51 protein-coding genes and 1 tRNA gene (1 of these 52 running past the window's edge) are annotated in these 57671 nt (G+C 38.9%); 19 read left to right on the top strand and 33 right to left on the bottom strand.

Annotated elements, in window-relative coordinates:
* Nucleotides 1–2323, top strand: partial view of a hypothetical protein gene (locus tag ACOKFD_RS09470; protein WP_422860985.1) — the end only. It extends 2462 nt beyond the left edge of the window; the window shows 2323 of its 4785 coding nt (coding positions 2463–4785); its start codon lies off the left edge, out of view; its stop codon occupies nucleotides 2321–2323.
* Here ACOKFD_RS09470 and ACOKFD_RS09475 read toward each other — a convergent pair.
* The 4 genes from ACOKFD_RS09475 to ACOKFD_RS09490 all read right to left on the bottom strand — a co-directional run bounded on the left by ACOKFD_RS09475 (nucleotide 2312) and on the right by ACOKFD_RS09490 (nucleotide 6131).
* Nucleotides 2312–3022 carry a heavy-metal-associated domain-containing protein gene (locus tag ACOKFD_RS09475; RefSeq protein ID WP_422860986.1) on the bottom strand — a complete coding sequence of 237 codons (711 nt, stop codon included), beginning with the start codon at nucleotides 3020–3022 and terminating at the stop codon, nucleotides 2312–2314. The genes ACOKFD_RS09470 and ACOKFD_RS09475 overlap by 12 nt on opposite strands.
* A complete protein-coding gene (locus ACOKFD_RS09480) occupies nucleotides 3023–3379 on the bottom strand; it encodes a heavy-metal-associated domain-containing protein (RefSeq protein ID WP_422857712.1) in 357 nt (118 codons plus the stop codon). It lies immediately after the preceding gene.
* Between the two features lie 24 nt (nucleotides 3380–3403).
* Nucleotides 3404–5638 (bottom strand): TonB-dependent receptor domain-containing protein, encoded by a 2235-nt coding sequence (locus ACOKFD_RS09485; RefSeq protein ID WP_422857713.1) that lies wholly within the window; start codon nucleotides 5636–5638, stop codon nucleotides 3404–3406.
* Nucleotides 5639–5720: 82 nt separating this feature from the next.
* Nucleotides 5721–6131, bottom strand: a complete 411-nt coding sequence (locus ACOKFD_RS09490; RefSeq protein ID WP_422857714.1) for an HYC_CC_PP family protein — start codon at nucleotides 6129–6131, stop codon at nucleotides 5721–5723.
* A gap of 133 nt (nucleotides 6132–6264) precedes the next feature.
* On the opposite strand from ACOKFD_RS09490, the gene ACOKFD_RS09495 reads away from it, so the two are divergent.
* The 6 genes from ACOKFD_RS09495 to rodA all read left to right on the top strand — a co-directional run bounded on the left by ACOKFD_RS09495 (nucleotide 6265) and on the right by rodA (nucleotide 13989).
* Nucleotides 6265–6714 (top strand): GAF domain-containing protein, encoded by a 450-nt coding sequence (locus ACOKFD_RS09495; RefSeq protein ID WP_298997337.1) that lies wholly within the window; start codon nucleotides 6265–6267, stop codon nucleotides 6712–6714.
* A 92-nt stretch (nucleotides 6715–6806) separates the two neighbouring features.
* Entirely contained in the window at nucleotides 6807–8339 is a 1533-nt protein-coding gene (purH, locus tag ACOKFD_RS09500) for a bifunctional phosphoribosylaminoimidazolecarboxamide formyltransferase/IMP cyclohydrolase (RefSeq protein ID WP_422857715.1), read from the top strand.
* Between the two features lie 54 nt (nucleotides 8340–8393).
* Nucleotides 8394–9422 carry a rod shape-determining protein gene (locus ACOKFD_RS09505; protein ID WP_036380166.1) on the top strand — a complete coding sequence of 343 codons (1029 nt, stop codon included), beginning with the start codon at nucleotides 8394–8396 and terminating at the stop codon, nucleotides 9420–9422.
* 61 nt (nucleotides 9423–9483) lie between these two features.
* Nucleotides 9484–10299 carry a rod shape-determining protein MreC gene (gene mreC, locus ACOKFD_RS09510; RefSeq protein ID WP_422857716.1) on the top strand — a complete coding sequence of 272 codons (816 nt, stop codon included), beginning with the start codon at nucleotides 9484–9486 and terminating at the stop codon, nucleotides 10297–10299.
* Nucleotides 10300–10850: 551 nt separating this feature from the next.
* Nucleotides 10851–12716, top strand: a complete 1866-nt coding sequence (locus tag ACOKFD_RS09515) for a penicillin-binding transpeptidase domain-containing protein (RefSeq protein ID WP_298997325.1) — start codon at nucleotides 10851–10853, stop codon at nucleotides 12714–12716.
* On the top strand, nucleotides 12706–13989 hold the full coding sequence (gene rodA / locus ACOKFD_RS09520) for a rod shape-determining protein RodA (RefSeq protein WP_422857717.1): 1284 nt from the start codon (nucleotides 12706–12708) through the stop codon (nucleotides 13987–13989). Before ACOKFD_RS09515 ends, rodA begins: the two co-directional genes overlap by 11 nt.
* Here the strand turns inward: rodA and ACOKFD_RS09525 are convergent.
* The 3 genes from ACOKFD_RS09525 to ACOKFD_RS09535 all read right to left on the bottom strand — a co-directional run bounded on the left by ACOKFD_RS09525 (nucleotide 13986) and on the right by ACOKFD_RS09535 (nucleotide 18014).
* Nucleotides 13986–14786, bottom strand: a complete 801-nt coding sequence (locus ACOKFD_RS09525; RefSeq protein ID WP_422857718.1) for a DNA/RNA non-specific endonuclease — start codon at nucleotides 14784–14786, stop codon at nucleotides 13986–13988. The genes rodA and ACOKFD_RS09525 overlap by 4 nt on opposite strands.
* A 269-nt stretch (nucleotides 14787–15055) precedes the next feature.
* Entirely contained in the window at nucleotides 15056–15697 is a 642-nt protein-coding gene (locus tag ACOKFD_RS09530) for a hypothetical protein (protein WP_422857719.1), read from the bottom strand.
* Nucleotides 15698–15905: 208 nt separating this feature from the next.
* On the bottom strand, nucleotides 15906–18014 hold the full coding sequence (locus ACOKFD_RS09535; protein ID WP_298997313.1) for a carboxy terminal-processing peptidase: 2109 nt from the start codon (nucleotides 18012–18014) through the stop codon (nucleotides 15906–15908).
* A gap of 201 nt (nucleotides 18015–18215) precedes the next feature.
* Here ACOKFD_RS09535 and surE point away from each other — a divergent pair, with 201 nt between their 5' ends.
* From surE to ACOKFD_RS09560, 5 genes are read left to right on the top strand one after another with little or no spacing between them, the layout of a single operon-like run.
* Nucleotides 18216–18995, top strand: a complete 780-nt coding sequence (gene surE, locus ACOKFD_RS09540) for a 5'/3'-nucleotidase SurE (RefSeq protein WP_298997310.1) — start codon at nucleotides 18216–18218, stop codon at nucleotides 18993–18995.
* Nucleotides 18985–19272: a hypothetical protein gene (locus tag ACOKFD_RS09545; RefSeq protein ID WP_298997308.1), complete on the top strand. Its 288-nt coding sequence runs from the start codon at nucleotides 18985–18987 to the stop codon at nucleotides 19270–19272. Before surE ends, ACOKFD_RS09545 begins: the two co-directional genes overlap by 11 nt.
* 18 nt (nucleotides 19273–19290) lie before the next feature.
* Complete coding sequence (lpxB, locus tag ACOKFD_RS09550) at nucleotides 19291–20403, top strand: lipid-A-disaccharide synthase (protein ID WP_422857720.1); 1113 nt, start codon at nucleotides 19291–19293, stop codon at nucleotides 20401–20403.
* Nucleotides 20404–20436: 33 nt separating this feature from the next.
* Nucleotides 20437–20982, top strand: coding sequence for a C40 family peptidase (locus tag ACOKFD_RS09555; protein ID WP_298997304.1), 546 nt, complete (start codon nucleotides 20437–20439; stop codon nucleotides 20980–20982).
* Nucleotides 20982–22979, top strand: coding sequence for a ComEC/Rec2 family competence protein (locus ACOKFD_RS09560; RefSeq protein ID WP_422857721.1), 1998 nt, complete (start codon nucleotides 20982–20984; stop codon nucleotides 22977–22979). The genes ACOKFD_RS09555 and ACOKFD_RS09560 overlap by 1 nt, the downstream gene beginning before the upstream one ends.
* Before the next feature lie 7 nt (nucleotides 22980–22986).
* On the opposite strand, the gene ACOKFD_RS09565 is transcribed toward ACOKFD_RS09560, so the two are convergent.
* Nucleotides 22987–24516, bottom strand: a complete 1530-nt coding sequence (locus tag ACOKFD_RS09565; protein WP_422857722.1) for a peptide MFS transporter — start codon at nucleotides 24514–24516, stop codon at nucleotides 22987–22989.
* A gap of 15 nt (nucleotides 24517–24531) precedes the next feature.
* A complete protein-coding gene (locus ACOKFD_RS09570) occupies nucleotides 24532–26691 on the bottom strand; it encodes a S9 family peptidase (RefSeq protein WP_422857723.1) in 2160 nt (719 codons plus the stop codon).
* A 144-nt stretch (nucleotides 26692–26835) separates the two neighbouring features.
* Between ACOKFD_RS09570 and ACOKFD_RS09575 the strand changes: the two genes are divergently transcribed.
* From ACOKFD_RS09575 to ACOKFD_RS09590, 4 genes are all read left to right on the top strand, one after another.
* Nucleotides 26836–28149: a hydroxymethylglutaryl-CoA reductase, degradative gene (locus tag ACOKFD_RS09575; RefSeq protein WP_422857724.1), complete on the top strand. Its 1314-nt coding sequence runs from the start codon at nucleotides 26836–26838 to the stop codon at nucleotides 28147–28149.
* The gene (locus ACOKFD_RS09580) at nucleotides 28150–29061 is read left to right on the top strand and encodes a GYDIA family GHMP kinase (RefSeq protein ID WP_422857725.1); all 912 of its coding nucleotides are present in this window, start codon (nucleotides 28150–28152) and stop codon (nucleotides 29059–29061) included. It abuts the gene before it with no gap.
* Between the two features lie 174 nt (nucleotides 29062–29235).
* Nucleotides 29236–30525, top strand: a complete 1290-nt coding sequence (locus ACOKFD_RS09585) for a DUF2157 domain-containing protein (protein WP_422857726.1) — start codon at nucleotides 29236–29238, stop codon at nucleotides 30523–30525.
* The gene (locus ACOKFD_RS09590; RefSeq protein ID WP_422857727.1) at nucleotides 30515–31096 is read left to right on the top strand and encodes a GDYXXLXY domain-containing protein; all 582 of its coding nucleotides are present in this window, start codon (nucleotides 30515–30517) and stop codon (nucleotides 31094–31096) included. Before ACOKFD_RS09585 ends, ACOKFD_RS09590 begins: the two co-directional genes overlap by 11 nt.
* Nucleotides 31097–31154: 58 nt before the next feature.
* Here ACOKFD_RS09590 and ACOKFD_RS09595 read toward each other — a convergent pair whose 3' ends face one another.
* The 6 genes from ACOKFD_RS09595 to ACOKFD_RS09620 all read right to left on the bottom strand — a co-directional run bounded on the left by ACOKFD_RS09595 (nucleotide 31155) and on the right by ACOKFD_RS09620 (nucleotide 38881).
* Nucleotides 31155–33275, bottom strand: coding sequence for a peptidylprolyl isomerase (locus tag ACOKFD_RS09595; protein WP_422857728.1), 2121 nt, complete (start codon nucleotides 33273–33275; stop codon nucleotides 31155–31157).
* Between the two features lie 82 nt (nucleotides 33276–33357).
* Complete coding sequence (locus ACOKFD_RS09600; RefSeq protein WP_422857729.1) at nucleotides 33358–34647, bottom strand: hemolysin family protein; 1290 nt, start codon at nucleotides 34645–34647, stop codon at nucleotides 33358–33360.
* Between the two features lie 218 nt (nucleotides 34648–34865).
* Entirely contained in the window at nucleotides 34866–35471 is a 606-nt protein-coding gene (gene lptC, locus ACOKFD_RS09605; protein WP_422857730.1) for an LPS export ABC transporter periplasmic protein LptC, read from the bottom strand.
* Between the two features lies 1 nt (nucleotide 35472).
* Nucleotides 35473–36846 (bottom strand): tetratricopeptide repeat protein, encoded by a 1374-nt coding sequence (locus ACOKFD_RS09610; RefSeq protein ID WP_422857731.1) that lies wholly within the window; start codon nucleotides 36844–36846, stop codon nucleotides 35473–35475.
* A 40-nt stretch (nucleotides 36847–36886) separates the two neighbouring features.
* Nucleotides 36887–38152, bottom strand: coding sequence for a hypothetical protein (locus ACOKFD_RS09615; protein ID WP_422857732.1), 1266 nt, complete (start codon nucleotides 38150–38152; stop codon nucleotides 36887–36889).
* Nucleotides 38153–38881, bottom strand: a complete 729-nt coding sequence (locus tag ACOKFD_RS09620; RefSeq protein ID WP_422857733.1) for a type III pantothenate kinase — start codon at nucleotides 38879–38881, stop codon at nucleotides 38153–38155. It abuts the gene before it with no gap.
* Between the two features lie 98 nt (nucleotides 38882–38979).
* Here ACOKFD_RS09620 and ACOKFD_RS09625 point away from each other — a divergent pair.
* Nucleotides 38980–39052: transfer RNA gene (locus ACOKFD_RS09625), tRNA-Phe, on the top strand.
* 50 nt (nucleotides 39053–39102) lie between these two features.
* On the opposite strand, the gene ACOKFD_RS09630 is transcribed toward ACOKFD_RS09625, so the two are convergent.
* The 14 genes from ACOKFD_RS09630 to ACOKFD_RS09695 all read right to left on the bottom strand — a co-directional run bounded on the left by ACOKFD_RS09630 (nucleotide 39103) and on the right by ACOKFD_RS09695 (nucleotide 50894).
* Nucleotides 39103–39813 (bottom strand): GNAT family N-acetyltransferase, encoded by a 711-nt coding sequence (locus ACOKFD_RS09630; protein WP_422857734.1) that lies wholly within the window; start codon nucleotides 39811–39813, stop codon nucleotides 39103–39105.
* Nucleotides 39810–40769, bottom strand: coding sequence for an NAD(P)H-dependent oxidoreductase (locus ACOKFD_RS09635; protein ID WP_422857735.1), 960 nt, complete (start codon nucleotides 40767–40769; stop codon nucleotides 39810–39812). Before ACOKFD_RS09635 ends, ACOKFD_RS09630 begins: the two co-directional genes overlap by 4 nt.
* A gap of 23 nt (nucleotides 40770–40792) precedes the next feature.
* A complete protein-coding gene (locus tag ACOKFD_RS09640) occupies nucleotides 40793–41371 on the bottom strand; it encodes an NAD(P)H-dependent oxidoreductase (RefSeq protein ID WP_422857736.1) in 579 nt (192 codons plus the stop codon).
* Between the two features lie 11 nt (nucleotides 41372–41382).
* Nucleotides 41383–41730 (bottom strand): DUF983 domain-containing protein, encoded by a 348-nt coding sequence (locus ACOKFD_RS09645; RefSeq protein ID WP_422857737.1) that lies wholly within the window; start codon nucleotides 41728–41730, stop codon nucleotides 41383–41385.
* A gap of 11 nt (nucleotides 41731–41741) precedes the next feature.
* Entirely contained in the window at nucleotides 41742–42614 is an 873-nt protein-coding gene (locus ACOKFD_RS09650) for an SDR family oxidoreductase (protein WP_422857738.1), read from the bottom strand.
* Nucleotides 42615–42635: 21 nt separating this feature from the next.
* Nucleotides 42636–43895 (bottom strand): serine hydrolase domain-containing protein, encoded by a 1260-nt coding sequence (locus tag ACOKFD_RS09655; RefSeq protein ID WP_422857739.1) that lies wholly within the window; start codon nucleotides 43893–43895, stop codon nucleotides 42636–42638.
* Between the two features lie 223 nt (nucleotides 43896–44118).
* Nucleotides 44119–45681: an amidohydrolase family protein gene (locus tag ACOKFD_RS09660; RefSeq protein WP_422857740.1), complete on the bottom strand. Its 1563-nt coding sequence runs from the start codon at nucleotides 45679–45681 to the stop codon at nucleotides 44119–44121.
* 53 nt (nucleotides 45682–45734) lie between these two features.
* Nucleotides 45735–46103 carry a nuclear transport factor 2 family protein gene (locus ACOKFD_RS09665; protein ID WP_422857741.1) on the bottom strand — a complete coding sequence of 123 codons (369 nt, stop codon included), beginning with the start codon at nucleotides 46101–46103 and terminating at the stop codon, nucleotides 45735–45737.
* An 18-nt stretch (nucleotides 46104–46121) separates the two neighbouring features.
* Nucleotides 46122–46865, bottom strand: coding sequence for an SDR family NAD(P)-dependent oxidoreductase (locus ACOKFD_RS09670; RefSeq protein WP_422857742.1), 744 nt, complete (start codon nucleotides 46863–46865; stop codon nucleotides 46122–46124).
* 1 nt (nucleotide 46866) lies between these two features.
* Nucleotides 46867–47064, bottom strand: coding sequence for a tautomerase family protein (locus ACOKFD_RS09675; protein WP_422857743.1), 198 nt, complete (start codon nucleotides 47062–47064; stop codon nucleotides 46867–46869).
* A 233-nt stretch (nucleotides 47065–47297) separates the two neighbouring features.
* Entirely contained in the window at nucleotides 47298–47750 is a 453-nt protein-coding gene (locus ACOKFD_RS09680) for a carboxymuconolactone decarboxylase family protein (RefSeq protein WP_422857744.1), read from the bottom strand.
* Between the two features lie 64 nt (nucleotides 47751–47814).
* Nucleotides 47815–48396: a Crp/Fnr family transcriptional regulator gene (locus ACOKFD_RS09685; protein WP_422857745.1), complete on the bottom strand. Its 582-nt coding sequence runs from the start codon at nucleotides 48394–48396 to the stop codon at nucleotides 47815–47817.
* Nucleotides 48397–48500: 104 nt separating this feature from the next.
* The gene (locus tag ACOKFD_RS09690) at nucleotides 48501–49064 is read right to left on the bottom strand and encodes a Crp/Fnr family transcriptional regulator (RefSeq protein WP_422857746.1); all 564 of its coding nucleotides are present in this window, start codon (nucleotides 49062–49064) and stop codon (nucleotides 48501–48503) included.
* 42 nt (nucleotides 49065–49106) lie between these two features.
* Nucleotides 49107–50894: a helix-turn-helix domain-containing protein gene (locus ACOKFD_RS09695; protein WP_422857747.1), complete on the bottom strand. Its 1788-nt coding sequence runs from the start codon at nucleotides 50892–50894 to the stop codon at nucleotides 49107–49109.
* Nucleotides 50895–51035: 141 nt separating this feature from the next.
* Here ACOKFD_RS09695 and ACOKFD_RS09700 point away from each other — a divergent pair, with 141 nt between their 5' ends.
* A complete protein-coding gene (locus ACOKFD_RS09700; RefSeq protein ID WP_422857748.1) occupies nucleotides 51036–51881 on the top strand; it encodes a DUF5694 domain-containing protein in 846 nt (281 codons plus the stop codon).
* A gap of 58 nt (nucleotides 51882–51939) precedes the next feature.
* Here the strand turns inward: ACOKFD_RS09700 and ACOKFD_RS09705 are convergent, their stop codons facing one another.
* Entirely contained in the window at nucleotides 51940–53073 is a 1134-nt protein-coding gene (locus ACOKFD_RS09705; protein WP_422857749.1) for an endonuclease/exonuclease/phosphatase family protein, read from the bottom strand.
* A 543-nt stretch (nucleotides 53074–53616) separates the two neighbouring features.
* Here ACOKFD_RS09705 and ACOKFD_RS09710 point away from each other — a divergent pair.
* Nucleotides 53617–53844 (top strand): hypothetical protein, encoded by a 228-nt coding sequence (locus ACOKFD_RS09710; protein ID WP_298997205.1) that lies wholly within the window; start codon nucleotides 53617–53619, stop codon nucleotides 53842–53844.
* A 69-nt stretch (nucleotides 53845–53913) separates the two neighbouring features.
* Here ACOKFD_RS09710 and ACOKFD_RS09715 read toward each other — a convergent pair whose 3' ends face one another.
* The 3 genes from ACOKFD_RS09715 to ACOKFD_RS09725 form a co-directional block, all read right to left on the bottom strand.
* Nucleotides 53914–54294 carry a hypothetical protein gene (locus ACOKFD_RS09715; RefSeq protein ID WP_422857750.1) on the bottom strand — a complete coding sequence of 127 codons (381 nt, stop codon included), beginning with the start codon at nucleotides 54292–54294 and terminating at the stop codon, nucleotides 53914–53916.
* A gap of 359 nt (nucleotides 54295–54653) precedes the next feature.
* Nucleotides 54654–55646 (bottom strand): type I glyceraldehyde-3-phosphate dehydrogenase, encoded by a 993-nt coding sequence (gap, locus tag ACOKFD_RS09720; RefSeq protein ID WP_422857751.1) that lies wholly within the window; start codon nucleotides 55644–55646, stop codon nucleotides 54654–54656.
* A gap of 129 nt (nucleotides 55647–55775) precedes the next feature.
* The gene (locus tag ACOKFD_RS09725; RefSeq protein WP_422857752.1) at nucleotides 55776–57590 is read right to left on the bottom strand and encodes a pyruvate kinase; all 1815 of its coding nucleotides are present in this window, start codon (nucleotides 57588–57590) and stop codon (nucleotides 55776–55778) included.
* Nucleotides 57591–57671: the final 81 nt, after the last annotated feature.

Consider the following 57671-nt stretch of genomic DNA (forward strand, 5'->3'; position numbering starts at 1 on the left):
TGGTTCCACCCAAGACATCAATAATTACAAACTGCAGGATGGTTATGAGAGCCACTTTTCAGATTTAAGGGAATCCCTTCATTTACACTTGAACAAAGATGTCTTTTTTGTTGGGGAAGAGATTTGGTGGACTGCATATTTCTACGATAAAAAAGCTGGCGAGCCTTCACGAAAAACAACCAATCTTCATTGTGCTATTTATAATGCTGATGGAAATCGAGTAAGCAGTGGAATGTTCTTGGTAGAAAATGGCATTACCAATGGAAGCTTTAAACTTGACAATTCCTTTAAAAGTGGTACGTACTACATAAAAGCGGGTACAAGTTGGATGCAGAATTTTAGGGAGGAACAAGATTTTTTAAAAGAGATTACAGTCATTAACGAAACGATTACTGAAAGTGAACCATCACCTGCTAGACCTTATAACCTACAAATTCTTCCTGAAGGTGGACACATCATAAAAGGTGCCGAAAACACCATTGGAATCAAACTTGTGGACAACGATGGAATGGGAATGGAAATCACTGAAGGAAAGGTTATGGCTCCAAACAGTGAAAAGGTGGCTGATGTTGTTACCAACAGTTACGGCGTCGGTAAATTTATACTACGAGGAAACGTTGAATATCCGCTGACACTTGAGGCAATATTACCAAATGGCGAGACCATTAACAAAAAACTTCCGGAACCAAAACGGAAAGGTATAGTCATAAATGTCAACAATATTTTAGAGGATAAAATTGTCATTTCATTGAAAACCAACCCTTCTACCTTAAAAGAAATATCGGGTAAGAATTTCCATATGGCGGTTCATCGTGACGGCCTTATGGCCTTAAAAACTTTTAAAATAGATGAACTAAAAAAAGTTATCAAAATTGGCAAGAGCAAACTGCTGAGTGGTACAAATATTATTACGCTTTTTGATGATGATTTAAACCCAATCTCAGAACGATTGGTATTTAATTACCAAAATTTAAAATTGGGCAAGCTGAAGGTTGAAGTACCCCAAAGAAAAAACAAAGATTCCGTTTCAGTATTGATAAATGCATTTTCAAAAAACAACACTCCAGTATCCTTAAGTGTCTCAGCACTTCCATCGGAAACTACATCAAAAAATACCCACTCAAGTATTGTTTCCAATTTTTTGCTCACTCCTTATCTGAGGTCGGAGGTTGAACATGCCGCGAGATATTTTGAAGATATTGATAGAACGAAAGCGTATGAACTTGATTTAATCTTATTGACACAAGGATGGAGTAGTTATGATTGGAGGGGCATTTTTGACGGCCCTCCAAAAATTGAACATCCTTTTGAAAATGGGATTTCGGTCTCTGGCAAGCTAAATTCCAAAATACGGAAGGGAGACCAATTGGTCATCCAACAAGGGAATATGTTCAATATGCAGTTTGTAGAACTTAAGGACTCCACAAATTTCCAAATAGACAACTTTCTTCAATTCAACGGGGACACTTTAATGCTTTCACTAAGGAACAGGAACAAAAAATTAAGGAAGCCAGAAATGGAAACTACGTTCTTATCTACTAAAGTGTTAGGTGATTCTATCGCCCAAGAGTCCCTTGGAAAGAAAATCCCTTTTGGCATCTCTAAAGAGATTAACAACCAAAATGGCAATACCACTGACAAACCACTCTTTAAACAGGACAATACTATTTTTCTAGAAGGAGTAACAGTATCTGAAGAACGAATTGAAAAGAAATTGACACGTGCTTCGCCTCTTATCAATGGCTTATTCGACGGGTTCAAAATATCAGATGATGATGTTAAAAGGAATCCTTTATTATCGGATTTTATTAGAAGACAGGGGTTTCGTGTTCAAGAAGACTTTGCGAACAACGTTTTATTAATAGGAAGTCCTATTCCTTTAGCAGGACCGGTAGCTGTATATGACAATGATATACTTGTCAGAGATTTTACGCAATTGGCAAACATTCCTCTATATCAGATTGACGAAATTTATTTGACAAAAGATGGGCTTTTTGAAGGACCTGACTTCGGCGGAGGCACCATACGAATTTATAGAAAAACAGGTGGCTACTCCCCTACAACATTAAGCTTTGCTGAAAAGCTGGTTGAAAACAGTTTCACAAGACCCAAAAAATTCTACCGCCCTCAATATGATTATTCAAATGAAAACTTTTTGAGCAGCGGTATTGTACATTGGGAACCCAATCTAGTCACCAACAAGAAAGGGGAAGCTACTTTGACCCTACCCGATGATGGCGTTACCAATGTCACCTTATTCTTTGAAGGAATGGCAGACGACGGCACCTTGATTTCACATAGTGAAAAAATCTCATTGGAATAGCATATAACCAGCCATAATCAACATAATCGTATTTTCAATGAAGGTAGCTTCCGTCATTGGGAGGTTCAAAGCAGTCCCCAAACATGCACAACGTATGCTTTTCTTATCCAACAAGGCCTTGGTCACTCCAATGGTGGTTATTCCCAGAATGATTAACGTGACCCAAAGTGCAATCGGAATCCAAAATCGTATTAAGAACATAAGTCCCAAAGCTAGTTCCATAAATGGATACATCCAACCATAAGCAGGAAGCACTTTGGCTAGTGGGTCGTACATTCGAAAACTTTCTGGGAAGCCTTTTAGGTCCAAAAATTTGAAGAAACTAAAAACAATGTAGAACAATCCCATAAAATCCAACATAGCTTCGGAAGTGCTCCAGTCTTTATAATTGAGCAAAAATGCCGTAGCAAAGAGATAGGCAAAAATCAAGAAAAGGGGACGAAGCTGTCCCCATTTTGATTTTTCTTCAGCACTAACGGGTGTTGAAGCAACATTACTTTTTTCAGAAATCACATATTTCGCAGGCAAAGCGGACTGAAGTTGTGCCAAGGAGATAGTTTTGGACATTTCCGTTGTGGCTTGTCCTTTTTCTAAATCGACCCTCACATCCAGAATGCCATCAACTTTGGACAACTTCTCCTGAACAGAAGCCACACAACCTTGACAGGTCATTCCCGTTACAGAATAGGTCTGTTTCATTTAGTGCTTCTCGTTGTGGTTTGAATCAAGTTCACGGTACCTACAGCAAGGATGGACACTTTCGTAGGCCTCTTGGGTAGCTTTCAACTCTTTGGTGTCATGACCTACTTGCACAATGGCTGATTTAATCTCCATGGCATTTGTTTTACGTTCATCCACAACCATTGACAATTGATGTGTAGGAATATCCCAAACTGCATATTTCACGCCAGGCACACTTAGTGCCGCTTTTTCAATTCGAACCTTGCACATTTCACATATGCCATCTACCTCAAAGGTCATTTTCTTGTTTTTTTCCTGTCCAAAAGAGACTGCGGAAATCAACAAGCTTAACATAATCATTATTCCTTTTTTCATTTTTTTGGTATTTATTTTTTGTTTTTATGATTTAAATCGAAACCCCAAATACACCATTCTTCCAAGTATCGGGGCGAACACAATGGAAGTATCAAAATTTGGTCCAAATGGGTCTTGTGCACCCAAAACTGGATTATCCTGTCTAACAGCCGTTAAGTTTTCCCCTCCCAAATACAATTCAAATTTAGGGGAAAATACTCTGGTCACCTGTGCATTCATCAGACTATAGCCTTCTGCAAAATCCCCCAATTGAAATTCCACGGGATTGGAAGCCGTGCTAGGCAGTCTTTGCCTTCCCAAAGCATGAAGGGTATAATCAAATCGCCATTGACTCCCATTCTCCTTTGGGGTGGTATTGTAGCCTACATTTGCAAAATACCGATGTTGTGCCTGCAAAGGTCTTTGTAACAATCCTGTTTGATAGGTCGTTTCTACATCATAATACTTATAGGCCATTCTCAACTCAACATTTGGCAATACTTCATGGTTTACCTCAACCTGAAGACTGTTCGCAAAGCTTTCCCCATCTAAATTGGAAAATCTAACCTCATTAGGGTTTTCCCAATCCACAACGACTTGATTTTGGAAATCGGTTCGATAAAAATCCACTGAAAACGAACCAGGTCGGTTTAACCACGTAAACTTCTGAAGAAAACCGAAACCAAAATTGACTGCTTTTTCTGCATCAAATCCATAGATATTGCCTCCATTGCCATTAAGTTGAATAATCCGACTGGAAGCAAACAGTTTTTGATTTTCAGCAAATATGTTAGCAGCTCTTCTACCCAATCCAAAAGAAGCTCTAAGACTTCCCCTTTCCCATGGTGTATAGCGAACATGTAATCTTGGAGTAAAGAAAGTTCCCAAACGGTTATGCGTATCTAAACGCAATCCGGCGGTAAGACTTAGTTTTTCCAAATTGGTATAACTATATTCAAGGAAGGCTCCCAAAGATTGGTCTGTTCTACTAAACTGTTGTGTATTCACCAATTCTTCATACCCATCATAAGCAAAAGATAGTCCAGTTGTGAACTTATGTTGGGTATTCCCAATGATGGAATTGAACAGGAAATTAGAATAAATGCTTTCGTGATCTATATCATACACATTGAATCCATAAAATGAATCTTGGGCATGATTGCTATATGAAGCTTGAAAACCAAAACTTTGAAACGGAAGTTGCGGAAATACATAACCCAGCTTCACAGAACTATCAAACCTTCGAGTATCAATTTCACTGCCCCAAGCATTGGTGGTGAAGCGGTCCGTATCCGGGTTAAAATCAGCTTGGCCCACCTGTTTTTCGTCATTCAAAAAACGTAAGTTGATAAAGCTCACCCAACCCGTTTCCGGATTTTGATATTGCCATCGGTTCATGACATTGATTTGATTGGCCAATGGAATGTCCAAAAACCCATCATCGTTGTTATCAACTTCTACATCCCTTCGGTTTCCATGGATGTAAAACCCAGTACTCCATTTGTCCGAAAGCTTTGTATTTAGATGTGTATTGAGCTCCAATCTGCCATTTAAGTTCGCATACCCATTTACAAATACGGGAACATCTGATAGGGGTTTTTGCAACTCCGTATTGATTTGCCCAGAAATACTCTCATACCCATTGGTTACACTGCCAGCTCCTTTTGTAATTTGGATACTTTCCACCCAAGTCCCGGGAGTAAAGGTTAAACCATACGCTTGTGAAGCTCCTCGAACCATGGGTATATTCTCCTGAGTAATCAACAGATATGGACTGGTAAGGCCTAGCATTTGAATCTGCTTGGTTCCAGTCAACGCATCATTGAAATTGACATCAATCGCTGGATTTGTTTCAAAGCTTTCGGAAAGGTTGCAACAGGCCGCTTTTAAAAGTTCTTCGCTATTTACAGTAACTACGTTCTGCGCTGAAAAAAAGGCTTTTTCCACAGCCTCTTTCTTCTGTTCCACCACCACCTCATCCAACTGATTTGAGGGTTGCAAAGTATGATTCACCTTACGTAGTGAGTTAATGGTTAATGTATCCGTCGAAAAGCCGATATAACTAATAACCAACTTATTATATTTTGGGTCATATGGAATGGTAAAGGTTCCATCTTCCTGGGTTATTGTCCCCAAAGGAGAGTTCAACCAGTACACATTGGCTCCAGAGAGACCTATACGTTCATTCTCTGAATTAGCTTCCAAGACTACCCCTTCTATTTTATCCTGGGCAATCAATAGTACTGGAAACCAAAAAAGTATAATGCTAATTTTTTTCATGTATATATTGAATCATTGTTAATTGAATAGTCAAACTCCCCGACTTGCCAGAAGTCAAGGGTATTCATTTAGATTCAATACATCATATTAAAAAGACCTGGTCCAGAACGTGAATGTCCCTGACCAAGATTGGGGGAGGATATTCCTCATAAGGAACAGGTAGTTCTTTTAGAGGAACAAATAAGTCTAAATACGAGGTGGAAAAGGCAACTAGAAAAACTTGCTGTTCCAGGTCAAAGTCGGACCAACTTAAACTAAGGTCATCCTGACCTGTCAGAATAAAGGATTCATCATCGCAACAATGGGGCTTTTCGCTGTCCTTTCCCAATAGGGCAAGGCCTGCTTCCATACCGCAATCATCTGCTTCCGTGAAAAAAGAAATATCCATAACGCGCCCCATACACAAGTGTTTATCCACGCTCCACGAAATTGTAGAAAGCAGTACCAAAAGGGACATGAAAACTGAAAATATTTTTTGAATTCCTTTTTTCACAAAGCAAAAATACAAAATATGTCAACTTCGTTTTCCAGTATAGTTAAAGCTTAACCAAACTTTAGGGTATTAGCACTGAAATTTTTTCGATTTTTGCACGACTATTTCACATACTGAACACATACAAAATACCATGTTTGAAACCTTAAAGCCACAAGTACAGGAAATACTTCAACAAGAAACACATGTGGACCATCGTCTTCAATTGCTATGTGATTTTTTGAAAAAAGAAATTCCGTATTATGATTGGGTAGGTTTCTATTTTAAAAATGGAGACAAACAAGAATTGAAATTGGGCCCTTACGCAGGTGAACCCACGGACCATACGATTATTCCTTTTGGAAAAGGGATTTGTGGACAAGTGGCAGTGAGTAATGAGAATTTTGTTGTCCCCGATGTTGCGGCTCAGGACAACTACATCGCGTGCAGTATTACCGTAAAGTCTGAAATCGTTATCCCACTTTTTAAGAATGGAGAAAATATTGGTCAAATAGACATAGATTCCAACACTCCCGACCCTTTTTCTGAAGCAGATGAGCGCTTTTTGGAATTTGTTAATGACAATGTGGCCCAAATTCTTTAAAACTCACTGTTTTTTGTTGATAAACCCTCTCTGATTTTCTTTACAAAAAATTTACTTTTGTGTGCTTAAGAAATTGATTTTTAAGACACCACATGAGCACTTCCAAAAAAGCTTTCAGCGCCCTAGTTTCAGTATTTCATAAGGATGGATTGGAACCTATCGTTAAAAAACTACACGAACTTAACGTTACTCTTTATTCCACTGGAGGAACCGAAAAATTTATCAAAGAACTTGGGATTCCCGTAGTTCCAGTGGAAGATGTAACCAGTTATCCTTCCATTTTAGGAGGACGGGTAAAAACATTGCACCCCAAGGTTTTTGGCGGAATATTGAACCGACAGGACCATGAGGGAGACGTGGCTCAAATGGAAAAATTTGACATTCCACAATTGGATATCGTTATTGTTGATCTCTATCCTTTTGAAAAAACCGTGGCTAGTGGTGCTTCCGAACAAGACATTATTGAGAAAATTGATATAGGAGGTATTTCGCTAATTCGAGCTGCGGCTAAAAATTACAAAGATGTGCTCTGTGTATCTTCAATGGAAGATTATGAAGACTTTTTGGGCGTCATTTCCAAGGGAGATGGATCTACCTCTTTAGAAGACAGAAAACGTTTTGCTTCCAAGGCCTTTAATGTTTCTTCCCACTATGATTCGGCCATATTCAATTATTTTAACAAGGATCATGAAGAAGCCGTTTTAAAAATCAGCGAAACCCATGGAAAGGTTTTGCGATATGGAGAAAATCCCCACCAAAAAGGTTTTTTCTTCGGAGACTTTGAGGCTATGTTCGACAAATTGCATGGCAAAGAGCTATCCTACAATAATCTATTGGATGTGGATGCAGCGGTCAATCTCATGGGAGAATTCAAAGGAGATGACCCTACTTTTGCCATTTTAAAACACAACAACGCTTGTGGTCTGGCCACTAGAAACAACATAAAACAAGCTTATGTTGATGCTTTGGCAGGAGATCCCGTTTCTGCCTTTGGAGGTATTTTGATTGCCAACACTGAGATTGACGTAGAAACCGCCGAAGAAATCCATAAGCTCTTCTGTGAAGTGGTGATTGCTCCTAGTTATTCCGAGAATGCGTTGGAGGTGCTTAAAGGCAAGAAAAACCGAATTATTTTGATTCAAAAAGAAGTTGCACTCCCCGAAACTTTGGTAAGAACATGCCTCAATGGGGTTTTGGTGCAAGACAAAGATTTTAAGACCGATAGCAAGGGTGATTTGGAAGCTGTCACCAACAGAAAGGCAAGCTCCCAAGAAATTGAGGATTTGTTGTTCGCCTCTAAATTGTGCAAGCACACAAAAAGTAACACCATCGTATTGGCTAAAAATAAGCAGCTTTGTGCTAGTGGAACTGGGCAAACCTCAAGGGTAGATGCTTTGAATCAAGCCATAAACAAGGCAAAGTCCTTCAACTTCGATTTAAATGGAGCCGTTATGGCCAGTGATGCTTTCTTCCCATTTCCCGATTGTGTAGAGATTGCATACGAAGCTGGGATACGAAGCGTTATACAACCTGGAGGTTCTATAAAAGACCAACTAAGTATTGATTTTTGCAACGAAAATGACATAGCCATGGTTATGACTGGCACTCGACATTTTAAGCATTAATTTTAGTACATTAGCCGATAATTTTACCGTTAATCCAAAAAACCAAAGCTTTTTATGGGATTTTTTGATTTCATGACCGAGGAGATTGCTATTGACCTTGGTACTGCAAATACCCTTATCATCCACCTAGATAAAGTTGTAGTAGACAGCCCTTCGATTGTTGCTAGAGACCGAGTTTCTGGTAAGATTATCGCCGTTGGTAGAGAGGCCAACATGATGCAGGGAAAAACCCATGAAAATATAAAGACCATACGACCTTTGAAAGATGGGGTAATTGCAGATTTTGATGCATCTGAAAAGATGATCAATATGTTCATTAAGAATATTCCTGCACTAAAGAAAAAATGGTTTCCCCCCGCTTTACGTATGGTTATCTGTATTCCATCAGGCATTACCGAAGTGGAAATGCGTGCAGTACGCGAATCTGCTGAACGGGTAAATGGCAAGGAAGTCTATCTTATTCACGAGCCAATGGCAGCAGCCATCGGTATAGGCTTGGATATCATGCAACCTAAGGGAAACATGATTGTGGACATAGGTGGTGGTACAACAGAAATCGCCGTTATTGCCTTGGGAGGTATTGTGTGTGACAAATCAGTGAAAATTGCGGGTGATGTGTTCACCAACGACATTATTTATTATATGCGTACCCAACACAATCTGTATGTTGGAGAGAGTACTGCCGAAGCAATAAAAATTGAGATAGGTTCTGCTACGGAGGATTTAAAATCTCCGCCGGATGATAAATCCATTCAAGGAAGGGACCTGCTCACGGGAAAACCCAAACAAGTACAGGTTTCGTATCGAGAAATTGCTAAAGCATTGGATAAAAGTATATTACGCGTGGAAGATGCTGTAATGGAAACCTTATCACAAACCCCACCGGAATTGGCAGCGGATATTTACAATACGGGAATTTACCTGGCAGGAGGTGGTTCTATGCTAAGAGGCTTGGATAGAAGACTTTCCCAAAAAACAGATTTACCGGTTTATATTGCCGAAGATCCTTTACGGGCCGTTGTTCGAGGAACAGGAATAGCATTGAAAAATTTGGAGCGGTACAAAAGCATTCTTATAAAATAGACGCGTATTGAACATAACTGTGGAACTACTATTTCCACAACCATTCTAACCCAACGATTGCATGCAGCGCATCATCAATTTTATACTCAACTATAGAAACTCTTTCCTCTATGGTTTTTTGGCTTTGATAGCGTTGGTCCTAACGATTCGTTCTCATTCTTACCACCAGTCCCGATTTTTTAATTCTTCCAAATGGGTTACAGGAAAGGTATACGGGAACGCAGCTGACATATCTGGCTATTTTTCGCTACGCGAAGAAAACAATCGGCTTGTCCAAGAGAACGAACGTCTACGCTGGTTACTTTTCAATTCACCTGAAAAAATCCAACAGACTTTGGATACCACTCAACTGGAATATAGTGTCACCAATGCGAAAGTCATAAAAAATAGTTTTTCGTCACCTAGAAATTACTTGACCATTAGCAAAGGAAGCAATTCCGGGATAGAACAAGACATGGGGGTGATAACTACTCGTGGCATTTTGGGCATTGTCGAAAATACTTCATCCAATTTTTCAACCGTCCAAAGCGTTTTGAACACGAAGTCAAACATCAATGCCAAAATAAAGAACACAGATTATTTTGGGTCTTTGGTTTGGGATGCCCGCGATTACAGGGTAGTACAATTGGTGGATATCCCTAGATTGGTGCCGCTAGTGGTTGGAGATACCATTGTTACTGGTGCAATGTCCAGTATTTTCCCTGAAAATATACCCGTTGGAGTTATTAAAAAATACGACTTGAACGCTTCTAAGAGTTTCTACAATATTGATGTAGAACTTTTTAACGACATGGCCAATGTGAAGAACATCTATCTTATAAAAAACAAGAATAAAAAGGAGATCAAAGAACTGGAAGAATTGACCGTAGATGAATAATGTTGTCTTTTTAAATATTCTAAGGTTTGTATTGCTTGTTTTGACACAGGTACTAATTTTTAATACCCTTAATTTTTTAGATTCCATCAATCCGATGGTCTATGTCATTTTTCTGTACTGGTTCCCAATAAAAGGGAATAGGGCGGTCTTTCTCCTTACTGCCTTTTTGCTAGGATTGATTATTGATATTTTTTCGGACACCTTGGCCTTGCACACATTTGCCACGTTGACCTCTGCTTTTATTAGACCCTTGATCATGCGGTTCTGTTTTGGAGTGAATTATGAGTTTCAAAACTTTAGTTTCAAGAATACTACAAAAGTGCAGAGACTCACCTTTTTGGGACTGTTAATATTGGCGCATCATTTAATATTCTTTTTCCTAGAAATTTTAAGTTTATCACATATCCTCTTAATTTTGAAGAAATTTGTAACCACTAGCTTGGTCACTTTTTTCTTATGTGCCATGTTTAGTTCACTTTTTAGCCCCAAAAGCGAATAAACCCTTCATATTTCCGTTAGGAAAATATAGGGTTACTTATTAGGTCTGACATATGAAAAAACTGTTACTCTCTTCCGTAGTTATTATCGTCGGTTTTGTTTTTATAAGCCGCTTGTCATATCTGCAGCTTTTTAGTTTTTCACCAAATCAAACCCTTGAGGACCCAGCCATCAAGGCAATTTACGATTACCCGGAAAGAGGTTATGTGTATGATCGAAATGGTGAGCTTTTGGTTGGAAATCAGCCAGCGTATGATGTGATGGTCATTCCAAGAGAAGTTCAACCGTTGGATACTTTGGAATTTTGCAATTTGTTGGGGATTGATAAGAAAGCCTTCATTTCCAAAATGAAAAGGGCCAGAACGTACTCTCCACGGCTTCCTTCAGTTCTTGTACCTCAACTTTCCAAAGAAGATTATGCAGGTCTACAAGAAAAAATGCGTCACTTTGAAGGATTCTATATCCAAAAACGATCACTAAGATACTACGCCACCAATAGTGCTGCGAATGTTTTGGGATACATTAGTGAAGTTAACGAACGAGACCTTCAGAACAATCCATATTATGTAGCAGGAGAACTCAAAGGACGTACCGGAATTGAGAAACAATATGAGGAGACACTAAGAGGGCGTAAAGGGGTAAAATACATTCAAAAAGATCGTTTTAATAGAGATATAGGCCCCTACAAAGCCGGTAAACTAGATACGCTTCCCCAACAAGGAAAAGAAATTAGAATTACTCTGGATAAAGCATTGCAGGAATATGGTGAACGGTTGATGCACGGCAAAAGAGGTGGAATAGTAGCCCTGGAACCGAAAAGTGGTGAGATTTTGGCCATGATTTCCGGACCCACCTACGACCCTGCACTTTTAGTGGGAAGAGAACGTTCCAGAAATTACACCAAACTTCACTACGATACTATTTCCAAACCTACCTGGGACCGTTCCATTTTAGCCGAACCATCCCCTGGGTCTCCCTTTAAAACCTTGAATGCCTTAGTGGCACTTCAGGAAGGCGTCATCGACACCTCTACCAAGTTTAGATGTTACAATGGGTTTTATGTGGGAAACACCAAAAGAGGGTGTCACTGTGGAGGTGGTATGCGTGACCTGAATTCTGGTATTTATCAATCATGCAATGCATATTTTGCTGGTACTTTTAGAAAGATTTATGGCAAGTATAAAACCACAGATGAAGGGATGGATGCTTGGGAAAAACATATGAAAAGCTTTGGTTTGGGGGGTTATCTGGGGACTGATTTGCCTACGGGGCGACCCGGGCGCATTCCTGATAAAGCGTATTATGACAAAGCGTATGGAGACAATAGATGGGCATCATCATTCATTATTTCCAATTCAATTGGTCAAGGCGAGGTTGCCGCCACACCATTGCAATTGGCCAATATGACCGCTGCCATCGCCAATCGTGGTTATTTTTTTACACCTCATGTTATAAAGAGTGTGGGAAATGGATCCATTGACCCCAGATTCACCGAACCCAGATATACCACCATAGACCGTAAACATTTTGAACCCGTAATTGAAGGCATGGCCAACGTTTATAAATATGGTACTGCACGTTGGGTTCAAGTTCCCGGAATAGAAATTGCTGGAAAAACTGGAACAGTAGAAAATTTTGTGCGAATCAATGGAGAACGAATGCAATTGACGGATCACTCGGTTTTTGTAGCTTTTGCTCCCGTTGAGAATCCAAAAATTGCATTGGCAGTTTATATTGAAAATGGATATTATGGGGCAAGATACGCAGGGCACATTGCTTCCCTTTTGATTGAAAAATATGTAAAGGGAGAAATTACCCGCAAAGATTTGGAAAAAAGAATGCTGGAGAAAACCCTTGAACACGAATACGCAAAACCGTATAGTGGGGAACCTTTCAAGATAAACGAGTATGTCTGGTAGAGGACTGGTCAAGAGAATAGACTGGATCAGCGTTTTTTTATATGCCTTCTTGGTTTTTATAGGATGGATAAATATTTATTCCACCACGCTCTCCAATCCAGACGGTTCTATTTTTGACTTTTCCACATTGTATGGAAAGCAGTTGTTTTTTATCATTATCTCTTTAGGGGTAATTGTATTGGTTCTATTTGTGGAAACCAGTTTTTTTGAACGATTTGCTTCTATCTTTTATATCTCGTCCTTAGTACTTTTAGTAGGGCTCTTTCTCTTTGGCAAAACCATAGCTGGTGCTACCTCGTGGTACGATTTGGGTTTTTTAAATCTCCAACCTTCCGAATTGGCTAAAGTTACAACAGCATTGGCATTGGCTAAATACTTAAGTGACATTCAAACCGATATCCGAAACAAAAAACACCAGCTATATGCCTTGTTGATCATCCTTTTACCCGCACTTCTTATTTTGCCTCAACCTGATCCTGGTAGCGCACTGATTTATTTCTCACTTTTCTTTGTCCTTTTTAGGGAGGGATTTCCGCTTTATTATTTGGGAATTTTAGTAATCATAGTAGTCCTTTTCGCCACCACTTTAATGTTTGGTACGGTTTGGATTGGTATTGGCTTGGGAATCTTAACCGTTCTCACTTTTCTTTTTAAAAGGAAATCGACGAAAATTCCAATAATACCTTTAAGTATTGCTTTGGTATTGTCGATTCTCTTTTCGCTCTCTGTGAACTTTGTCTACGAAAATGTATTCGAACAACGCCATAGAGATAGATTTGCTTTATGGTTGAGCTTGGAAAAAGATAAAGACAAGCTGGAAGAAATCCGGAAAACCATAGGGTATAATACGTATCAATCTGAAAAGGCAATCGAATCAGGTGGGTTTTTTGGTAAGGGTTTTTTGGAAGGTACCCGTACCAAGGGAGATTTTGTTCCGGAACAGCACACTGACTACATTTTTAGCTCAGTGGGTGAGGAATGGGGCTTTATGGGAACTACTACTGTAATCATCGTATTTTCGCTCTTCTTTCTTAGATTGATTTATGTGGCCGAAAGACAAAAAAATGACTTTTGTCGCATGTACGGTTATGGGGTTATTTCCATTTTGCTCATACACTATATCATCAATATAGGTATGGTAATAGGTCTTTTGCCTACTATTGGGGTTCCCCTACCCTTTTTTAGCTACGGTGGGTCTGGGCTAATGTTCTTTACATTATTATTATTTATTTTCTTGAAACTGGATTCCAACAGATTGCGGGACGGTCTTTAAAATTGCCAGTTGGAAAGATTAACTCTGGATTCCAATTGCTTTTGCCATTCCTGAGGTTGCTTGTAAAAGAAATCAATATTCGTTTGCCGTTCTATTTCGTCTATGGCTATCACAAAATCTTGTAAGGGCAAATTGCTTTCTTGGTTGGGCATGAGAAATGAAATCACTTCTATTTCATCTGCAGTTTCGCGATAAACGATTTTAAAAAAAGCCTCCGGCACATCCACATCTTCCTCTCCTATTTCCTCAAGATTATCTTTTAGAACACCTCCTGTAATTACCACCAAGTTACCATACTTCTTACACCAAAATCGCACCTGTTGTTCCAATCTGTTCCAAACTCCAGCGTTAAAGTCGCGATTTTGGGGACTTATATTACTGGTATAGAACGTTTCGTTGTAGGCTTGTTCCGAAAATCTACGGTCCCCAGCGGGAACCAAATGCCCTCTGTCGTAACCTGAACCTCGGTAATTTCGCCAATCAGCAGATTTGGATTTTACTTCGGGGTCTTCTATAAAATAGGGTCTCCTTCTATCATCATTGGTAAGATGTTCTCTTTTGAGCGGATAGGCCACCCATTCCGCTTGTTCATGAGATTCGCTATAGGACAATGTATAGTATTCATGTTTAACCACATCGCCGTAAGTAGAGCTAGGCAAAAAATCACCGTGGATTACTTCCTTACGTCCTGTTTTACTTTTAGATGAGTACGTGTCTGGGGTATAGAAGTTTTCAAAAAGCCAAAAACCAATAATACAAATAGCCAGTAGAATGGTATACGTTGTTCTTTTACCCATGAAGCGCAAAATAGCCAAATCAGGCGGTATGTAAATAAAAAACTGATCTGAATCCTTTGTTCTCAATTATAAATACGCGCAAAAGAGACGTATGTTTTTAGGATTGCACTTATCGGTCTCGTATAACCGTCAGTTACGGGTTTATATGCGTTTAGTTTCGGTTTGGCACTGACTTTAGCAATTCCGAGTGGATTCAGCCAGCCCTGAGCGCAGTCGAAGGTTAGTCGAATCCGCCGTAATTACGGTTATACATTGTTGTTCATAGTGTTTTAAGATTCCCATAAATTTATTAAAGCTATTGTTTTCCATTTTTCATCTATTCTCTCAAGAACAATAAAGAATCCATTTCCACATAGGCCACCACAATTGATTCCGCAATATGTTGTTGTGAAATTTCCATTATAATTTACTTTTGAAAACTCAATTATATTATCAGTACCATATTTTCTTTTAATTCTTTTCCAGGCATTTTTTCTCCAGCGTTTTTTTCGGAAATAAGAATTAAACTTTTCTGTTGATATGCTTTGAATATTCAAATAGTTAGTCGATAATAATTCCGCTTTTATCTTCGGTTGAATAGTAAAGTCATCTGTCAATTCTTTTATAACTTTTCTTAATTCCGATTCATTCTTTAAGCGATTTATAAAAGATTTAGAAACTCCATTTGAGGATAGAAAATTAATATCCGAACCATGAATAGAGTCAGTTTTATAATCGAAAAGTTCATAATCAGATACATCATGTTTGTTGACGAATTGTTCAATTAGAACAATTGAATCTGTTTCGTCACTAATTCCAAATTTTAGTTGCTCTGCTAATATTGAAGCATAGATTTCATAATCATCCTTTTCAGTTTGTGAAAAGGATAATTGAGATACTAATAATATTGATGTTAGCAGTTTTTTGAACATTATGCACAACGATAAAGATATGGCTCCGTTTTAATGGACTATATCGTCCGATACGTGAAGTTCGGGAATTTCAGTTAAAAATACCATTTCAAATTGGTGGATATGAAATATAGCTTGACGTATTCATTGGCTTACAAAAAACGAAATGATTTAAAAACAAAAAACCGACCTAAAAAGGTCGGTTCTTTTATATTATTAAATATGAGGTTTATCCCTTAACGCTGGCAAGTCTGCGTTCTGCACCTTTAATGTTGTTCAACTTAAGGTCCTTTAGAACGTTAATGGCCTCTTCCACATAAATGTCTTTGGCCAAGTTCTTGTGCCAACGGTTACGCTTTTCACGTAGTACTGAGTCTTGGGTAAACAATTCCGTCTCATATCTCAATGATTCAAAAGTCAACTCTGAATCATAATCTCTCAAACTTTTAAATTGTTCGGATTTTTTCTTGGCTTGTTCCTCGCGTTGTTTATAGGCATCGTAATTCAAAGAAACTGTTGTTTCATCTTGCTGCTCCTTTAACCACTTCGCGTTTTCTTCAATCAATTCGATATATGGGTTTTCAGACATTCGCTTTTTACTGTTGGCGATTGTGGATTCAAAATCAATGTAACCATCCCATGCTTCATAGTCAGCAGCTGAAATTCTATCCCATTCCAATGGGTTCTCTTGATCCCTTTCCCCTAAATCGATATAACTATATCGGTCCGGAACCACGATGTCGCTCTTAACACCTTCCAATTGCGTAGACCCTCCATTGATTCTATAGAATTTTTGGGTGGTCAATTTAATCGCTCCCAAATTTCCATGTTCATTACTGCGAACAATATTGTCCAAAGGAATTACATTTTGAACCGTTCCCTTACCAAAAGTCTGCTTGCTTCCAATTACCACCGCTCTCTTATAATCTTGCATTGCGGCAGCCAATATCTCTGAAGCGGAGGCTGACAATTCGTTAACCAATATTACCAATGGTCCATCCCACTGAATTCTTTCGTCTTTATCTTCGTGAACTTCTTTTCGTTGTCCCGATGAGCGTACTTGTACAATAGGTCCATCTTTAATAAAAAGACCGGCCATATCCACAACAGTTTTCAAAGAACCTCCCCCATTATCCCTTAAATCAAGGATAATACCTTCAACTCCTTCTTCTTTAAGACGCTCCACTTCCTTGGCTACGTCAGTTGCCGCATTTCTTTCCGTATAGTCTTCAAAATCTACATAGAATTTGGGAAGGTTGATTAATCCGTATTTGTTTCCTGCATCTTTCACCGTTGCCGATTTTGCATAAGCCTCTTCAAGCATAACCACATCTCTGGTTATAGAAACCTCCTCAATTGTTCCATCAACGCGACGTACGGTCAAATCTACAGTAGATCCTTTAGGGCCTTTTATAAGTTTAATGGCGTCATCCAAACGCATCCCCACAATATCCGTGGGTTCTTCTCCTTCTTGCCCTACCTTTAAGATTTCGTCACCTACTTCCAGACTTTGCTCTCTCCATACAGGTCCGCCGGAAATGATTTCCACGACTTTAGCACCTTCAGGTTTCTTCTGTAATCTGGCTCCAATACCTTCAAACTTACCAGACATACCAATATCAAACTTTTCCTTATCATCTGGAGCAAAGTAGTAGGTATGTGGGTCAAACTCATCTACAATAGTGTTGATATATTGCACAAACCAATCCTTACGTTCCAAGTCATTGATAAAATCAAAGAACTCGCCCAATGTATTTTCTGTAGTTTCTCTTGCTTCAGCTTCCAACTCAGCTACAGGCAGATTATCTTCATTTTCGCTAAGCTTATTATCGTAAACACCTAAAGTATTGTACTTCAGCTGCTGTCTCCATCTTTCACGCAACTGTTTCTTGTTTGCAGCGAACTCTTGATCTTTATAGTCGATATTGATGGTTTCTGACTTGTTATAATCAAAAGGAGTATCCAATACATCTTTGTAAATCTCCTCTGCTTCACCCATTCGCTTCTTGAGACGTTGGTATACGATATTGAAAAACGTTATTTCAGTGTTCTTGATTTCGTCATCAATCATGAATCTATACTTCTCAAATTCCCTAACGTCACTTGCCAGAAAGTAACGCTTAGTAGGGTCAAGAATATCAATGAAATCATCAAAAACATTGGAAGAGAAGCTATCATTCAGGTTTTTGGGCTCATAATGACCCTTTTCCAGCACATAGGTGATTAGATCTAATAACAATTTATCCTTATCATCATTCTCAAACGATTTGTTCGTAAAGCTGCAGGAAGCCACGGCTACTAAAATCACTAAAAATGCCAGCGTGAAATTCTTTTTCATAAAAGTGGTATTTGTTGGGTGCAAATACGATGGGTTTACCTCACCAAATCCGCATTACATTAATCTTTTTTCTTTTTCTATGAATTCCCTAAGATACTGAAAAAACCATGCCAGAGAGGGAGGGCGCGTATAATTTTTTGTTAAACGAGCCCGTCTTCATATCCCTATGAAAACGTATTTTTGGACTGTTAATTATATAAAATGGATAAACCGCTCATTTTAGTGACCAATGATGATGGAATAACCGCACCTGGTCTGCGTTGCTTAATCCAGACCATGAAGGAAATTGGAGATGTCATCGTGGTAGCACCTGACAGTCCCCAAAGTGGAATGGGACATGCGATTACCATTGACAACACTTTATATTCCAAAAAGGTTGTGATAGATACCGAACAAGGTGCTCCCACCGAATACAGTTGTAGTGGAACCCCTGCCGATTGTGTAAAATTGGCACTTCAAGAAATCTTGGACCGTAAACCTGATATTTGTGTGAGTGGAATCAATCATGGTTCCAATTCGTCAATTAATGTGATTTATTCCGGTACAATGAGCGCTGCCATTGAAGCAGGTATCGAGGGCGTTCCTGCTATTGGTTTTTCGCTATGTGATTATTCTTGGGAAGCCAACTTTGAACCTGCGTTGAAAGCGGTCAAAAAAATTGTATCCCAAGCCTTAACGTATGGAATTCCAAAGGGGACTGTACTGAATGTGAACATTCCTAAATCCGATATTGAGCCGAAAGGGATAAAAGTTTGCAGACAAGCACGAGCCAACTGGAAAGAGAAGTTTGATAAAAGAACAAGTCCTACTGGAAAGGATTATTACTGGCTTACCGGAGAGTTTGAACTATTGGATAAAGGTGAGGACACTGACGAATGGGCTTTGGCAAATGGATACGTTTCTGTTGTACCCACCCAATTTGACCTCACGGCACACCATATGATTCCTCAAATAAATAACTGGAGTTTAAATGAATCGTAAAAAAGAAATAATTGTCGGTTTTGTAGTAGGTATTATTGCAAATACCATGGGTACCCTCTTGTACATTTTGTTATTTTCTGACTTAGGCATTGTGGAAACCTTTAACGCTGCTGTGAAACAAGGTCATATTGGCAGTTTGTTGGCATTGGGAGCTATTTTAAATCTGATAGCATTTTTTGGCTTCCTACGTCTTAAAAGAGATTATAGAGCAAGAGGTGTAATGATAGCCACATTGCTGACAGCTTTAATAATTTTGTACTATAAAATAACTGGCTGATACTGAACAATCTTTGCAATGAAATATTATATAATTGCAGGTGAGGCCTCGGGAGATCTACACGGCTCCAACCTCATCAAAGCTCTTAAAGAGCAAGATACCTCCGCACAAATTCGTTGTTGGGGTGGAGATTTGATGCAGAGGGCCGGTGGTGAGCTGGCCAAGCATTATAAGGATATGGCCTTTATGGGGTTTTTGGAGGTAATCAAAAACATCCCGACTATTTTTAAAAACATCAAATTTTGCAAAGAGGACATACAAAGGTTCCAACCAGATTTAATAGTATTTATTGACTTTTCTGGGTTCAATCTCCGAATTGCCAAATGGGCCAAAGCGCAGGGCTTTTCTACCAATTATTATATTTCTCCGCAGATATGGGCTTCTCGAGAAAGTAGAATCAAAAAAATCAAAAGGGACATTAATCATATGTATGTTATCCTTCCTTTTGAAAAGGATTTTTACGAAAAGAAGCATGGATATACGGTCAATTTTGTCGGGCACCCTTTGATTGATGCCATTGCAAACACTTCAATCGAAGATGAAACTACATTCAGAAGTCGCAATAATTTAGATGCCAATAAACCGATAGTTGCTTTACTACCGGGTAGTAGGAAACAGGAAGTCCAAAAAATGTTGGAAATCATGCTTTCGGTTCAAAAGGACTATCCTGACTATCAATTCGTAATTGCTGGAGCTCCTAGTTTATCAGATGAGTTCTATATTTCTTTTAAAGAAGGAAATGCCGTAGGATTTGTATCCAATCAAACCTATGCCCTTCTTACATATGCGCATGCGGCACTGGTAACCAGCGGCACGGCGACTTTGGAAACTGCTCTTTTTAATGTGCCTCAAGTGGTGTGTTACAAGGGAAATTGGATATCCTATCAGATTGCAAAACGCATCATTACCTTAGATTATATATCGTTGGTGAATCTGATTATGGACAAAGAAGTGGTTAAAGAATTAATTCAAGATGACTTAACCACCGCTAACCTCAAAAACGAACTCACCAAAATTCTGGATGGGCCAGAACGAAAAAGGATTTTAAAGGACTATGCACTTTTAAAACAGAAGTTGGGAGGACAAGGAGCCAGTCAAAAAGCAGCACAATTACTCATTAAAAATGCTTAGATTTACCTTCCAAGAAATAAATTGTATTCTTGGATGTTGCGAAAAACTATAGGTTTGCTTTGCATTCTTGCAGTAATGAGCTGCGGAACGAGCAAAAAACGAACGTACAGCAAGACCCGAACCGTAACGGTAGAGGGGTCATCCGAGGAGACTAACCTCACTCCAAAGATTTCCAAAAAGGAAAAAAAGAAGAACCAAAAGGCCAAGGATATTATTGCCACGGCCCTAACCTTTAACGGTACCCGCTACAAGTTTGGTGGAACCACACGAAAAGGTATGGATTGTTCTGGACTTGTTTATGTAAGTCTAAAAGAACATGAGATTGCTTTTCCAAGAACATCGTATCAGATGGCTGAAATGGGAAAGCGAGTTAAAGTTGGACAGGTTCAGAAAGGAGACCTGCTTTTTTTTAAGACCAGTAAAAGCGGAAAACGCATCAACCATGTTGGATTGGTAGTCGACGTAAAGGGAGACGATATCAAGTTCATACACTCCACAACCTCACGTGGCGTGATAGTCTCTTCCCTTAGGGAAGGGTTCTGGAACTACTCCTTTGTGAAGGCGACTCGAATCCTATAATGCGAATTTTTGACTTTGTATCGGTCAAACTGACCATACTTTTAATTTTTGGGATAATCTTGGGGTTCTATTGGAAACCTCCGTTACTCCCTATATTCTTTATTTTGATTCTGTCATTGGTCCTTTTGGCTTGGACATGGCGCATTCAGAAGCTATTTTTCTGGCCATCGGTATCTTCAATAGCATGCATTGGTATTTTGATAACCACAATTGCTCTTGGAAAAGCTTTGTCCAATCACTATTCCCATTTTCCTATTGAAAAAACGGGCGTTTGGCAATTAAAAATTACAGAAGTCCTTAAACCAAATCCTTATCAGCAGCGATATATTGCCAGGGTTAATGTTTTTGAAGAAAAACAATGCACTGGAAAGCTGATTTTGAACATTGCAAAGGATTCCACCTTGAAACCTTTTCAAGTGGATGATGAACTTGTATTGTTCGCCAAGCTAGGCAATATTGACCCTCCTTTAAATCCGCATCAATTTGATTATAAGGATTATTTGAAGAAACAGGGGATTCATCACAAAATCGCAATTGCTCCCGAAGCTGTATTGCAGAGAAAAAAATCCAATCATTCCCTATATGGAATGGCCATGAAAACTAGGGAAACCATCATCAAGAACTTATCTCGAGAAAAGTTTGGCAAAAATGAATTTGGGGTCATTCAGGCACTTTTGTTGGGAAAAAGGGATGATATTTCCGAAGAAACCTATACCAATTATAAAAATGCAGGGGCGGTACATATTTTGGCAGTTTCCGGATTGCATGTAGGCGTACTTCTATTGCTTTTTCAGTTTTTGTTTAGGCCATTGACATACCTCCCTAAAGGGGAAACTATTCGATTAGTTTGTGTTGTATTGTTACTCTGGGGGTATGCCTTTTTAGCTGGCTTGTCTCCTTCTGTGGTTCGGGCAGTGACCATGTTTTCTTTTTTAGCCTATTCCCAATACCTCAACAGACCAACAAATTCATTTAACATCATCGCGCTTTCCATGTTCTTCATTTTGTTGGTGAATCCTTTGGTGTTATTTCAGGTAGGTTTTCAAATGAGTTACGCCGCGGTGTTTGCCATTGTATGGATTTACCCCAAATTGCAAAGATTTTGGTTTCCAGACCATTTTCTAGTTCGAAAAACTTGGCAACTATTCTCGGTTAGCCTAGCTGCACAACTAGGTGTATTACCGATTAGTCTATTCTACTTTCATCAATTCCCTGTGTTGTTTTTTGTTTCCAATTTATTGATTATTCCCTTTTTGGGAGTCATTTTAGGAACCGGTATTTTAACCATGATTCTTTCATTGGCAAACCTTCTTCCCGAACCATTGGTAATTGGTTACAATTATAGTATTGGAATAATGAACGCTATCGTGTCCTGGGTAGCAGACCAGGAAAGCTTTGTCTTCAAGGAAATTCCATTGGATGGCTTTCAAATGATGCTATTGTATGTTTTATTTATCAGCTTAGTACTGGTTTTATCAAAACCTAAATTTAAATCTGTTTTGATCCTAAGTTCTGCCATAATCGGGTTGCAAGTTTTAGGTTTGAGAAGAGCGATTCATCTTCAAAACAGCAGCAGATATCTTATCGCACATTCGTCAAAAGCATCTGTATTGCTTCATCAGCAGGAAAGGCACCTCTTTTCGTATACTTCGGATAGTACTCTAGTAGAAAAGATGGCCATACACTATAAAATTGGAGAGCATTTGGAATCGTTGGAAAACAAATCCATAGGAAACGCTCTTCGTATCAATTCAAAACAGATATATCGGGTAGATAGTTTTGCCGTCTTTCCAACTAAAAAAGATGTGGACGTGCTATGGCTTTCCCAATCGCCAAAAATCAATTTGGAACGTTGGCTGGATTCTCTTAAACCCAAAAAAGTAATTATGGATGGCACCAATTACAGGACCTATATAACACAATGGAAGAAAACCTGTAAGGATAAAAAAATCCCTTTTCACAACACGCGTGAAAAGGGAGCTTATTTTTTCGATTAGTCTAGAATTATGAACTCATGTCCACCTCTTGGTCTTCGGCTCCGTGTGTGAGTCTTTTTAGAGGTTTTAAAAGTAGAAGAACCAGAATTCCGAACAAGACCGCAAAGATAAAAAGTCCACCAAAGACTTTTAATTCCCCAGCTTTTACAGAACTCTCCCCTACTATACCAGCAACTTTATTTCCCAATCCAGTTGCTGCCCAATACACCCCCATCATCAAAGCCATATAGCGTGCTGGTGCCAATTTGGTAAAAAAGGATAGGGAAACGGGTGACAAACATAGCTCGCCTATGGTATGGAATAAATAAGCTAGTACCAGCCAGTACATGGCAGAACTGCCCTGGCTTTCATATTGTAATGAGGCAAATACCATATAAACAAAACCTATTCCCATGATAATTACCCCAATGGCCATTTTGAATAACGAAGTGGCCTCTTTGCCTTTTAATTTTCTCTTGGCCCAGAAATTTGCTATTCCAACTGCCAGCAAAATAATGAAGCCTGCATTTGCACCTTGAAACCAAGCCGCTGGAACTTCCCAGCCCATAAACATCCGATTGGTTTTCTCTTGGGCATACAGATTCATAAGTCCTCCCATTTGCTCAAAGCTTCCCCAAAAGACAATTACCATTAACAAGGAAATAAGCAACACTACATAGCGGTCCTTTTCAACTTTTCCATTAAGATTTTTGTAAATCATCATCATCACGCCTGTTATCAAGGACAAGAAAATGAATAAGATTCCATACCCCCAACTATCTCCACCTTCATAGGTTAGGCCGGCATATATGGAATAGGCCAATAAAACAGCTACAATACCCAATTGCAAAGGAGACTTAAACAACTGACCAAAAAGTTGTGCCAAACTGATATCTGATGATTTTTCTTCTGCTGTTGGAGGGTTTCCAACGTGTACCAAAAATCTATGACCATATAAATAAACCAGTAATCCTAACAACATTCCAATTCCAGCAAGACCAAATCCATAGTGCCATCCGTAAGCGGCCGCAGTAAGACCTACTGACAATGAAGCCGTAAAAGAACCAAGATTTATACCCACATAGAATATACTGAACCCTTTATCTCGGCGTATGTCATTCTTTCCATACAGACCTCCGACCATTGTGGAGATATTAGGTTTTAGCATCCCAACACCTAAAATCACAAAACCTAAACCTGTATAATAGGCCCAAAGATCATCTATTGCCAAAACTCCATGACCTATGGTCAACAATATTGCGCCTATGGTCACAGCCTTTTTCTGGCCTAAATATCTATCTGCCAAAAATCCACCTGGAATACTCATTACATAAACCAACATGGTATACCAACCGTAAAGCGCCAATGCTTCAGTAACTGTCCATCCCAAACCGCTCTGGGGGTCATTTTCCAAGGTTTTGGCTGTCATATAAAGGGTAAGCAACGCTCGCATTCCGTAGTAAGAAAAGCGTTCCCACATTTCGGTAAAGAAAAGGACATACAGGCCTACGGGATGTCCAAACAGTTCCCTTTGGTGTTTTGGTTTGATTTCTGACATATTGAGTTAGTTTGATTATAGATTTTCCTTGATGAAGTTGGTCATCTTGGTGAACAAATGTAAGCGGGTGTTCCCGCCATAAATACCATGATTCTTATCTGGGTAAATGGCCCATTCAAAATCTTTATTGGCCTGAACCAAAGCTTCTACCATTCGCATGGTGTTTTGAACATGCACATTATCATCACCTGAACCGTGCACCAAAAGATATTTCCCTTTCAACAATTCTGGATAGTTAAATGGGGAGTTGTCATCATAACCGCTCGCATTCTCCTGGGGTGTTTGCATGTATCGTTCGGTATAAATGGTATCATAAAAACGCCATGAAGTTACGGGTGCTACGGCTATGGCCATTTCAAATACATCATTCCCTTTCAAAAGGCAGTTGGTGGACATAAAACCACCGTAGCTCCAGCCCCAAATCCCAGTTCTATTTTCATCAATATAAGAAAGCTCGCTAAGTTTCTTTGCGGCAGCAATTTGGTCCTCAACTTCAAACTTTCCCAACTCCTTTTGGGTGACTTTTTTAAAGTCCCGCCCCTTTAATCCAGTTCCTCTGCCATCTACACAAACCACAATGTATCCTTCGGAAACCAACATTTGGTGCCAATAATCGTTAGCGCCAAACCATCTATTGGCTACCTGCTGAGAACCAGGCCCGCTATATTGGAACATGAAAAGGGGATACTTTTTGGTTTCATCAAAATCCACAGGTTTGATCATATACATATTAAGATTGTTCCCATTGATGGATATTGTAGAGAATTCCTTTGGACTCAACTCATAAGTTTCCAACTTACCATCCAAAACCGTATTGTCCTTTATGACTTTAAGTTGTTTTCCTGTTGAAGATTGATGTAACGTAAATTGATACGGTGTTGTAGCACTGGAAAACGTATTGATGAAATACGTATAGTCTGCACTAAAATCCGCAGCGTTTGTCCCTTCTTGTTGGGTAAGTCTCTTTTTAGACTTGCCGTTTGTTTTGATGCTATACACATCTCGATTAATGGAACCATTTTCAGTAGATTGATAATAAATTACTTTTCGTTTTCCATCGTATCCATAATAGTTGGTTACTTCCCAATCGCCTTGGGTCACCTGATTTTTCAATTTCCCATCATTGCCATAAAGGTAAATATGGTTATGACCATCTGCCTCACTTGTCCAAATAAAGCTATCATCTGCCAAAAAAGTAAGATTGTCGGTTACATCTACATAGGCATCATCCTTTTCTTGCATAAGGGTACTCACAGAATTGTCCTCTGCATTTACAGCTAGAAGCCTTAAATGGTTTTGATGACGATTCAAGGTCTGTACACTTAAAAACTTGGGACTGTTCATCCACTTGATTCTGGGAATGTAATATGTGTCATTTAAATCCACATCATTAGTACTTCCCGAAGCAACATCGTACATATGAAGAGAAACCTTTGCGTTCTCCTCTCCTGCCTTTGGATACTTAAATTCATATTGGAAAGGATATAACATTTCACCATAAACATCCATGGAGAAATGAGGAACGTTGGTTTCGTCAAAGCGAAGGAAGGCAATCTTGGAACCATCACTGTTCCACGCAAAAGCCTGTACAAAAGCAAATTCTTCTTCATAAACCCAATCGGTAACCCCGTTTATGATAGTGCCATAACTTCCATCTTGGGTAATCTGCTTTGCGGTTTTTGCGCCCACATCAAAAATGTAGAGATTATTGTCCAAAACGTAAGCCACTTTAGAGCCATCTGGGGAGAGTTCCGGTTCTTGGATTTTGTTGTCTGATATTTTCGTTACCCCTTTTGATGCAACATCGTACACATAATAGATTCCCAAACGAGATCGTCTAAAAATGGGCTCAACTTCTGTGGCCAATATGATTTTCGATTCATCCGCACTAAACTCATACGAGGTGAAATTGGGAACACTTGAACCTGAAGCCACTATGGTCTCCACTTTTTGTTGAGTGGCATAGTCATATTTATCCAAACTACTGGAACCATTTCCACGATTAAAGTTAAGGATGGTGTATTGCTTTCCATTTTTCATGGAGCGAAGCACATCGAGCTGTTCGGTTCTAAAATTTCCGCCCCAAATTTCTTCGAGGGTTATTTTTTTCTTTTGGGCTGTTGTTTGGGATAAAAAACCTATGAAGCATAGGCAAAAGAGTATTTTTTTATACATGGAAGTAATTACGTTTAAAATCTACCAAGTTTACTAATATTTATCCGAAATATAAATTTTATTGTTGCCATTGCAACAGTTATTTCCGCTCGGTACAACAAAAGTGTACACAATGTTTATATTTTAGCAGCAGAACCAAACCTTATGAAGACACCTGTTGAAGGATTTTCCAAATTTTCCAAAGAAGAAAAAATCCGGTGGATTGCCCAAAATTTTACCAAACACCCCAAAGAAACCGAGGAGCTGCTAAAACGGTATTGGAACTCAGATGGTAAAGTACAGAAGGTTCATGACGAATTTATAGAGAACACCATCTCCAATTATTACCTGCCCTTTGCCATAGCACCCAATTTTCTCATCAATGGGGAATATTATGCCATTCCCATGGCCATAGAAGAAAGTTCCGTAGTTGCGGCCGCGAGCAAGGCAGCAAAATTCTGGCTTTCGCGAGGAGGATTCAAAACTGAAGTACTCGGAACGGAAAAAGTGGGTCAAGTCCATTTTATGTACCAAGGTGATTTTTCAAAACTCTCCCAGTTTTTTTCTGAAATTAAACAAAACCTCCTAAGCAGCACTTCGGACATTACCGAAAGTATGGAAAAAAGAGGGGGAGGTATTACAAATATTGAACTTCGGGATAAAACCGATGCCATTCCCAGCTATTATCAGTTGCATTGCACCTTTGAAACCTTGGATGCCATGGGTGCCAACTTTATCAACTCCTGTTTGGAACAATTTGCAAGAACCTTAAAGGATAAGGCCAAAGGGTATTCTGATTTTACTGAAGATGAAAAGTCCATTGAAATTGTGATGAGCATCCTTTCCAACTACGTGCCAAATTGTGTGGTAAAAGCAGAGGTAAGTTGCCCTATTGAGGCCTTAAAAGAGGAAGGAATGCCCGCTAACGAATTTGCAAACAAAATGATACAAGCCGTTCAAATTGCAAAAGCAGAACCATTTAGGGCAGTTACCCATAACAAAGGTATTATGAACGGTATTGATGCTGTGGTACTTGCCACAGGAAACGATTTTCGGGCCATTGAGGCAGGGATTCATGCCTATGCAGCCAAGGAAGGTTCATATTCTAGCTTGACCCATGCTTCAATTGAAGATGACATTTTTAAATTTTGGATTGAAATTCCTTTGGCCTTAGGTACAGTTGGAGGGCTCACTTCTTTACATCCCTTGGTGAAATTGGCATTGGAAATCCTTCAAAATCCAACAGCAAAACAATTGATGCAGATTATTGCAGTCGCTGGATTGGCTCAAAACTTTGCGGCCCTACGCTCTTTGGTGACCACAGGTATCCAGAAAGGACATATGAAAATGCACTTGCTCAACATATTGAATCAGATGGGGGCCAATGATACCGAGAAAAAAGAATTGGTCCAGTACTTTAAAGAACGTACCGTGACCAATGCATCCGTTAAAGAGGCACTACAAAATCTTAGGTCTTAGATGCAGCAAGAGTTTTACAGTAATGGAAAATTATTGCTGTCCGCAGAATATGCCATTTTGGATGGTGCCCAGGGTTTGGCCATCCCTACCAAATACGGTCAGTCTTTATCTGTTAGAGATATTGAAAAACCGGTTCTACATTGGAAAAGTATAACCCATGATGGAACTGTTTGGTTTGAAGCTGAACTTTCAATTACTAATTTTTCAATTAACCGTTCCACAGATAGCGAAGTGGCCAAAACACTTCAAGGATTGCTGACTGAGGCAAGGAAACAGAACCCTAATTTCCTTGAAGAAGGTAATGGCGTTGAAGCTATCTCCCGTTTGACTTTTCCTAGGCATTGGGGACTGGGCAGTTCATCCACTCTTATAAACAACATTGCGCAATGGGCTAAAATAGATGCCTATCAACTGCTGTGGAATGCTTTTGGTGGAAGCGGATATGACATTGCTTGTGCCCAGTATAACACCCCTATTGTATACAGTGTTAGGAACAGACAGCCTATAGCTGAACCTGTTGCTTTTGATCCACCCTTTAAGGACTCTTTATACTTTGTATATCTCAACCAAAAACAGAGCAGTAAAAAAGCTATTGAAGCCTATCGCCAGCAATCTTTTGACAAAGACCAATTGATAATGGAAATCAATGGCATTACCAAAAAGATGGTAGGCTGTGATACTCTAAACGAATTCAAAATCCTTTTGGAAAAACATGAGACCCTACTTTCAAAAATATTGGGTCTGGAACCCGTAAAATCTAGACTTTTTCCAGAGTATCCAGGAGCAATTAAGAGTTTAGGCGCTTGGGGTGGAGATTTTGTATTGGTAAGCGGTGATGAAAACTCTATAGTATCTTTTAAAGAAAAAGGGTTTGGGACCATTCTCTCCTATAGTCAGATGACTCTTTCTTAGCATTGGTATCTACCAAGCTTTTTCCACAATTCATAAATTTAAACAGGTAGTTTATGAATTCATTAAATCCACAGTGCAACGGTTTCACTATATTTCCATAGAAAAAACTAACGCCTAATCCAACAAAACCCTTATTTAACACATGGGGTTGCTAGTTGACAATCTAATCAGAAAATGAGTGTTCTCAAAGATTTACAGGATTTAGTAGAAGCTAATGTCATTACAGAAGATATTGCCAATGACATTAAGGGGTATTATCAAACCAGAAATGAAAATCCATCCAATACCAATCGCCTTTTTATAGTCTTTGGCATATTGGGTGCCATTTTAGTAGGCCTGGGCATTATACTAATCATTGCACACAATTGGGATGAGCTTTCCAAACCCATAAAGACGTTTTTTGCGTTTTTACCCCTGTTGATTGGGCAATTTCTCTGCGGATACACTTTGTTCAAGAAAAAAGAGAATATGACGTGGCGGGAAAGCACCTCCACTTTTCTTTTTTTCGCCGTAGGGGCGAGTATCTCCTTAGTCAGTCAGATTTATAATATTCCTGGGGATTTGAGTTCCTTTTTATTAACGTGGATGTTAATCATTCTACCCATGATTTATCTAATGAGGTCCGGCAGTCTATCACTTTTAGTAATTGTTGGTCTTACTTACTATGCCTGCGAATCCAGTTACTGGTCTTACCCCTACGAGGATTCAAATTGGTATTGGCTGTTGTTAGTGGGGGTCTTACCATTCTATTATTTGCTTTTAAAAAATAAGGTTCAAAGTAATTTTACCATTTTCCATAATTGGATAATTCCTTTATCCTTAACCATTGTACTTGGAACTCTGGCGGACAAAACAGATGAGTTGATGTACGTGGCCTACTTTAGTCTCTTTGGGATATTCTATTTAATAGCAGACTTGAACCAGTTTCAGCAATTTAAAACAAGATTCAATGGATATAAGATTATTGGTTCCTTGGGCTCCTTGGTGCTATTATTTATTCTAAGTTTTGATTGGTTTTGGGAAGATTTGCAAAGAAAAAATCTCTCATTTGAGTGGATACTTTCTTCACAAGAGTTTTTCATCTCCAGTATTTTAACCTTAGTGGCAGTAGCCATGCTCTATTTCAATTTAAAAAACAAACCGTTGAGCAATATCAAACCCATGGCTCCCCTATTTTTGTTTTTTGTCCTCGCCTTTCTTTTAGGAATTTCTTTACCATTTTCGGTTATTCTGATAAACATCTATGTTTTTGTAATCGGTATACTGACCATACGAGAAGGGAGTAAAAGAAACCATTTGGGCATTCTTAACTACGGCCTTATTATCATCACCATATTAGTGGCTTGCAGATTTTTTGATACAGACTTGAGCTTTGTCATAAGAGGAATACTATTTGTTTCTGTTGGAGCTGGATTCTTCTTTGCAAATTATTTGATGCTTAAAAAAAGAATAAATGAACAGTAAAAACTTAGTCTTGCCTTTATTTATACTTGTCGCCTTGGCACAGCTTTATGTGCCAGCCAAGATGATATGGAACAATGAAGATGTATTAAAGACAGGAAAAGAATTTAAATTCAAAACCGCTCCCATTGACCCCAACGACCCATTTCGAGGGAAGTATATTGTACTAAATTTCAACAATACCAGAGTTCCAATTCCCAAAGACCATGATTGGACACGAGGAGAAGATATTTATGTTTCCATAAAAGAGGATGAAGAAGGTTTTGTTTCCATTCATTCCATTGCCAAGGAGAAACCTGAAGGAAAAACTGATTTTGTAAAGGCCAAAGTTGGTTTTATTACTTCACATAATAATAGTCAGCTAAATGTTGACTATCCTTTTGACCGTTTTTATATGGAAGAATTCAAAGCACCTGAGGCAGAAATTACCTATCGAGAGTCCCGAAGGGATACTACAAAAACCGCATATGCATTGGTAAGTGTAAAGCAAGGGGATGCCGTACTTAAAGATGTTTTGATAGATGGTGTCTCAATAAAGGAATTGGTAAATACGGTTCAAGAAGAGCCTAAGTAAATAAGGCTTATAAAAAAAGCCCCTTAAAAGGGGCTTTTTTAAATCGTTATCCATTCTACTAGTAAAACGTAGCCCGCTTATCTTCTATTTCAGCACCTTCTTTAAGCGCATTATATACATCTCCATTTACCCTAGTCGATGAACTTGTTTTTAAGTTCTGGGCATAGGTTGTAAAATTCTCCAACTCGGGAGCAGATTCTTTTTTGGTCACCTTTATCATGTAAATTCCTGTTTCACCTTGGATAAGTCCAGAAGTTGCATCTTGACCGAGGGCAAAAGCCGTACCCACAACCAATGGTTCTCTTCCAGCACCTGGTAATGTTGGTGACTTCATGGTCAAGGCGGTAGCCGTAGAGGCAACCACTCCATTATCGGATGCCAAGGCCTCCATGGATTTACCTTGGTTTGCACTCAATATTTGCTCTGCCTTTCGCTCTTTTCTAATTTTGGGTAGAGCAGTGGCCGAAGCATCTTCAGGAGTCATCAGGCCTTCTTTGTACTTTTTGGTTAACTGCACTACAGCATATCCGTTGTTTACATTGAAACGTTTGATGTCGCCTACTTTTGTGTCATCATTAAAAGCCCACTGTACGATACCACGTTGATTTGACAAACCTGGTAAATTTTCATCCAATTCTTTCACTTTGTTTACTGGACGAACCGTGTAGTTACTTTCACTTGCAATGCTTGAAAAAGATTCAGCTTCAGCATCCAAAGTAGCCATTTCAAATTTTGTAGCATCAGTAAACAAGGTGTTTATGGTTTCTTCTGAAGGTTCCACTTCACGGGTCAGTGTAGCTACTTGAATCACATCTTGCTTATCATCGACCTTAATGACATGGAAACCAAATTGGGTTTCAACCAAACCAATGGTGCCAACATCATTTCCAAAACAGAAATCATTGAACTCATCTGCCATAAGGCCTTCTTGGAAATATCCAAGGTCTCCACCTCTTGGTGCAGAAGGACCATCAGAATTATCACGAGCCAATGCCGTGAACTGGGCTCCTTCTTCCTTGGCATCCGCCAGAAGCTCGTTAGCTCTGGCCTCAGCTTCTTCTTTGGTCCTTGTTATGGATGGATTAGCCCGCTCAGCACCTTCGTAGGTTATAAGAATATGGCTCGCCTTTACTGAACCATTGGACTTTTTGTCCACCACCTTGCTCAATTTAAAAAAGTCACCATCCCGGTAGGGCCCATGGATTTCCCCTACGTTCATGGCCAATAAGGTGTCTGCAACAACAGCAGGCAAATCATTTTTAGCCTTATAAATAGTATCAAACTTGGTGTCAGAGTTCCTATCCAAGAAAGCTGCCAAATCCGTTGTATTTCTAAATCCTGGGATAGTATCTGTTGTATTGGTTTCTTGGATGTACTCCACAGAATCACTTAGCAAAGCAATAAGCTCATCCTCTTTTACCTTTTCATCAGCAGATGATGCTTTTTCCTCAAAGTATACAAAACGGATATCCCTTGCTTTCTCTTGTTTATACTCATCAGCATGTTCTTTTACGTAAGCTTCTATTTCACTCTTGGATACTTGTATGGTACTATCGGCAATTGAAGTAAACGGTACACGTACATATTGAATATCAACTTTATCATTGGCCATCTTATAGTCAAATTCACCTTCGGAAAGCGTAGCTCCCACACCTCCTCTAATAAGATTGAAGTAAATCTGCTCTTTGGCAGACTGGATGATGATTTCTTCTATACCTAACCAATCTTCATAACGAGCGGGATTATTAATGCTCCAATCTGCGATGGCAGTTCTGAAAACCTCTTCATTGAACACTCCATTTTCATCCAAGAAATCAGGAATCTGTGCATAACCAGAAGTTCTCACAAATTCTACAATTTGGTCGCTTTCTACATTAATGCCCAAATCTTCGAACTGTTGTCCTAAAAGAGCTTTTCTAACCTGTTGGTCATAAACTGTGTTCACCAGTTGCGTTGAAGGAAAGTTTGGTCCAAATCTTCTGGAAGCGCTTTCCACTTCTCTTCGGAAGTCATCTATAGAAATGCTTTCTCCATTGATTTCCGCTACTGCAGAACCTACTTTTGCCCCTCCAAAATCATTACTGGTAAAAACTCCTGAGATTACAAATGCGAACAAGGCCAAACCAATAATTAAAATTAGTACGGTAGTCCGTTTTCTGATATTCTCCAATATTGCCATTCTGCGCTAGTTTTCTATATTTCAGTGGGCGAAAATACCATTTTCTTTTCAAATTAGAAAGTTGGAAAAGGAGGGTAAGGTGTTAATCTTCAACGAGCACCTGAACGGTGACCAAATCAATTTTTGTATTAGATACTTCCAAAATGCGAAATATGAAATTATCCATCTTGATTTCTGAATCTTGTTCTGGAATTTCTGCAATGCCATTCATTATCAATCCGCCCAAAGTTTCATATTCTTCACTGTCCGGAAGTTCTAATTTGTAGTTTTCGTTGATGTAGTCCACTTCTAACCGAGCGGAAAACTTATATACGTTTTCACTCAACTGCTCTTCGTGCAAATCCGTAGAATCGTGTTCGTCTTCAATTTCACCAAATAGTTCTTCAATTATGTCTTCTACGGTCATAATTCCTGAAGTTCCCCCGTATTCATCCAAAACCACGGCCATACTTTTCCGTTTTTTGGTCAATACGTTTAGGATATCCTGTATGAGCATGGTCTCAGGAACAAATTCCACAGGCAATAGAATACTCTTGATAGTTTTTGGTTTTTTGAAAAGTTCGTAAGAATGAACATAGCCAATGATTTCATCAATACTCTCTTTATACACCAAGATTTTGGAATATCCGGTCTCGGTGAAGAGTTTGGTCAGATTCTTCGGAGTTTCATCCAAATCCACTGCCGTTATCTCCGTTCTTGGTACCATCACTTCCCGTGCTTTTACCGTGGAAAACTCTAAAGCATTCTGAAAAATTTGAATCTCGGAATCTACCTCATCCTCTTCCTCAACGGATTCCATCTGTTCAGTGATGTAATCCCCCAACTCCATTTTTGTGAAAGCTAATTGGACCTCGTCCCCTTCAGTCTTAAAAAATACCTTTAGAATAAAATCGGAAATTTTGATGACCATCCAAGAAAGCCCAGAGAACAGAAGATAAAAGAAGTATGCGGGTATGGCGAAAACCTTTAGTAAAGTATTGGAATAGATTTGAAAAAAGACTTTGGGCAAAAACTCGGCGGTAATCAGAATAATAAATGTGGAAATCAAGGTTTGAGTGAGTAGGCTGAAATCTGTCAAAAGCGCATCCAAAAACTGGTTTTGCGTAGGCATTAAGGTTTGAAACCAATCCATAAGCAAATCGCCCATAAAAAACCCATAAATAACCAGGGCTATATTGTTACCAATTAGCATGGTGGCGATAAATTTGGAAGGTTTTTGCGTGAGCCAACCGAGTACCTTGGCAAAAAAGCCTTCCTGCATTTTCTCCAATTCAATATGGATTTTATTCGCCGAAACAAAAGCGATTTCCATTCCCGAGAAAAACGCTGAGAAAAGCAGGGATAAAACAATAATCAATATGGGAGAATCCATATTAGAAAGTTACGGGTATTATTTGTTGTTCTTTTTTCTTTCTTCGAACTTTTTATAATAATGCCTTCTGAAAAAAAACATGAAAGCCGTCACCACTGCCAAAAAGATAAAAATGTAGGCACGATTTCGGTCTGTTTCCCAAAAATTAACCGCCATATATGCTGATAGAATGGCGATTACTAGGTTGATGTATATAGTGTACTTTAAATATTTTTCCATTATTTATCTTCTTCTTTGATGGTCATTAGCCCATAGGTTTTGTGAGCCTTAAAAAAACTAAAATCTCGATTGAAATCCATTCCCTCTCCATCCATAATGGTTCCATCAGCGGGATTGGTATAGGTAAATTTCTCTTCTGTGAATACCCAATTGTTCTTGCGATCAAAATACATCTGGGGTGCTTCCAATTTCTTTCCGTCGTGTGTTTTGATAACAACGTTTCCCTGTAGGTCAATTAAGTTGGTCTGTGTATACACAATACCATAGTCTGCGACAACCACGCTTTTTTGACCATTTTCATCAAAAAACTCAACCTGTAAGCCTTCTGGGAACGTCTTGTACTTGAAGAATTGATTGTCGTAGTCCTCAGACATGGGACTAGTAAGTATAGCAATAATTTTTGAGCTGGATTTATCCTCCGTGCCCACTTCTTCTTGGGTCCCTGAATAGACAAGGGTAAAACCTTGGGCCACACCTTGGGGAAATACAGGTTTTATGGCTTCCTCACCTATGCGTTCATAGTCGTCACCACAGGACATAAAAAGGATTGCCACGGTGAAAACCGTGGCAAAACTCTTAAAAATATTTTTAGAAATGGGTAACACCTTATAGGTTAGGAACTTTTACGCTTCCCCCCACCCAACAACTGAAAGTTACGGTCTTACCTGCCATACCAGAATTGAAAATCATTTCTTTGGTAGGTGCTTTTGCAGCATAACTAGCGGCAGATTTGTTAGCCCTTCCACTTAGTGATGGGTCAACTCTTCCTGCTTTTCTAGCCATTTCGGCAGCCTTCCAGTAAATAGCTCTTTTTTCGAATGGCGTAGTACCGCATGCATTAGCACTACCAGCATATAGATTAGCTATCAAAAGATAAGCTTTACCATTGGAAGCATTTGCATTGATTGCCTTTTGCGCATAGCTGCGAGCCTGAGACTTGCTGCTTCTACGTACGGTTGTTGCAATCTTATACAGAATATTGGATTTTCGGTATGGGTCCGTTTCCAATTCCACAGCCTTGTTAAAGTCGGCAATAGCTCCTTTATTATCTCCAGCTTTTTGTTTTAACGTACCTCCATATAGGTATGCATCTGCAGATGGGTCTAGAGCTAATTGTGCTTCAAACAATTTTTGGAACATTGGATCGTCTGTACATTCTTTGGAGAACATTCTACCAACGGCTCTTTTAACCCAATTTACATCTGTCTTTTTGGACTCAAAGCTCTTTTCATACAGTGGAATCAAGTTGCCACAATCTGCAAGGGCACCCAATTTAGAATCAATACTTGTAGCAATTTTACCATAGGATTGAGAATTGGTGGTATACGCCTTTAGACGTCTTTTCTCCTTGGAAGTCAAAGCGGTACCTGAATCTTCTTTAGCCAATAGCTTTTGAAGGGAACCAGTTAATTTCTTGTTTTCTTCTGCAACCTTTTCCGTGACATCATCATAAACATCAAAAACTTCTTGAAGTTCCTTTTTTCCTGAACCGTGTAAATCCACTAAGCTCGAAAAATATAGGTAAAGTGCTTTCGGGTTTTTGAAATTTTTTCTATCCTCTTTAAAGGCAGTACCCAATTCTGCGTAGATTTCATCATCAGAAACCATTTTGTTGTCAAACCTCAACAATACTTTGTCTATGATTACCTCAGCTTTGCTGTACTTATCTGGGAAGTATTTCAAACTGTTATCATACAGTTCAAGACAATCTTGAATGAAGCCATCTTTATCAGCTCCTGACGTATTCTTTATCTTATGCTTAAGGATTCTTTCTCCATAGGAAAAATTGGCCTTGTTAATATCTGGGCAGCTTTCATACACCATTTTCCATGGTTCGTATGCTGCATCATAATTTTTGACTTTAGCGTGTTCTGCGTAAATGGAAAGATTGGTCATGCACTCAGGATTTTGTGCTTGAGCCATACTTAAACCCATCGCCATGAGACCCGCAAACATCGTTAAGTAGAGTTTCTTCTTCATCTTACTAATTTTAAAGCGGTTAATGTACTAATTTTTTTTATTAATCTATCCTTCTTTTCTGGAACCAACGTGCATTTAACGAAAGTCCTACGCTTATATTAAGGTAATTTTCTTCAATCAAATTTGCTACTGTAGTCCCTCTCCTACCCAACTCAAAACCTAGGTTTACGTTAGAAAATGAATTAGGCAACGGAAAACCAAAGCCAAAATTTATGCCAAAGTCATTTATCTCGCTTCCATTCACTACTAAACCAGTTACATCATACTTGACTCCCGCTCGATAATTAATTCTTTTAAAATAGCTTGAAAGTGACTTATAATCAGGAATATAATACCCTCCAAAAGCAAGTCTACTGGCATCTTGGTAGGTCACATTATCCAATCCCAGAAAGTCATTGCTAAAGGAGCTGAATTCCTGAAAACTATATTCGCCCCCCAAAAACCATTTTTTATCCTGCCCAAATCCAAGACCAAAAGTAAATCGGGTTGGTACCTTAAGCTCTGTGTTTCTCAAGTTGGCGGCATCCAAATCCACATCAATCACCTCAATTTCCTGACCATTAGCCAAGGAAAAAGAGCCCAAGGTTTCCGCATTTTGTGACACTAGATTTGCTTGGGTATTCACCAACACTGAAGTGTATAGCGTATACTTATCCTTTATACGTGGAGTGTAATTAAGGGCGTAGTTAATATCGAATCCATTTATCCTGGATTCCCTACGGTCAAGAGTTCCAAATTGAACTCCTTCCACACTCTGTATTCTTTGATATTCCAAAGTTCCAAAATTGAAGTTCACCGTGGCACCCAAGCTAACGTTTTTCACAACCTCTCCCCCTAAAGAGACAAATACCCTGTTCAATCCTCCTTCTCCTGCAAAAACATTGGTAACCTCTTCTCCGTTATTAGTTGTGGCAATATTCTCCAAATTATAACCCACAGAGGACAACGGCATTAAACCAAAACCAAGTCCCATTTTAGGGGATAAAGGGAGTCCAATTGCTAAATATTCCAAATTGGTAACTGAACTGTTCTGCTCCTGCGTAAAATCTTCCAACCTAATTTCAGAATGGGATACTGCAGCAGTATATGTGGTTAACTTAAGTTTGGAGTATGCAGCGGGATTTTGAAGATTAATATGTATACTATCGCCATACATACTAATACCCCCCATCATGCGATTGTCAATCGAACTATTATTTCTAAGTTCCCCTATTCCAAAAGATGAATATGGTGATCTGGTTCCGTTTTGCGCAAAAAGACCATGCGCGACCATGCAGATACATGCAATCAAAAATTTCTTTACCATCTAGCTTTTGTTGTATTCCAGCAAGCAATTAAGCCCCTCCACGAGAAATTTAGAGTTCGCAAATATGGAATTTTTTAATCGTTTGACAAAAAATTGCGAGTCGCCACCTGTTAAAATAACTGTTAAATCTTGAAAACGAGCGCGGTACTGGCCAATTGTTCCATTCAGTTCATTTATCAAACCGTTGATTACCCCACTGTGCATGCAGGTTTCGGTAGAATTGCCCACAAAATCCAAAAGGTCTTCTGGAGCTAATAGGGGTAGTTTCTTCGTTTGTGTATGCATGGCTTTATACCGCATGTGAAGTCCTGGCGAAATGGCTCCCCCTATATACTCACCAGCATCGTTTATCATATCATAGGTAATACAGGTACCCATATCTATAATAAGAGCATTTCTTCTGGGGTATTGATAAAATGCGGCAGTAGCCAAAGCAATGCGGTCCATACCTAAGGTATGAGGAGTTGCATAGCTGTTCTTAAAGGGCACTTTGGAAGTATGTGAAAGCACATGCGCTTTACAAAAAAGAGCAAGAATCTCTTTTTCCTTGTTTTCCAACTTACCCACCGAAGAGATAATGGCATGCTCTATCTTAGGAAAGTTTTCAAAAACATCTTTGATTTTTGATAGGAATAGATTGGATTTCGAAGTTTCCAAATGCATCAGCCTACGATTCTCAAAAACTGCATACTTGGTAAGACTGTTTCCTATGTCAATAATAAGGTTCATATAACAAAACTAAAAAACCGTTTCCTTTTTTCGTGTTTTTGTTTGTATATCCTAATTTTGAAATTATATTTGCACCCGCCTTTGCAGAAGGCTGGAAAGGTACCTTAGCTCAGTTGGTAGAGCAACGGACTGAAAATCCGTGTGTCCCTGGTTCGATTCCTGGAGGTACCACAAAAAAACCGGCAAGTTGCCGGTTTTTTTGTTTCCGCAGATGTAATTCCCTAAATCTGGTAGGATTTTAAAAAGCCGTTTCCAAGAAAACCAAGCTTGTTGTAGATAGGTGACCCTAATTTTGAAGCCACCAAATGGACTTGCTCACTTTTATTTTTGATGGCATGATGCAATAAATGTGACGTCATTGCTTTGCCTAGACCCAAGCCTCTGAAGTCATTTTTTAATCCAATCATGTGAAGTCCAGAGTCTTTATTGGAATCTAAAAATAGGATACCACAACTTACGTAATCGTCTTTGTATTTGCCCATAAAAAGTTGCACCCTATTTGCCCCAAGGAGTCCAAAAAGAGAAGAAGGGTAAATGGTATATCCGAAAGCTTCTGAAGCAATATTGGCAAATAATTTAATTTCTTCTCGATTGCTGACTCTGTTAATACTTCTGGATGTTGAAAACGATGTGGAAGGTTTCAATAACAACGTCATTCCATCTACGACCGACCTCATTTGGAAACCATTTTTTTCCAGCTCTTTCCCAATTTTGTCCCCATCTTCCACAGCAACTGAATGAGGCATTCCTTTTAATTGGATTGTTTGCTTCAACAGTTTAACATTAAGACGCGACAAATCAAATATTCTGGAGGGCCAAGTAAAGTCTTCCGCCGAAATAGTGGAATAACCACCATAACGACGAAAGAAATTCCCAGCTTCACCAAGATATTTCCAAAATTCAAATTGGTGTGCTATTGCTTTTGATTTCATTGCTCGACAAGTTCAATGTTTGAAGCTTCAATCAACGCTGCGGAATCCTCATAAAAACGATACTCCTTAATCATGCCGTCCTCGACCAAGCACCATTGCACCCAATTACTATTGAACAATTTTCCTGAGCTTTTTACCAGATGCGAAAATGCACCCTTAGAAACCACCACATTTCCTTCAGCTTCATATAAGGTATCTACAGTAAAGTCTTTCGTCTCAAATAGGGTTACAATGTTTTCCAAGAATTGCTTTGCTTCTTCACGTGTTCGGTAAATTCCATGAAGTTGTTCAGTTGGACGTTCTTCTTCTTTTACACTGACAATGTAGCAGCTGGGGTGAAAAATGTTCAATACCCCCTCCAAATCACCGCTTTGAAATGCCTTAAAGTAGTTCTGCACAACTACTTTGTTGCTTTTTAATTCCGTACCCTCACCAATGAATGACTTAAATATGTTATTGACCAATTTACGTTCTTCTTCTTTTAAGATGCTATTGGTTGAAGTGTCGAAGTTTTCATTAAAACTGCCCAACGAATAGGTCCCCTTTAGAATTCCACCCCACAGGGGAACCAATTTGGCCAGTATGCCTAGATGCGTTTTTGCACCTGTAGCACCAGGCGAAGTACTCAGCAATAAAACTGGTTTGTCATTAAAGAAACGTTGGGTAATTACAGAAAGCCAATCAATTATATTTTTCAGAAAAGCTGAGGGTAATCCATTATGCTCAGGTGATGCAATGATAAATCCTTCGCTCTCCTCGAATATCTGATATAGGTCTTGAATCTGCTGAGGAATTCCATTTGATTGAATCTCCTGAGAATATATTGGGGCATCAAACTTTTTAAGGTCTATGAATCGAATATCATACTCAGAATACCTGTTAATTAATGATTGTACTAGTTTTTCATTGATGGAATCTGGATTGTTACTTCCAGAAAAAGCTACTATTTTTTTCATAATTCTTGTTTTATATTTTTAAACTATTTTAATTCTTCTCCAAGTTTGTTGACCAGCAGCATCCATTTTTTTCGCTGTCCTATGGTCGAACTTTTCACAGGACCCAAATACGTTGTCTTAACGGGTCGAATCCCGCAGAACTCCAAGACGCCTTTTTTCATTTGATTGATTACAGGTTTCCCCATGAAAAGACTGTGATACCAACTAACCGTATCTGATGTGATTACCATCCTGGAAGTCTTACCTTTCAAAAGTTTATCAGGAAATAACTTTCCTTTTTGATATTTAAATGTACTATTGGGCAAGAAGGTTCTATCAATAAATCCCTTCAATAGTGCTGGTAAACCGTACCACCACATGGGGAAAAACCAAACGATATGGTCTGCTTCTTTTATTTTTTGGATGGCCTCCTGCAAATCAGGTTCCAATTCGTAAGGAATCCTGTACCCATATTTCAAAATGGGGTCAAACTCCAATTCTATCAAATTGATGGTCTCAACTTGAGCTTCAACCATTTTAGCAGCTCTTCTATAGCTTTCGGCTAATGCCCAGTTAAAACTTTCTTTATCTGGGTGTCCATTGATTATCAATATTTTTTTCATTGTCCTTCTTATTAAATTCTCTTGAAAAGGTAAATCCAGATGGTTCTTGAAAGCCGCATGTTGAACGAGGAAAGTGCAACAAGCACTAGTGCTATCCAAATGACTATTCTTAAGTCAAACATGGCATCGTAGAATAACCTCCCAATAGCGTAGGTCAACAGGGCTTCGATAATACCCAAGGCATAGCTCACATACATCGCTCCGAAGAAAAAACCTGGTTCTTTTTCAAAAGAATAACCACAATGATTACATTTTTTGTTCATCTCAGGTTTACCCAATTTGAAATGCCAACCTTTTCTATTGTAAATATGTCCTTGGTGACAGTTGGGACATTTGCTTTCAAGAATGTTTAGTATCATGATTTCTGATTTCAAAGTGTTCGTGCGGTTTCAAAATAAAAGTCCCTAAGATGACGTTCTCCAAATCGCATGGCGACGCTATCATCAGCCATTAATGTCAAGAAAAACTCCAGTGGACCATACGTGCTTAACGGAGTGAACTTTCGCAATCCCCAAATGGTCAAACGTCTTATCCAATCAGGTAAATAGATAATCTGGGGAACCTTACCAACCGCATCAAACGCCAGCTCGGCTATTTCCGTCTGGGTCAGGATGTCTGGGCCACCCAAGCTTTTTTCCTGAGAAGGTTCGTTGATTAAGCTCAAGCACATTTTGGCCAAGTCTTCACCATGAATAGGGTTTAATAAGTGTTCTCCCTTTCCAAAAAGGAATACCTTGCCTTTTTTGGCCGTTGTCAAAAACTCCTTCATGTCTGAGAAGAAACCATTGGGACGAACAATCGTGTATTCCAATCCAGAAGCTTTCAACTCATCAACAAAAGCTTCTTTTGCCTCAAGAATCTTGAGATTTCGATGTTTGTCACCATTGATGGCCGATACATAGATGAACTTTCTTACCCCTGCTCTTTTTGCCTCATTCAGCAGGTTCATATTGGCTTGAAAATCCACATTCATATAGGTTAGACCATCTTTTTGCCTCGTAATTCCAATAGTTGAAATCACTGTGTCAATTCCATTACATAGCTGGAATAGACTTTGAGGTTTAGTTACTTCGGCTTGGACTATCTCTATCTTTTCAGATTCATATTTCTCCAACTTTTTTGGATTTCGGGCGATTAACTTGGCTGAAAGCCCTTTCTCAGCAATTGCCTCGGCAATGTATCCTCCGAGATATCCCGTGCTTCCTGCAAGTAGTATTTTTGGTGTTTTGCTTCCTTTCAACATGATGCTGATTTTTTTTAGTTCTTAATTGTTTGAAATAAATTCCTTTACTCCCAGAGAAATTTGTGTTTTCACGGTTTCCCATTTTGGGTCATTTTCAGAGAAGGTTCCGTCCATATTGGAAATGATAAAAAAACCTGAACTACCATCTGCCCTTACTTCTAAATGACTGGAAAACCCTAGACTATTGCCTCCCTGCATCCAACTGCCACCGTTCTTATACCAATACATACCGTGATTCTCTGCAAATGCAGATGGAACCGTGCCTACTGACAATTGTTCCGTGAAAAGCAATTCGTAGTACTCTTGACCGAAGAGTATATTGGATTGACCTTTAATTCCCATAGTCATATCCAACAGATATTGCCCTAAGTCGAGATTCGTGGTATGAATACTACCCTCTGGATACCCATGATTGCCGTAAAATGGTAGCGGAGTGTTTTTGTCCAGATAGGGAACTGCTTGCTCTTGCTGATTTACTTCAAGAACGTCAAAGGTTGATGCGTTCATTTGGAGCGGACGCAATACATATTCATCTACGTAAACAGCAAAATCGGTCTCGGTAGCGACTTCAATAACCAGCCCCATTAGTGCTGTTGCAACGTTGGAGTATGACCATGTCTCACCAGGATTAACAGCTATAAAATTGGAGCTTCCGTATAGTTCACCATCTTCAATGAAGTATTCTGACAGGTAATCGTCCAAAGCAATGGGTTCCGAAACTTCCAAACCAAGGCCGTCAGTTAAAATACTGGCTCCATTGGTGGTCATGTTTTGATTGGGAAGCACGAAATAATTGGCCACCAAATAGGTGTTTGGGTCGTCAACAATTCCAGAAGTATGTGTTACTAGATGCTTTACACGGATTATCGCATCTGTATTTTCCAAATTGATGATTTCTACTGGAAGGATGTCATTAATGGGAGTGTCCAAGGTAAAATAGCCTTGCTCAATGGCCTTTGCCGTGGCCGCCGCAACAAAAGTTTTACTTACAGAAGCAATGTTGATTACTGTCTCATTGCTAAAAGTTTTTTGCTTTTGAAGGTTTTCATATCCAAAAGCTTCCTGATAAATAAGTCCATTGTTCTTTGCAATAGAAACTGCAAATCCAGGCACTTCTTCTGTATCTAGAATAATTTCAAGGTACTTTGCCAAGTCAGCAGCAGTTTTTATACCCGTTGGTTCAGTTAATATTGGTTGTGAGCCGTCATCACTTGAGCATGATGTCAAGATGATAAAAAGTGTCAATAAAAGAAATCCGGTAATTTTTGAAATAGTTGTCATAACTGTTCGCTTTTTGATTATTAAATTTTTTGTTGGGACAAAATTGAATCAAAAGGCAAAGGCAGTCGTTCGGGAATGAAAACCCGAACCAACTATGAAATTCAGAACTTTTAAATGAGGATTAAGTAATTGATTAAAAACATTTTACAGCATCGAAGCCGAAATTCATGAAGACCATTTCTTACTCCACGCCAGGGTAACTATGAGATTTCGAACTTTTTAATCAATCTTTAAACTGTACTCTAATCAAAGGACTGTTTAAGAGACCGAAAAAAACTTTGATATTTAAATGATAGCTGGCAGCCATGGATTCTGTAAACTGTTTTAATTCATTTATTTTACCCGAATCGTAATAAAGACCATTAATAATAACCCCATCAATTTTTCTTGAATTAGTAATATTTTTCAACGGATTATCATTCAGGATTACCAAATCGGCAGCTTTTCCTATTTCTACGCTACCATACTTTCCATCTTTTTCAGCAAATCTTGCTGGAACTATCGTAGCACTTTGAAGTGCTTCAAGATTGGACAAACCGCTTTTTGTTAAATCTTCTAATTCATCATGTAAACTGAAGCCTGCAAAAACATAGGAATCGGTTACATCTGTTCCGGCCATAATGGGTACCCCAACATCATTGGCCAATCTAACTTGGGCTTTTGAGGCTTCATAAAAATGAGTGCTCAATTTAGCAATACCCATTGCTTGATTTCTTCTTGTATTATTTTTCAAATCAAAATCCCACCATAGCTTCTTCCTTACCATAGAAACATATTTTAGGTTTGGATTTTCTTGGAATGACGGGCGATGGGCATTTGCTTCAAACTTTAAGGTTTGTAGCGTAGGCACCCAATGAGCATCATAATCCCGCATTAACTCCATAAGTTCTATAGCTACCTCTGAATCAAAATCTTTAATCATTGATTTCTTGGATACGGAAAAATAACCCTTCCAATCTTTTGAAGTGCGTAAACTATCCGCATTGGGAAAGGCTTCGAACAAAAAAACACGTCCGTGCTCAAAGCTTTTTTGCCCCAACATAACAGCTTCTTTAAGAGGAACGAACATTGGTTTATGGCCTGCTAAATAAATATCATATTCGCGGGCTTTCAATGCCAATTGTCTATAAGATTCCGGTACTATTTGTTGATATACCTTAATAAAATCCACTTTTTCTTTTTGATAAAAGCGTAAAAGTGAGTCAGTATCCTCGGGCTTAAGGAGCTTAAAATATTCAGGGTATCCATCGGGAACAGAGGCGGCTCCATCCATCTGATAACTACTCTGTAAAACGTATCTAGGGGTTACTCGTTTATTATCGTTCAATTCATCGTTCCAAATCAAACGTTCCCTGCTACCTACCCAATAACTATCTTTTTCATTTAATTGACCAGACATATCCCGGACTCCCGTAACCCCATTTGCAATATAAAGGGGATGGTGCAACCACTCAGATTGTTGATTGGAATGGGTATGCATGTCCCATAAACCCGGAATTATGTATTTGCCGCTTCCATCAATTAATAAGGTATTAGGGTCATTAACTAGAATTTCTGAACTATCAATAGCTGCTATAACTCCTCCTTTAATTAACACATTCCTAGGTCCCAGAACGGTGCCAGTTTTCACATCAATAACCCAAATTGATTTTATTAGTAAACCGTCATGCTTTTGAGGAGGTGCAATATTTGGCAAGGGCCAAATTAAACCTATAACTACAAATAAGACTAGAACTGAAAGCAGCAAAAGAATAATCTTAAGAGATTTTAAAAGCTTCTTTTTCATTTTATCTGGATATAGTTAGCATGACGATTTACAGTAGCAATTGTGACCAACCGTTATGCTACATTGGAAAAAATCTTATTCACAATCTTCCAATCCCCATCAATTTTTGTCAGGGATAAGTAATCATAATAGTTAAAGCCTAACATAGGCAGGTGTACTTTTACCATAGCAACATTGCCTAAAATATCTATACCAATGGTTTCCATTCTAAAAGCTTCTTTCAAAGCACAAGGGCTTTGCCTATTTTTCACACCATCAATATATTCCCCTTTACTTTTTTTGTAGGGAACTCCGCTGATATCACCATAGATTATGGCATTGTTGGTAAAGCAAGATTCAAGCTTTTCAGTATCTCCATAAAAGATACCTTCGAAATAATTGGTTATAACCTGTTCTACTTTTTTGATATTCTCTTTATACATAATTTTCTGATTTTAATTTTAAACATTATGACCTATAGTATGGCCTCCTGCAATATTGATAGTTTCACCAGTTACAAAGTCTGAGTTAGCCAAATAGTAGGCAGCTTCTGCAACTTCACTAGCCTCCCCAATACGGTTCAACAAATGTAGTCCTGCTAAACTATCGGCATCTTCTATTCCCATTTTTCCTTGTAAAGGACTACGAATTATTCCAGGTGCTATAGTATTCACTTTTATGTTGTCCTTACCAAATTCAGCCGCCAATTGTCTGGTCAATGCATGGATAGCTCCCTTACTTGTCAAAGGGGCTGTTGCTGGAAAACCTCCAATAGCATGGTCGACCAAAACGGTTCCAATATTTATGATAGAGCCGCTTCGTTGTTTTACCATTTGGGTTACAGCTGCTTGGGAAGTGTAGTAAGTACCTTTTAAATTCACATTCCAAAAAAGGTCCAAGTCATTTTCTTCAACATCCAAAAAAGGTTTTGGTGAGAATACTCCAGCATTATTAATCAAAACATCTATGGACTTGAATTTTTCAATGGCCAATTCCACAAGTTTTTGCCCAGTCTCTTTTTTACTGATATCGCCTACTTCATATATCGCATTGGATGGTGAACCCAATTCTTTAAATGTTCTTTCCAGGTTTTCTTTTTTTGAAGAATTAAGTACAACGTTCATACCCTGTTCTAAAAAGTATTTCGCGATTTCTTTTCCTATTCCTGTGGAGGCTCCGGTAATTATTGCGGTTTTGTTTTTCATTTTACTGTTTTTTAAGTTCTGCATATTGTTCTGAATCTACTCCCCAGTTTTCAATCGATACTTCATCAATGACCACATGGGTAGTTTTAGGGTTCTTGTTCAATACATCAACCAACACTTGGGTTGTTCCCTTAATCAATTGACGTTTTTGCTCTTTGGTTACTCCTTCATCAGTAACCTTAATGTTAATAAATGGCATCTTTAAATGATTTAAATTTTATACTGCAAAGTTGAGGTGATGCAATGATGACATGAAGGACTTAAATCACTAATTAATAGTGATGTATATCACATTTATTCCTTTCTGAAGTGTATAAAAAGTAGTAGATTTCTCGCATCCCACTCATAATACCATTAGGCTTTACATAAACTAAAAAACGGCTCAAGTATGTACTTAAACCGTCTTTCATAACACCTCATTACTAGAATTACCTATTCGGCCACTTTATAGTTTCCTGCTTCAATTTGAAAGGTTTTCATCAATCGTGTCCAGGTATTTATCTGGGCAATTGTTAAGGTTAGTATTACGATTTCCCTTTTTTCAAAATAGTCTTTGATGACCTCGTAATCACTGTCGGCTATGGGTTTTCCGTTTAGTTTTGTGAGTATCTCGGCAAAGTGAAGAACGGCTCTTTCCCTATTTGTAAAGTACTTAGTCTCTTCCCAAACTATAAGTGAAGACAAACGAAGGTCAGTTTCTTCAAGGTTTTTTAGCTCTTTATGGTGCATATCAACACAATAGGCACAGCCGTTAATTTGGGCAACCCTTAAGCGCACCAGTTCTAATAATTTCATCTCGATTCCCGAGTTGTTGATGTAAGTCTCTAAATCCATCAATTTTCCCATCATTTCCTGAGGGATATCTTTAAATGATATTCGTTCCATTATTGTTTTATTTTAAACTCGGAACAAAGATATTTTTGGGAAAGACCAATGAAGTTAAGGTATCTTAAGAAAAACCCTTAGACCTTATTGTACTTAAATGTTCGGGGGTTATTTCCAAATAAGAAGCAATCATATATTGTGGTATCCGTTGGCTGAAATTGGGCAAGTTAGAAATGAATTCCTCATACCGACTTTTGCTATCCATATTGAGATAATATTCACTATGTTTTTGAATCGCTATGAGCCAATTTTCAGTTATTTTCCTAAAAATTCTCTCAAGCGTAGGAATATTTAAGAAGGCCTTTTCAAGTTCCGGCCTCCCAATTTGTAGAATGGTTGTATTTTCTAAAACTTGAATGTAACTTTTTGAAGGTATCCCGTTCTTGTAGCTGTCCCAATTAGTCAGCCACCAATTCTCTAATGCAAATTGGGTTATTTTCTCATTGCCCTTATCGTCAATGTGAAAAACCCTTGCCAATCCACTTACTATAAAATACTGATGCTTGCAGGTTTTTCCAGCTTCAAGTATAAATTCAGACTTTGAGAATGCTACTTTTTGTGTTAGATTAAAAAAATAGTCAATGTCTGAAATAGATATTTTCTCGTATCGCCTCAAATATTCGGCTAACTGTTCTTTCTCATTCATTCTTTCTTGATTTAAAGGAGCTTTTCAGTATCACTCATAGTTTTGTTGCAGGACGCGTCTAGTGTTTACTTAGAGTTTTATGCTTAACGACTCTAAAAATAAATCTAAGAACCAAGCCTGCTCAATGTTTCCCTTGAAACACCCAAATAGGAAGCGATGAGTTTTTTGGGGACACGCTGAAAAAGTTTGGGGTATTGCTCTAGTAACAAATCGTATCGTTCTTTGGCAGAATTTTTTAAGAGAGAGAGTATCCGGCTTTGTAGCGCTATTCTGCCTAACTTGCTTTTTTTTGCCCAAAAACGCTCCATTTTATGCATTTGCGCTGTCAACTTATCTCTGTTTTCAAATGAAATATACAACAGCTCACAGTCTTCCAAACAGTCAATATAAATTTTTGAAGGAACTTGTTTCACAAAGGATTCATAATCAGTAATCCAATAGTTTTCCATAGCAAACCGCAATATATGCTCCTTGCCATTATCATCAAGGAAATAACTTTTAGTGCACCCTTTGATAATCCAATACTCTTTATTAACGTATTCACCTTCTTGAACTAGGAATTGATGCTTGCGTCTAGTGACCTGTTCAAAATGCTCTAAGACAAACTCGAATTCCTCATCGGTAAGACTTATGATTTCTTCTATATGACTTCGTAGTGGATGTTTCATTCGATAGTTATTACCATACTGAGTATTCCTAAAAAGACCAAATCAATGATTCGCTTGCACCCATTTTTTTGGAGTTACACCCAACACTTTTTTAAAATACGTATTAAATACTGTTTTGGAATTAAATCCACTTTCATAGGCCAATCCTAATAAAGTCAAATGACGGTTTTCAGATAATACCGCAATCTTTTGAAAGTGTTTTAATCTACGGCTGTTAACCAGTTCATTGAAATTAGTTTGTAATTGGTCATTGATGTACTTGGACAGTGTATTTGGATGTACGTTCATTTTTTCAGCAAGTGACCTTAATGACAAACCAGCATCCAAGAATGCTTCTTCTTTATCCAATAACTGGAGTAGTATTGGATTCAACAGCTCCAATTCAGTTTTGGAAACACTTTCTTTTGACTCAGATTTATGAGCATTGTCTGGATTGGTCAACAATTGAACATTGTCAAAAAGATGCGTTTTTAATTGCTGGAATTTTGAATTACCTCGAATAGGTTCTAAAAAGGGGTCAAATTGAAAATTCACAAATTGTCCAACCCTATTAAGAATCATTTCCTCAAATAGGATAAGCGCCCTTTCCGTTTGGTTTGTGTGAACCAGATAATAGAAGTCCCAGGCAAACATCATGTTGTAATCTTCACGATACTTGGTCGCATCGAATTCAAATTGAACACTCTCATTTATTGAGGAATAAATTGCCTGGATAAAGAAAAGAACGTTATCATCCAAAAAATTGGAAGCGTATTCAAAAAGGGTATCTTTTTCATTCAGGAACAATAAGCATGCGAGTTTGAGATGTCTACTCAAATCAAAACTTGGGTCTCGTTCCAACGATTTTTCAAAATACACTAGAGCCTGTTCATAATTGCCCATCAAGTAATGAATATTCCCAGTTGTATAACAATGATTAGGAGATAGTGGGTTAATTTTAAGAATCTGCTCGGTTTCTATTAGAGCCTCGTTAAATAACCCAATGGCCGTATACAGTTCTGCCAATGCCTCACGACCTTCAGAGAAATATTGATTTTCTTCAAAGCACTCCATGAGTTGGGCATACCCTTTATCAAATTCCCAATTGCCCCAGAAACTAATAGTTGCTTCGGTAAAGTGCCCCAAGTAAGAATTGGGATTCATTTTCATACCCTTTTGCACATAATAATTGGCCTTTTTCAGGCCATCAGTCCTATCGATATGGGCCCAACTTGCTATAATAGCGTAACACCAACCTATGGCAATAAGAGGTTCCGCATAGGATGGGTCTTCCTCAGCACTACGTTCATAGTACCCAATGGCCTTTTCCATATTTACCAGATTCCAGGTAAGTTGATAGTACCTCCCTTTTAAGTACCATTGATATGCGGAAAAGTTATTAGTTTGGATTTCAGACAAGGAATCTTCAATTTCCAAGTGTCCAAAATTTTCTCTGATTTTGTCAGCTATCAATAGACTTACTTCGTCCTGGAGCTCAAAAACATCATTTAATTTTCTATCAAATTTATCCGACCACAACAAAAAACCATTATCCGTTCTGGTCAACTGGGCGGTTATTCGAATACGTTCTTTGAAAATGCGTACGCTACCTTCTACGGCATTGGTCACTCCCAACTCGTTTCCAATCAAACGGATGTCGGTAGGCTTGCCTTTAAACGCAAATGCAGAGGTCCGGGCCGTGACCTTTAGCCCATCTATTTTGGAAAGCGCATTTATGATTTCTTCAGTGATACCATCTGAAAAATACTCGTAAGAGTCGTCACCACTTAGATTTTTAAATGGTAAAACCACTAAAGATTTTTCTGTTGTTAAAGAAGTTTGGTTGGACAATTTCAAAAACTTGGCTTTCGCTAAGATAAAAATTGGGTTGGTATTTGTAAAAGACAGCCCAAGTAAACAACTATAAAGGATTTTTATGCATTACCGTAACAATCTCCTTTAAACCTCATCTTTCTAACAAACCATCAGAAAATGAAAAACAAAATCACCTTCCTTCTCCTAGGGATCCTGGCTCAACTATCCTTGGCCCAAAACACACCGACAGAAAAAACAAAAGCAGACTTTTTCCCTCAAGAAAAGACCAAGGTACTTGTGGTAGGCATGTTCCATTTAAGCTACCCTGGGTTAGATAATCACAAAACCAAAGACGATAGTAAAATTGATGTATTGAAAGAACCCAAAAAAACCGAGGTTACGGAGCTCGTAGAATACATCAAAAAATTCAGGCCAACCAAAATCATGATAGAAGCCGGAACAGACTGGAATAAACGGTATCAAAACTATAGAAAAGGGGAATATCGTGATAAAAGGGATGAACGCTACCAAGTGGCTTTACGAGTGGCCCATGAACTGGATATTGATAGCGTGTACAGTGTGGATGCCGAAACCCTGCAGAGTGAGCTTTTTGAAAAAGACTCCGTACTTTCTAAATCTTTGATAGAAAACATTGATTGGAAAGCTAAGGACCCCTATCTGGACAACGCCTTTAAGTGGTATGATTACCGGGATTCACAAGTAAAGCAAAAACATATTTTGACCTACTTAAAGGAAATGAACACTCGAGAAGCGCACAACACCAATTTTGGACTATACCTTACTGGGCAAATGGCCACAGAGGATTACGATGGCGCCGATAACTTTACCATTTGGTGGTACAACCGAAACGTTCGCATATTTTCCAATATTCTAAGGCTTACTGAAGGCCCAGAAGATAGAATATTGGCAGTGTTTGGGAACGGGCATGCGGCCATATTGCGACAATTGTTTGAAGCTTCGCCCCAGTACGAATTTGTGGAATTTGGTAGTTTGGAGGACTAGGTCCAACCCAAATGGGCGAACTCTTTAACTTAACCTAGAAGGGGATAACCGCTATCAATTAATCAATGACGGCCCAAATTACGTGATGGTCACTAGCCACATGCACCTTTCTGGTCAAGGTTGGGTAAACCGTCCATCTTTTGGGTCGGCTACCTGGCCAGGCCCCTTTTCTAAAAAGTCCCGAAGCAGTGACTCTAGCAAACAAATCAGGGGATAATAACAAATAATCAATTTTATTATTGTCATTCCCTAAACCATAGGTACCCGTACCCTTATCATTTGTGCCCGGTTTTCCCTTAAATTCACCCGTATCAAATGTTGGATGTTCGGATACGTCTTTTAAATCGGTTTCCTCCAACAAAGGTTTTAAAGGGTCACTATCCGGAGTGTCATTTAAATCCCCTAAGACCACTATGCTGGTTTCACCTTTTGCTTTTAACTCATTGTAAATCTCGGCGGCTCGTTTAGCCTGCCCTTCGCGTCTTGCCTGGGAGCGCGGACTATCTCCACCATACTTGCTTTTGAAGTGGTTGGGAATCACCCAAACGGATTCACCCGAAGGCGTTATTACCTGATATTCCGGACAATCTCTGCTAAATATGGTTCTTCCCGAGGAGTTTAGATCATGGATGTGGCTCTTCATCAATGAAATTTGATACTCCTTTTTAGTCATCAAACCTACATCAATACCGCGTTCATCATTACCATCAATAACCATTACTTTGTCATAGGGCTGTCCATCTACTTGCTCAAGAATTATATCGCTAAACAATTTAAGGGACACTCTATCCTCAGCTTCCACTACGGCAAGGATATCTGCATCAACGTCCCGTATTACCATACCTGTGTGCTTAATGGCTCTTTCATTTACCGGCGCCAATTTGAGTTCAGCCCAACCTACCCAATCCTCCCTTCCATTGGCAATTATTTCCATGGGTTTATTTTTTCTACGCTTTACCAATCTTTCTCGGATTTGCCTCAGAATCACAAAGGGCCCTTTGTCCGATTTTGACAATCCAAGCTCTTTGAGCAATTCTATAAGCCTATCCTTTTTACCCGCATACGAATCTTGGTCAATGATGGAATTAAGTTCGGCCGTTTTGGTTAGAATTTCCTGGCTTTCGGATTCTGGTTGGTTGAATGCCTTGGCCCGATCAAAAAGATTTTCAACATTAAAAGCAGCAATTTTCATGACTATTTGTATTTGATTAAAACTCAAAGAATGCACCAAGAACCCTATATAAGGTTACCCTAAATAGTATACGAAGTAAATCAAAAAAAGGGGGGACTTTGGTAAGACTACGAAGCTCTTAAAGGTATGGGTTTACGGGAAGTTTTCATTACATAAAAACCTTAAAAAAATTATGGTTTTTCCTCATTTTCAGAGTTTAAGCATGCAGTGAGATGGTACGTATATTTTTGAGAGGCTCTTATTGATACCAATTTTTGAAGTCTGATGGTTAGGACTCTTTCCTTAGGATCCACAAATACCAGACCTATACATTATCCATACACGTAAAAAAGAAAACTAGACCTGTTTTTGACATGATCTAGGGCCGAAAAAGGGAAAATTAGATGGAAAAACCTACTTTTCTTTTGTAGTCGATGGACTACTTTCTTAAGATTTTCATAAATCTATAAAATGAATAGTGCAATAGCTTTTTTATATCAAACTAAGGATTATATTTACCCAATCTGGATTAATTTTAAATAAACTGGATTAATTATAAACAAGATGACTGAACAGTTATTACTTCAAGCAGAAGAGTTCACCAATAGAACTCTTAGCCATATGTCCACCAGCGACCGCGTAAAAGCTTCTAGAGAAGCTAAACAACTTATTCTTTCCATTAACGAAATCTACAAGAAAACTAAAGATTCCAAACTGATGGATGTGATGAAAAGCGTCACCGAGAAGAAAAGAAAAATAGAAAAAAGACTGAAAGGAACTCCTTTAGTTTAATTGATGTTTTTACTTCTTCTTCGAAAAAGTTCCACTAAAACCAAGGCAGCAGAAATAATCATAACATTTTTAATGATATACTGACCTTCTGGGTAATAGGTAGTTTCCGTCCTGGAACGTAACTTCGGGTAAAAATACCAGAGGCATAAAAGTGCCCACCATTTGCATGAACAAAAGGGCAATGGCAATTCTTGTGGTCTGCCTAAAGAGGAAGGTAATACCAATGAGCACTTCCCACCAGCCTATGACCGCCAACCAGGTATCCGGGTCTCCAAAGGGGAGCCAAGCCACTGTGGCTTTCAATAAATCCGTTGCTGCAGAAAGCCCAAAGGGTTTTAATATTCCAAACCAGAAGAAAAAAATGGCAAAGGAAATACGAACTGCCGGCATGCCCCATTTGCGCATACGCTGTGCAATAGCTTGGTCTATGTTTCTTAAATCGGCATCCATTTAGTACCATTGGTTGGAATTCCAATTATACGCCTTTTTTTACCATTTATGACTTTTCTCCTACTGGGAATAAAAAGGTGAAAAGATCTAGCTACATTTTTCAGTAATTTCGAGATGAAATCAAAATTCAACCTTTAAGAACCCATTTAAAAATGAACACTGTAGAAGAAAAAATAGGCTATGTATTTTGGTATTTGATGGTGGCCTGTTCTGTTTTTGCACTCATCAATAGCTTATACCACTACATGAACTAAAAGCCCTGCAAGAAGTCTCCATCCCAAAGGGATGTCTCATTCATTCAAATTAACAACCAACCAAAAAGAAGGGAAACATTTTGTTTCCCTTCTTTCTATTATATTCTATTCTTTGATTTCCAGAATCTGTCTCACCATTTGATTGGTAAAACCCCATTCGTTGTCGTACCAGGTCATTACCTTGAGTAGGTCTCCGCCCACAACACGGGTCATGCCCAAATCTACGGTTGAAGCATACGGACTCATAATAATGTCCGAAGAAACTATAGGTTCGTCCATAGTGGCTAAAACATCCTTGTATCGGTCTGTTTGGGCTTCTTCTTCCAAAATTTGGTTCACCTCTTTGGGTGTTACCTCTTTTTCGGTCACAAAGGTCAAATCAGAAATGGAGCCTATCGGAACAGGAACCCGAATGGCCACCCCATCAAACTTTCCTGCGTATTCTGGCAATGCTTTGGTAGTGGCAATTGCTGCTCCAGTAGTAGTGGGAATTAAATTTTGTGCACCGGCCCTACCCATTCTAAAATTCTTTTTGGAAGGAGCATCTACCATACCCTGAGAAGCAGTGTAGGCATGTACCGTGGTCATTATCGCCTTTTTAATACCAATGCGTCTACCCAAAACCTCAACCACCGGGCTAATGTTGTTCGTCGTACAGCTGGCACATGAGAATACATTAATATCCCCGTCAACAGAATTTACCCCATGCACTACAGTAGGTGTATCCACACTTTTAGTAGGTGCCGAGATAATCACTGTCTTTGCCCCAGCTTTCAAGTGTCTTTCGGCATCTTCACCTTTGGTGAACACCCCTGTACTTTCTATCACCAAATCCACTCCATTTTCTCCCCATGGCAAATCTTCAGGGTTTCTGATGGATGTGAATTGGATTTTATTTCCATCTACGGTCAAGGAATCTTCAGTATGGGTTACTTCTTTCCCATACACCCCGTATACCGTATCATATTTTAATAGATAGGCAATGTTCTCTGCGGGAACAATATCGTTTACCGCTACTACCTCCAACCCAGGAGTGTCGTTTATTACTTTTAATGCGGCCCTACCTATACGGCCCATTCCGTTTATTCCAATTTTCATATTGAATGTGTTCTTAAGTTACTACTTGTTTACTGTGTACTTAGTCTAAAAACCAAGCTATAAATTACATATTGACACCCCTTTCATCAAAGGGCTTAACGCAATGAAATGGTTATCAAATTGAAAAGTTTACAGGCGTTCCATTTTTGGCCACATTCCCTCTTTTTTACTATGCAATTTTTCCATGCTTTGAAGCATTTTATCCAATAACGCAATGGCTTCATTGATATAGGGACCTTTGTTGAGCATTACGCATTCTGCACGTAGCGAAGACGTGATATCGGTGATTTCTGAGCGTGAGGGAAGCCCTTTTTTGGCCAATCCCTCCAACACTTGAGTGGCCCATACCACTGGAACATGTGCTGCACTGCATATGGAAAGGATTTCCTCTTGCACTTGTCCCATATTTTCCCAACCTACCTCCAAGGCCAAATCCCCTCTGGCAATCATCACCCCAATAGGTTGGGTTTTCATGGCTTTTAAAAGCAGTCCCATCAAATTTCTGTAGGCAAAACGGGTTTCAATTTTTAGTATCATCCCTATTTTATCCCGCACTCCCAAATCCTCTAGGGCATCAAGAAGCTCTTCCACATCGGCTTCTGTATTCACAAAGGAAAAATTGACGATGTCCACATATTGGGCAATGAACTTTAAATCTTCCCTGTCCTTTTCCGTAAGGCCTGAAAACCCAAGGTCTAAAGTTGGGAAATTAATGCCCTTTTCTGCTTTTAATTGTGCGCCTCCCTCTTTGGCTTTCACAATTCTTACCTCAAAGCTATTCGCAAATACTTTTTCAATTATCCCCTCAATCTTTCCATCATCAAAAAGTATGGGTGCCCCCTCTTTTACTTTGGTGACCAACATGCTTGGTTCACATAAAATACTTCCGGACTTTACCAAGTTCCCTTTCTCATCAAACTGGGGCAAACTGCCCAATGAGTCATCTCCTTTTACAAGCAGGGTATCGCCAATATGCACTTTGATAGCTCTTTCAACAGCAGGAATCTCTCCTAAAATTCCATCAGGCAGCTCGGGTTTTTTCGAGATTAGCTTCATTCCTGTTTTTAGGTAGACGGTTTTTTTGCAATGAAGCAGAATTCTATTGTTCTCCACGTTGGCCACTAACAACTTACGGGTTTTACCACGAGTGTCTCTAACCACAAATTTATCTCCAGTTTGAACCTGTTCCATCCATTGCAAAGCAACTGGAATCACATCAGGGTCGGTATGCTCCGTATTTTCAGGCACTAGAACAATAGTCGCCGGATTTTCCACAATCCCTTCTTCGTTTCTATTAGGTCTAAATTTTTTTACCTTTAGCCCTTCACCCATAGAACCTGTTCGGATTTTGGGGCCTGCCAAATCCATTGCAATCTTTACCTGAACACCACATGCTTCGGACGCTTTTCGCACATTATCCACAATGGCTTTCCAAACAACCGGTGAATCATGGGCGCAATTTATCCGGGCACAGTTCATCCCATTTTGTACCATTTCCAATACCAATTCATAATCTGTACTGGCTGCTGTTGGCATGGTAACCATGATTTGGACTCTTCTGTTAGTATTTGCTTTTGAAAAAAGGATATCCGCGTGCTGTTCCAGTTTTTTTTTGCCCATGCCTATTTGAAGTTCCCCGTTATGATCAAACTCCTCACTTTCATGGGTCAGTAACTTCAAAAGATTGTGGGTATTGATAAGACTCTCCAAAATATTGCCTTCTGCATTGGCCAGACGAGAAAGGCCCAACTCTTTCAATTGGGTTTGAATTTCCCGTAAATCATAATTTCTGACAGCGCTATAATGCAGCAAATTTTTGGCACTTGCCAAATATTGGGAGCATACCCCAGCGATGAGCTTTGCATTATCTTGTTCTTGGTCGCGAACCGTTTTTATTAAAGTTCCTATTTGATTTTTTATTGAAACGAGTTGGTCCGGATTCACTTTATTTACAAGGAGTTAGATTCTACAAAATTTCTAAGAAAACAGTTTAAAAAGACTGATTTATATCAAGGTTTTTCAAGT

The sequence above is a fragment of the Flagellimonas ulvae genome (genome assembly GCF_049333175.1).
GTDB lineage: Bacteria > Bacteroidota > Bacteroidia > Flavobacteriales > Flavobacteriaceae > Flagellimonas.

Bases quoted from the DNA above. Each gene is read 5' to 3' on its own strand.
- ACOKFD_RS09595 (WP_422857728.1), bottom strand. From the start codon at position 33,275: ATGGCAATATTGGAGAATATCAGAAAACGGACTACCGTACTAATTTTA.
- gap (WP_422857751.1), bottom strand. From the start codon at position 55,646: ATGAAAATTGGAATAAACGGAATGGGCCGTATAGGTAGGGCCGCATTA.
- ACOKFD_RS09620 (WP_422857733.1), bottom strand. From the start codon at position 38,881: ATGAACCTTATTATTGACATAGGAAACAGTCTTACCAAGTATGCAGTT.
- ACOKFD_RS09560 (WP_422857721.1), top strand. From the start codon at position 20,982: ATGCGAATTTTTGACTTTGTATCGGTCAAACTGACCATACTTTTAATT.
- ACOKFD_RS09590 (WP_422857727.1), top strand. From the start codon at position 30,515: ATGAACAGTAAAAACTTAGTCTTGCCTTTATTTATACTTGTCGCCTTG.
- ACOKFD_RS09615 (WP_422857732.1), bottom strand. From the start codon at position 38,152: ATGGTAAAGAAATTTTTGATTGCATGTATCTGCATGGTCGCGCATGGT.
- ACOKFD_RS09515 (WP_298997325.1), top strand. From the start codon at position 10,851: ATGAAAAAACTGTTACTCTCTTCCGTAGTTATTATCGTCGGTTTTGTT.
- ACOKFD_RS09565 (WP_422857722.1), bottom strand. From the start codon at position 24,516: ATGTCAGAAATCAAACCAAAACACCAAAGGGAACTGTTTGGACATCCC.
- ACOKFD_RS09505 (WP_036380166.1), top strand. From the start codon at position 8,394: ATGGGATTTTTTGATTTCATGACCGAGGAGATTGCTATTGACCTTGGT.
- ACOKFD_RS09665 (WP_422857741.1), bottom strand. From the start codon at position 46,103: ATGTATAAAGAGAATATCAAAAAAGTAGAACAGGTTATAACCAATTAT.
- ACOKFD_RS09680 (WP_422857744.1), bottom strand. From the start codon at position 47,750: ATGGAACGAATATCATTTAAAGATATCCCTCAGGAAATGATGGGAAAA.
- ACOKFD_RS09570 (WP_422857723.1), bottom strand. From the start codon at position 26,691: ATGTATAAAAAAATACTCTTTTGCCTATGCTTCATAGGTTTTTTATCC.
- ACOKFD_RS09655 (WP_422857739.1), bottom strand. From the start codon at position 43,895: ATGACAACTATTTCAAAAATTACCGGATTTCTTTTATTGACACTTTTT.
- ACOKFD_RS09555 (WP_298997304.1), top strand. From the start codon at position 20,437: ATGTTGCGAAAAACTATAGGTTTGCTTTGCATTCTTGCAGTAATGAGC.
- ACOKFD_RS09660 (WP_422857740.1), bottom strand. From the start codon at position 45,681: ATGAAAAAGAAGCTTTTAAAATCTCTTAAGATTATTCTTTTGCTGCTT.
- ACOKFD_RS09650 (WP_422857738.1), bottom strand. From the start codon at position 42,614: ATGTTGAAAGGAAGCAAAACACCAAAAATACTACTTGCAGGAAGCACG.
- purH (WP_422857715.1), top strand. From the start codon at position 6,807: ATGAGCACTTCCAAAAAAGCTTTCAGCGCCCTAGTTTCAGTATTTCAT.
- ACOKFD_RS09525 (WP_422857718.1), bottom strand. From the start codon at position 14,786: ATGGGTAAAAGAACAACGTATACCATTCTACTGGCTATTTGTATTATT.
- ACOKFD_RS09685 (WP_422857745.1), bottom strand. From the start codon at position 48,396: ATGAATGAGAAAGAACAGTTAGCCGAATATTTGAGGCGATACGAGAAA.
- ACOKFD_RS09575 (WP_422857724.1), top strand. From the start codon at position 26,836: ATGAAGACACCTGTTGAAGGATTTTCCAAATTTTCCAAAGAAGAAAAA.
- ACOKFD_RS09530 (WP_422857719.1), bottom strand. From the start codon at position 15,697: ATGTTCAAAAAACTGCTAACATCAATATTATTAGTATCTCAATTATCC.
- ACOKFD_RS09600 (WP_422857729.1), bottom strand. From the start codon at position 34,647: ATGGATTCTCCCATATTGATTATTGTTTTATCCCTGCTTTTCTCAGCG.
- surE (WP_298997310.1), top strand. From the start codon at position 18,216: ATGGATAAACCGCTCATTTTAGTGACCAATGATGATGGAATAACCGCA.
- ACOKFD_RS09480 (WP_422857712.1), bottom strand. From the start codon at position 3,379: ATGAAAAAAGGAATAATGATTATGTTAAGCTTGTTGATTTCCGCAGTC.
- ACOKFD_RS09545 (WP_298997308.1), top strand. From the start codon at position 18,985: ATGAATCGTAAAAAAGAAATAATTGTCGGTTTTGTAGTAGGTATTATT.
- ACOKFD_RS09640 (WP_422857736.1), bottom strand. From the start codon at position 41,371: ATGAAAAAAATATTGATAATCAATGGACACCCAGATAAAGAAAGTTTT.
- ACOKFD_RS09475 (WP_422860986.1), bottom strand. From the start codon at position 3,022: ATGAAACAGACCTATTCTGTAACGGGAATGACCTGTCAAGGTTGTGTG.
- rodA (WP_422857717.1), top strand. From the start codon at position 12,706: ATGTCTGGTAGAGGACTGGTCAAGAGAATAGACTGGATCAGCGTTTTT.
- ACOKFD_RS09585 (WP_422857726.1), top strand. From the start codon at position 29,236: ATGAGTGTTCTCAAAGATTTACAGGATTTAGTAGAAGCTAATGTCATT.
- ACOKFD_RS09635 (WP_422857735.1), bottom strand. From the start codon at position 40,769: ATGAAAAAAATAGTAGCTTTTTCTGGAAGTAACAATCCAGATTCCATC.
- ACOKFD_RS09690 (WP_422857746.1), bottom strand. From the start codon at position 49,064: ATGAAACATCCACTACGAAGTCATATAGAAGAAATCATAAGTCTTACC.
- ACOKFD_RS09705 (WP_422857749.1), bottom strand. From the start codon at position 53,073: ATGAAAATTGCTGCTTTTAATGTTGAAAATCTTTTTGATCGGGCCAAG.
- ACOKFD_RS09700 (WP_422857748.1), top strand. From the start codon at position 51,036: ATGAAAAACAAAATCACCTTCCTTCTCCTAGGGATCCTGGCTCAACTA.
- ACOKFD_RS09535 (WP_298997313.1), bottom strand. From the start codon at position 18,014: ATGAAAAAGAATTTCACGCTGGCATTTTTAGTGATTTTAGTAGCCGTG.
- ACOKFD_RS09495 (WP_298997337.1), top strand. From the start codon at position 6,265: ATGTTTGAAACCTTAAAGCCACAAGTACAGGAAATACTTCAACAAGAA.
- ACOKFD_RS09485 (WP_422857713.1), bottom strand. From the start codon at position 5,638: ATGAAAAAAATTAGCATTATACTTTTTTGGTTTCCAGTACTATTGATT.
- ACOKFD_RS09715 (WP_422857750.1), bottom strand. From the start codon at position 54,294: ATGGATGCCGATTTAAGAAACATAGACCAAGCTATTGCACAGCGTATG.
- ACOKFD_RS09710 (WP_298997205.1), top strand. From the start codon at position 53,617: ATGACTGAACAGTTATTACTTCAAGCAGAAGAGTTCACCAATAGAACT.
- lpxB (WP_422857720.1), top strand. From the start codon at position 19,291: ATGAAATATTATATAATTGCAGGTGAGGCCTCGGGAGATCTACACGGC.
- ACOKFD_RS09670 (WP_422857742.1), bottom strand. From the start codon at position 46,865: ATGAAAAACAAAACCGCAATAATTACCGGAGCCTCCACAGGAATAGGA.
- ACOKFD_RS09580 (WP_422857725.1), top strand. From the start codon at position 28,150: ATGCAGCAAGAGTTTTACAGTAATGGAAAATTATTGCTGTCCGCAGAA.
- ACOKFD_RS09630 (WP_422857734.1), bottom strand. From the start codon at position 39,813: ATGAAATCAAAAGCAATAGCACACCAATTTGAATTTTGGAAATATCTT.
- ACOKFD_RS09610 (WP_422857731.1), bottom strand. From the start codon at position 36,846: ATGAAGAAGAAACTCTACTTAACGATGTTTGCGGGTCTCATGGCGATG.
- mreC (WP_422857716.1), top strand. From the start codon at position 9,484: ATGCAGCGCATCATCAATTTTATACTCAACTATAGAAACTCTTTCCTC.
- ACOKFD_RS09645 (WP_422857737.1), bottom strand. From the start codon at position 41,730: ATGATACTAAACATTCTTGAAAGCAAATGTCCCAACTGTCACCAAGGA.
- ACOKFD_RS09675 (WP_422857743.1), bottom strand. From the start codon at position 47,064: ATGCCATTTATTAACATTAAGGTTACTGATGAAGGAGTAACCAAAGAG.